Below are 57,459 nucleotides of genomic sequence, written 5' to 3'. Positions count from 1 at the left end.
ACTCGGCGTCCCGGCCGTCGGCGGCCGTGCCGCCGATCCGCACGGTGACGCTGTTGCCGGTCGCGTCCTTCATCTGGGAGGCGACGGTCCGCTTCCAGATCAGCTCGTAGAGCCGGAACTGGTCGCCGCTCAGGCCCGTCTCGGCGGGCGTGCGGAAGCGGTCGCCCGAGGGGCGGATCGCCTCGTGCGCCTCCTGGGCGTTCTTGACCTTGCCGGCGTACGTACGGGGGCGCTCCGGGAGGTAGTCGGCCCCGTAGAGCTGGGTGACCTGGGCGCGGGCGGCGGACACGGCGGTGTCCGACAGCGTCGTGGAGTCCGTACGCATGTACGTGATGTAGCCGTTCTCGTACAGCTTCTGCGCGATCTGCATCGTGGCCTTCGCGCCGAAGCCGAGCTTGCGGCTCGCCTCCTGCTGCAGCGTCGTCGTACGGAACGGGGCGTACGGCGAGCGGCGGTAGGGCTTGGACTCGACGGAGCGGACGGCGAAGCGCGTCTGCTCCAGGGCGGCGGCCAGGGCGCGGGCGTTCGCCTCGTCCAGGTGCAGGACCTGCGCGCTCTTGAGTTGTCCCAGGGAGTCGAAGTCGCGGCCCTGCGCGACCCGGCGTCCGTCGACGCTCGCCAGGCGGGCGACGAGCGAGGACGGGTCCGACGGGTCACCGGCACGGCCGGTCGTAAAGGTGCCCGTCAGGTCCCAGTACTCGGCAGAACGAAAAGCGATCCGCTCGCGTTCCCGCTCCACGACGAGCCGGGTGGCGACGGACTGGACGCGGCCCGCCGACAGCCGCGGCATGACCTTCTTCCACAGCACGGGCGAGACCTCGTAACCGTACAGACGGTCGAGGATGCGGCGGGTCTCCTGGGCATCGACCAGCTTCTGGTTGAGCTCGCGCGGGCTGCGCACGGCCTGCTGGATCGCGTCCTTGGTGATCTCGTGGAAGACCATCCGGTGGACCGGGATCTTCGGCTTCAGCACTTCCTGGAGGTGCCACGCGATGGCCTCGCCCTCGCGGTCCTCATCGGTGGCGAGGAAGAGTTCGTCGGACTCGCGCAGCAGCTCCTTGAGCTTCTTGACCTGCTGCTTCTTGTCCGAGTTGACCACGTAGACGGGCTGGAAGTCGTGTTCGACGTCCACGCCGAGGCGGCGCACCTCGCCGGTGTACTTCTCCGGCACCTCCGCGGCACCGTTGGGAAGGTCGCGGATGTGCCCGACGCTCGCCTCGACGATGTAGCCGGGGCCCAGGTAGCCCTTGATCGTCTTCGCCTTGGCAGGCGACTCGACGATGACGAGTCGGCGGCCGCCCTGTGCGGTCTCGCTGGTCGGGGACAACTTCGCTCTTCTCTCCGGTCGGCGCAGTGGGTCTCCATCTCCCGGGCCTGTGCCCAGGGGGTGGGTCGTCATGGTGACGCTGCGGAGTGTGACGGTACATCCCGCCCCCGTGTCAAACGGGGAAAGCCCGCAACGGCCACTCGAACGGTAACCCGACTCGTGCTATTCCTGCCGCCCGGAGTGGGTGACGGCCCCGCGCGGCCGGAGCGGAGCGGCCTCCCCCACTTGTCCGGGGCCCCCGGTCCGGAGCCTTCCGGCGCCGGTGCGAGGGGGTCTGCCCGCGGGGCGCGTGGTGATGCGTACGGTGGCGTAGGCGGTGGTACGTACGGCGGCGTACGCGGTGCGGTGTGCGACGGGGGGCGCGGCCGTGGGGGCACGCCTCGCCGTGGGGGCGTGCGCCGGTCCGCTCACAGGCGCGTGAAGCAGTAGGCCGCCGCCACGAGCGCGGCGGCCGAGGCGAGGGCCGCTACGGTCGCGGATGCGACGGGACTCACACCGTCGGCGACCGGTTCGCGGTGCCGCCACCGGACGGCGGTCCAGGTCAGCAGCGCGCCGCCGAACAGGGCGAACACCGTCCCCGCGAAGATCGCCGGTCCGCTCTCCATGCCCCGCTCCCCTCCCGTCCCGGCTCCCGCGTCCGGGGCGTGTCCGCCGGGCCGCCCGGCCCCGGCGAGGGGAGGCTGACACGCGGGGAAGACGGCGGACCGGCGGCCGGGCGAACCCGGGGTGAACGGGGGCGGACGCGAGTGGGTGGATGCCGTGGCCGGCAACAACAGGTGAGCCGGGAGCCCTGGAGCCGCCGCAGGCGGGCGGGGGCCCCGGCGGCCGACCCGTCAGCCCGCCGGTTCGAGGAAACCCTGTTCCACCAGGAGCCGGATCTGCGCGGGCGTGCGGTCACGCAGGGCGACCGGGTCCTCGCCGACGAGCTGGGCGATGGCGTCCAGAATGCGCCCCGCGCTCAGCGAGCCGTCGCACACCCCGGCGAAGCCCGCACCGACCGTGTCCACCGTGGTGGCCCGGCGCATGCCGCGGTACTGGCGCAGCACCACGTGCTCCGGGTCCTCCGCGCCGGGCAACCCGACCTGCTCCTGGACGACCTCGGAGGCCAGCCGGAAGTGCCCGGCGAGCAGCGCCGCGTCGTCGTGCGCCCGGAGGAAGTCGATCCGGTCGAAATGTGCCCGAACGACGTCACCGAGCGGCTGTTCGACGGAATGCGGCCACTCCTCGACGGTCACCGAGGGTTCCGTGGCGTCCGTCCGGCGCAGGGTGATCCAGCCGAAGCCGACGGCCTTCACCTTGCGCGCCTCGAACGCGTCCAGCCACGCGTCGTAGCGCGCCTGGTACCGGGCCGTGTCGTCGCGGTGGTCGCCCGCGTCCCGCAGCCACAGTTCGGCGTACTGGGTGACGTCCTGCACCTCGCGCTGCACGATCCACGCGTCGCAGCCGCGCGGCACCCATGAGCGCAGCCGCTCCTGCCAGTCCTCTCCCTCCACGTGCTGCCAGTTGGCCAGGAACTGGGCGAACCCGCCCGGGTTCAGCCGGTCCCCCGCCTGCTGAACGAGCGAGCGGCACAGATCGTCCCCGGCCATGCCGCCGTCGCGGTAGGTGAGCCGGGCGTCGGGCGAGATCACGAACGGCGGGTTCGACACGATCAGGTCGTACGTCTCCCCCTCCGCGACCGGCGCGAACAGGGAGCCCTCGCGCAGATCGGCGGCGGGCGCCCCGGAGAGGGCGAGGGTGAGCGCGGTGATGTGCAGCGCACGCGGGTTGACGTCGGTCGCGGTCACCCGCGTGGCGTGCCGGGAGGCGTGCAGCGCCTGGATTCCGGAGCCGGTGCCGAGGTCGAGGGCGGAGTCCACGGGCGTACGGACGGTGAGCCCGGCCAGCGTCGTCGAGGCGCCGCCGACGCCGAGCACCACGGACTCCTGGCGGCTGCCGATGCCACCCGCGCCGCCGACCGCGCAGCCCAGGTCGGAGACGATGAACCAGTCCTCGCCGTCGGCCCCGCCGTACGGCCGTACGTCGACGGTGGCGGCGACCTCGCCGTCCGCCCGGGTCAGCCAGCCGGCCTCCAGACAGGCGTCGGCGGGCAGGATGCCCGCCACGCGCGCGTGCGGCACGGGCTGCTGGAGCAGGAACAGGCGTACGAGCGCCTCCAGCGAGGTGTCGCCCCGGGTGGCCCGCAGCGCCGGGACCACCTCGCTGCGGGCGAGAGCCGCGTAGGCCGGGGCGCCGAGCAGTTCGAGCAGCCCGTCGGCGGTGAAGGAGGCCGCGAGCAGCGCGTCCCGCAGCGCGGCGGCGACGTCGGGGCGGTCGGCGGAGGGCAGGGGGGCCAGGGAGGCCGGGCTGGAGGTGCTCACGCCCCCATTGTGGCCCGCACGCCCGCCCCCGCGCCCTTCACCGACGGCACGTCAGTCCGTGCCCGCGGCAGCACGAGTGCTACGCCGCCGAGGCCGTCGCCGTGGCCGACGCGGACTTGCAGCTCTCCTGCTTGGCCATCGCCTTGCCGACGTCGCCCTCCTCGAGGTCCTTCAGGGCGTCGCTGCCGCTCTTGCTGAGCTTCTCCAGCTGGGTCGCCACGTCCTTGAGGCCGTCGGCGAACTTGGCCTGGTCCTTGGTGTCGAGATCCTCGGTCTGCTTCTTGAGGTCGGCGTAGGCGGAGGAGAGGTTGTTGAGCTCCTTGACCGCGTTGGTCTTCTTGGTGTCGCCCTTGTCGACGTTGGGCGGCGCGCCCGCCTTCTGCACGGCCTGCGCCATCGCCTTGTAGGCGTCGGAGATGTCCTGGAAGGCCTGGGAGTCCGTCTTCTGGACGTCGGCCGGCGTGCTGTTGTCCGACGTCTCCTTCTGGATCGCGGTGTTGGCGGCCTCGATCTTCTTGGCCTGCGGCTGGACGCCGTCGCACACCTTCTCGGCCCAGGCGTCCAGTTCCTTGCTGCTGTCGTCGCCGGCGCTGCAGCCCGTGAGCGCCACTACCAGTACCGCACCGCCGGACAGTGCGGCAGCGAGCTTCTTGTTCACCGGATTGGTCCCTTCCATGGCTTCCGGCCCCGGAACATACACGCCGGACGGAATGCGACCGGACGCCGGACCGCCGTTATGTACCCCGGTGAAGCCATTTGCACCAAGGCGCCCGCGCGGAGCGAGAGAAGGCTCACGAACCGGCGTGCGCACTCGTGCGGCAAACGGGCGGCGCCCCGGCGTGCGCCGTGCACGACGGGCGGACGGCGCGTCAGCACGCGCCGCCCGCCCGTCCGTTGGGGCCGCCACTCACGGCCGCTCGTGCGCCCCGCCTACGACACCACCGCGGGGCCCGCCGTTTCGCTCACCCGTTCGGCGCCCTCGTCCTCGTCCCCGACCGCGATGCCGCGCCGTTTGGAGACGTAGACCGCGACGACGATCACCAGCAGCGAGAGCAGCGCGATGACCACCCGTACGCCGATGTTCTTGTCGTCGCCGTAGGAGAACTTGATGACCGCGGGCGCGATGAGCAGCGCCACCAGGTTCATCACCTTCAGCAGCGGGTTGATGGCCGGGCCCGCGGTGTCCTTGAACGGGTCGCCGACGGTGTCGCCGATGACCGTCGCGGCGTGCGCCTCGCTGCCCTTGCCGCCGTGGTGGCCGTCCTCGACGAGCTTCTTGGCGTTGTCCCAGGCGCCGCCGGAGTTGGCGAGGAAGACGGCCATCAGCGTGCCGGTGCCGATCGCGCCCGCCAGGTACGCGCCCAGCGCGCCGACGCCGAGCGTGAATCCGATGAAGATGGGCGCCATCACGGCGAGCAGACCGGGTGTGGCGAGTTCCCGCAGGGCGTCCTTGGTGCAGATGTCGACGACCTTGCCGTACTCCGGCGTCTCCGTGTGGTTCATGATCCCGGGCTTCTCCCGGAACTGCCGCCGCACCTCGTACACCACGGCGCCCGCCGACCGCGAGACCGCGTTGATCGCCAGCCCCGAGAAGAGGAAGACGACCGCCGCGCCCGCGACGAGCCCGACGAGGTTGTTGGGCTGCGAGATGTCCATCATCAGACTCATCGGCGCGCCCGCCCCGGAGAGCTTCTCGCCGACGTCCTGCGCGCCCGTGGTGATCGCGTCGCGGTACGACCCGAACAGCGCGGAGGCGGCGAGGACGGCGGTGGCGATGGCGATGCCCTTGGTGATGGCCTTGGTGGTGTTGCCGACCGCGTCCAGGTTGGTGAGCACCTGCGCACCAGCGCCCTCGACGTCCCCGGACATCTCGGCGATGCCCTGCGCGTTGTCGGAGACCGGGCCGAAGGTGTCCATGGCGACGATGACGCCGACCGTGGTGAGCAGTCCGGTGCCGGCCAGCGCCACCGCGAACAGCGCCAGCATGATCGAGGTGCCGCCGAGCAGGAACGCCCCGTAGACGCCGAGTGCGATCAGCAGACCGGTGTAGACGGCCGACTCCAGGCCGACGGAGATGCCGGCGAGGACGACGGTGGCCGGGCCGGTCAGCGAGGTCTTGCCGATGTCCCGCACGGGGCGCCGGGTGGTCTCGGTGAAGTAGCCGGTCAGCTGCTGGATGAGGGCCGCGAGCACGATGCCGATGGCCACGGCGACGAGCGCGAGGATGCGCGGGTCGCCGTCTCTGCCCGCGATCGCGGCCTCGCCGACGCCGTCGAGGTCGGCGTACGTCGCCGGCAGATAGGCGTAGACGGCCGCCGCCACCAGCGCCAGTGAGATGACCGCGGAGATGAAGAAGCCGCGGTTGATGGCGCTCATGCCGCTGCGGTCGGCGCGGCGCGGCGCCACCGCGAAGATGCCGATCATGGCGGTGAGGACGCCGATCGCGGGCACGATCAGCGGGAAGGCGAGCCCGGCGTCGCCGAAGGCGGCCTTGCCGAGGATCAGCGCGGCCACCAGCGTGACGGCGTACGACTCGAACAGGTCGGCCGCCATGCCCGCGCAGTCGCCGACGTTGTCGCCCACGTTGTCGGCGATGGTCGCGGCGTTGCGGGGGTCGTCCTCCGGGATGCCCTGTTCGACCTTGCCGACCAGGTCGGCGCCGACGTCGGCGGCCTTGGTGAAGATGCCGCCGCCGACTCGCATGAACATGGCGATCAGCGCGGCGCCGAGGCCGAAGCCCTCCAGGACCTTCGGCGCGTCGGCGGCGTAGACGAGCACCACGCAGGAGGCGCCCAGCAGTCCGAGCCCCACCGTGAACATGCCGACGACGCCGCCCGTGCGGAAAGCGATCTTCATGGCTTTGTGCGAGACGGAGGTGAGGTCCTTTTCCGGCTCTCCGGCCGCCGGTGTCGCCTCGCGCGCCGCCGCGGCGACCCGCACATTGCTCCGTACGGCAAGCCACATGCCGATATAGCCGGTGGCCGCCGAGAACGCCGCGCCGATCAGGAAGAACACCGATCGTCCGGCGCGCTGATTCCAGTCGTCCGCGGGGAGCAGCATGAGCAGGAAGAACACGATCACGGCGAATACGCCGAGCGTGCGCAGTTGGCGGGCCAGATAGGCGTTGGCGCCCTCCTGGACCGCCGCCGCGATCCTCTTCATGCTGTCGGTGCCCTCGCCGGCCCGGAGCACCTGGCGGACCAGGACTCCGGCGACCACGAGCGCCGCGAGCGCGACGATCCCGATGATGATGACGATCAGACGATTGTCGTCGGTCAGCACCGCACCGGCGAGGTTGATGGGGTGGTCGAACTGCTGAGGGGTAGAAAGCCCCGCCATTCGTCCTCCTTGACGCTTGGGCTGAGCTCAAGATGTGGACGGATTGTAGGTAGCGGAACCTGATCTCAACAGTGTGCGGTAAACGGAATCGGTCTTGGTCCGCTCATGTTCGTCCATCGGAATGAGATCAAGGACCACCCCGGTGAACTCGAAAGCAGTAACGCCCCAAAACCATTGACCGGATATTTCACCGGATTGCCGCGTGATCGAATGATCGGGCCGGCGGAGGGGCGAGTGACCGGGAAATTGATCGTGAATTCTTTCACTCTCCCGGCGGAGCTGCGGAAACACCGCCGGAACGCACGAGGAGGGCCCCGCCGGAGCGGGGCCCTCCTCGGAAGGCGGTGAGCGTTCCCGGGGGCAGGGCCCGGGTCAGGCCCCAAGCCAGGGCCCTGGGTCAGGGAAGCAGCGCGGACGCGGTGGGCGGCGGCGTGGTGGGCCAGGTCATCCTGATCCGCCCGCCGTGCTCCCCCGCGGTCACCTCCACGTCGTCGACGAGCCCGCTGATGACGGCGAGACCCATGTCGTCCTCCTCGCCGTCGGAGTCGGGGTCGTCCGCGCCGGACGTGCCCGGGATGCGCTCCACGGGCGCCGTGCTGCGCGGGGCCTCGTCGCCGACCTCGATGGAGAACTGCTTCTCCTCCTCGACCAGCACCACATGCACCGGCGCCTGCACGCCACTGCTCTGGTGCAGCCCGACGGCCCGCGAGCAGGCCTCGCCGACGGCGAGCCGGACCTCGTCGAGGACGGCCTCGTCCACTCCGGCCCTGCGCGCCACCGCCGCCGCCACCAGCCTGGCGGTCCTGACGTGTTCGGGCAGCGCGCTGAAGCGGAGCTCAACGGTGGCCATGCATCCCCCTCGGAACTGGGCGTGCTCTCGGGGGGCCGGGCCACCGCGGCCCCGGCCCTCCGCTTCGGTCCGCCGGCCGGGCCCGGGGCCCGGCGACGGGGTCAGTCGGTGGCCGCCACCGCTTCGTCGACCGAGGTGTGAATCGGGAACACCTTGGTGAGACCGGTGATACGGAAGATCTTCAGAATGCGCTCCTGGTTGCACACGAGGCGCAGCGAGCCCTCGTGGGCGCGCACCCGCTTCAGGCCACCGACCAGCACGCCGAGCCCGGTGGAGTCGAGGAAGTCCACGCCCTCCATGTCGACGACGAGGTGGAAACTCCCGTCGTTCACCAGCTCGACCAGCTGCTCGCGCAGCTTGGGCGCGGTGTATACGTCGATTTCGCCACCGACCTCGACGACCGTACGATCGCCGACGGTACGGGTCGACAGGGACAGGTCCACGGATCCTCCAGCACCTTGCTATCGAGCGTTCGTCCTTCGGGTCATCTCGGCATGAGAGCCCTGGGACGGTTCGCCAGCCGCGATGGCATTCAATCACTTACCGGCAGGCGTGCACGACGCCTTGGCTCCATTGTCCGTCACGCCGGTGACACACTCGGTGCCGATGGCCAAGAATCACCGATCCGAACGACCCCCGGCGGGCACCGCGGGGCGGACCCCTCCGGGCACGGTCCTGGACCGGCTCGCCGGCGGGCCGAGCCGGGCTGCGCGCGTCACTCATACGGAGCACTTGCCCCCGCGGGCGGGCCGCCATGCCGTCTGGCCTGACCGGATTCGTGCGGAGGTGCTCGCCGCCGTACGCGACTGCGGTATCGAACACCCCTGGGCCCACCAGGCACTGGCCGCCGAACACGCGCTGGACGGCGACTCGGTCGTGGTCGCCACCGGCACCGCCTCCGGCAAGTCGCTGGCCTATCTCGTGCCCGTGCTCTCCCGTCTCCTGGACGGCTCGGAGGCACCCAACGGCCGGGGCGCCACGGCGCTCTATCTGGCCCCCACGAAGGCCCTCGCGGCCGACCAGTGCCGGTCGGTGAAGGAACTCGCCGAGCCCTTGGGCACGGCGGTCCGGCCCGCCGTGTACGACGGCGACACCGCGCCCGAAGAACGCGAATGGGTACGCCAGTACGCCAACTACGTCCTCACCAATCCCGACATGCTGCACCGCGGGATCCTGCCCTCGCACCCCCGCTGGTCCTCCTTCCTGCGCGCCCTGAAGTACGTGGTCATCGACGAGTGCCACACCTACCGGGGCGTCTTCGGCTCGCACGTCGCCCAGGTGCTGCGGCGGCTGCGCCGGCTGTGCGCCCGCTACGGCTCGTCTCCCGTCTTCCTCCTCGCCTCCGCCACCGCCGCCGACCCCGCCGTGGCAGCGGGCCGGCTGACCGGGCTGCCGGTGGTGGAGGTCGCGGACGACGCCTCCCCGCGCGGTGAACTGGTGTTCGCCCTCTGGGAGCCCCCGCTCACCGAACTGCACGGCGAGAAGGGCGCCCCCGTCCGCCGCACCGCCACCGCCGAGACGGCCGACCTGCTGACCGACCTCGTCGTGCAGGGCGTGCGCTCGGTCGCCTTCGTACGGTCCCGGCGCGGCGCTGAGCTGATCTCGCTGATCGCCCAGGAACGACTGGCCGAGAGCGAACGCCCGCTCGCCCGGCGTGTCGCCGCCTACCGCGGCGGCTACCTCCCCGAGGAGCGCCGCGCCCTGGAACGCGCCCTGCACTCCGGCGAACTCCTCGGCCTCGCCGCCACCACCGCCCTCGAACTCGGCATCGACGTCTCGGGCCTGGACGCCGTCCTGATCGCCGGCTACCCGGGCACCCGCGCCTCGCTGTGGCAGCAGGCCGGCCGGGCGGGCCGCGCAGGACAGGGCGCCCTCGCGGTGCTGGTCGCCCGCGACGACCCGCTGGACACCTTCCTCGTCCACCACCCCGAGGCCCTGTTCGACCAGCCCGTCGAGTCCACCGTCCTCGACCCCGACAACCCCTACGTCCTCGCCCCGCACCTGTGCGCCGCCGCCGCGGAACTGCCCCTGACCGAGGACGACCTGACGCTCTTCGGTCCCGCCTGCGCGGAGCTGATGCCCCAGCTGGAAGCCGCCGGTCTGCTGCGGCGCCGGACCAGGGCCTGGCACTGGACACGCCGGGAGCGCGCCGCCGACCTCGCCGACATCCGCGGCCAGGGCGGACGGCCGGTGCAGGTCGTGGAGGAGGGCACCGGGCGGCTGCTCGGCACGGTCGACGCGGGCGCCGCGCACACCACCGTGCACGAGGGCGCGGTCCACCTCCACCAGGGCCGCACCTACCTGGTGCGCTCGCTCGACCTGGAGGACTCCGTCGCCCTGGTCGAGCAGGCCGAGCCGCCGTACACCACCGTCGCCCGCGACACCACGGCGGTCTCCGTGCTGGAGACGGACGTCGAGGTTCCCTGGGGCGAGGGCCGGCTCTGCTACGGCTCCGTCGAGGTCACCAACCAGGTCGTCTCCTATCTGCGCCGCCGTGTCCTCACCGGCGAGGTACTGGGCGAGACCAAGCTCGACCTCCCTCCGCGTACGCTGCGCACCCGCGCGGTGTGGTGGACGGTCACCGAGGACCAGCTCGACGCGGCCCGGATCAACCCGGAGATCCTCGGCGGCGCCCTGCACGCCGCCGAGCACGCGTCCATCGGTCTGCTCCCGCTCTTCGCCACGTGCGACCGCTGGGACATCGGCGGGGTCTCCCTCCCCCTCCACCCCGACACCCTGCTGCCGACGGTCTTCGTGTACGACGGCCACCCGGGCGGCGCCGGGTTCGCCGAGCGCGCCTTCCACACCGCCCGGGAGTGGCTCACCGCCACCCGCGAGGCCATCGCCTCCTGCGAGTGCGAGGCCGGCTGCCCGTCCTGCATCCAGTCCCCCAAGTGCGGCAACGGCAACGAGCCGCTGCACAAGCGGGGCGCCGTACGACTGCTCACGGTGCTGCTGCGGGAGGCGCCGGAGGGAGGCCCGGCCGAGGAGTCCGCGGAGGGCGTGGCCGAGGGGGCCGGCGGGGCGGTGTCCTCGGCCGGGTAGGCGCCGGGCGGGCCCGCCCGGGCCCGTACCCGGACCGCGAACGGCGCCCGGCCCGAGGCCGCCGTCACGTCGGAGATCTCGCCCTCGACCACGCACCGCACCAGCCGCGCGCCCTGTGCCCGCGCCACCCGCTCGGCCGTGTCGCAGGCCGGCCCGCCGCCCGCCGCCCAGCGGTCGGCCGCCGCCAGTGCGGCGAGGTCCGCGGCGGCCGCCGCCCGGTGCCGGACCACCACCGCGTGGCCCGCCAGCAGCAGCGCACCGAACACGGCACAGATCCCGGCGAGCGCGAAGACCACCCAGATGCTCGCGAAGCCACCATCGCCGCGGGCAGCGCGCGGGACGCGCATGGCCCGTGCACCACGCTCGCCTGCCTCTCCTCCCTCCGCTCTCATGCGCCCACTCCCACCGTCTCCTCCGCCAGTGCCACGGCCGTGCTCCGCAGCTCCAGCGGCAGCACGTCGGGCCCCGGCGGATGCGCCACCACCGTCACCCGGACGAGGTCGCCCTCCCGGCCCACCGTGACCGCCGCCCCGTCGGGGGCCGCCCGGCGGGCCATCGCCTCGACCGCGTCGGGCGGGTCCTGCCGGGCCGCCGCCCTGGCCCCGGCCCGCGCCGCGTCCACGCACTGGATCTGCGCGGAGGCGGCGAGCAGCGCCCACATCAGCGCCATGACGAAGAGCACCAGTGCGGGCAGCACCACGGCCGCCTCCGCCGTCACGAAGCCCCGGTCGCCCGGACGGTTCGCGACCACCCTCCGTGTGGCGCCCCCGCCGTCCCGTTCACTGGCGGGCCGTCCCCGTTCACATGCGGACACTGAGCGCCCGCTTCACGATGTCCTGCAACTCCCCGGCCACCTGGCCGCTGGTGAGCACCTTGTACAGCACCGCCGCGAGCCCCACTGCCGCGATGATGCCGACGGCGTATTCGGAAGTGACCATTCCGCCGTCCCTGCGGAGCACCGCCCGCGCCCTGTGCGTCAGCACCCGCATCCGCGCCCGTGCGCGTGTCCGTACTCGTACCGCCCTGCTCGTCCTGCTCATCTCGACCCCCGTGTCGTCGTCATGCGTCGTTCTTGTCGGTTGTCCGTGGTGCGTGTCGGTTGTCCGTGGTGCGTGTCTGTTGTCCGTAATGCGCTCGTCCGTCGATGTCCGTGCGCGCGTCCGTCGCGCCGCCTTCTCGTCAGCCGCCACCCCCGCTCAGCAGCCCGCCGGCCAGGCCGATCACCACGGGCAGGACGCCGACCATGAGGAACGCGGGCAGGAAGAACAGCCCCACCGGCAGGGTGATCAGGACGCCCGCCCGCCGTGCCCGGGCCGTCGCGGCGCGGCCCCGCTCCGCACGGGCCTCCGCCGCGAGGCGGGCCACGGGTACGGCGGCCGGGGCGCCGGAGTCACCGGCCCGCTCCAGCAGCCGGGCCAGCGGTCCGGCGCCCGGCAGCTCCGCGAGCCCCCGCCAGGCGGCGGCCGGTTCACCACCGAGCCGTACCTCGGCCGCCCCGGTGGCCAGCCGCTCCCCGACCGGCCCCGCGAGCGCCTCGCCCACCGCCCGGGCCGCGGTCACCGGGGTGGCACCGGCCGCGATGCAGGCGGCCAGCAGATCCGCCGCGAGCGGCAGTTGACGGGCGGCCAGGACGGCGTCGTACGCCGTGTCCCCGGCCCGGGCGCCGCTCCCGGTGCCGCCGCGCCGCAGGCGCCACCATCGCAGGGCGGCCCCCACGAGCAGCCCCGCCAACAGGCCGCCGACGCCCCCGATCAGGGCCCACGTGCCGGCTGCCGCCCCGGCCAGGGGCAGCCACCGCCGTGCCGCGTCCCGTAGCCGGGCCTCGTACCGCCGAGGAGCCGTCGTGGTGCGCGGCAACACCGCGCCCAGCCTCCGGCGCAGTCGGTGTGCGCGCCGCATCCGGATCAGGGCGCGGGCCGGCCACCACAGGGCCGCCGCCACCGCACACACTGTCCCCAGCCTGTGGACGATCCAGGGATCCGCCCGCGCCGCCAGGAGTACATCCATGAACTCCCCGCTCATGCCGCCTCCGCTCCCCGCACGATCCGCAGCGCCCACCACAGCCCCGCGCCCTCCAGCGCCGCGCCGACGAGCAGACACACCAGCCCCGGCCCGGTGTGCAGCACCACGTGCAGCGGGTCCGCACCCAGGGCGGTGCCCAGCAGCAGGCCGAGCACGGGGAGGCCGGCGAGCATCACCGCCGTCGACCGGGCACCCGCCAGCTGGGCCCGCAGATCGGCCCGCTGGTCGCGCTCCGCGCGCAGGGCGGCCTCGAGCCGGTCGAGCCCGGCGGCCAGACCCGCGCCCCGGTCGACGGCCACCCGCCAGCAGGCCGCGAGCCCGAGGAGCCCTTCCGCACCCGGCCCGCGTGCGGCTTCGGCGAGCGCACCGGGTACGTCGCCCCCGAACCGGGCCGCCGCGAGCACCGCTGCTCCGGCGCCGCCCAGGCCGCCCGAGTCCCGCGCCGCGTGCCGCAGAGCCTCGCCCGGCTGCCGTCCGGCGCGCACCTCTCCGGCGAGCGCCGCGCACAGCGCGATGACCGCCTCCCCCTGGCGCTCCCGGTCCCGTCCCGCCGCCCGGGCCAGGCTCACCCTCCGCAGTGCGGGGACCCCGAGCGCGCCGGCCACCAGCGGCAGTACCGACATTCCGAGCAGCGCGAGCACCGCACCCGCGACCACCGCCCACCACTCGGCCCCGAGCCGGCGCGCCCTCGCCAGCGCCCGCTGCCAGGGCGGCGGCCCAGCGCCCGCTCCCGCCGCTCCGTCCGCACCGGCGAGCAGCAGCCGCGCCCGTCCCGGCCCGCCGTTCCGGCCGCCGAGCAGCCAGGCGGCGGCCCCCGCGCAGGCCAGACCCGCACCCGTGCCCACCGCGCCGATCCCCGTCATCGCCCAGCCCCCGTCGCCATCCGGCTTCCGCTCCCCGTCATCGCCCGGCCCTCGATCCCCTTCGTCATCGCCTGGCTCCCGGCGCCGGTGACCGCCCGGTCCCTGTCATGTACGGCTCCTGTCCTCGCCCGGCCTCCGTCGTCATCTCCTCGTCCGCGCCCGCCTGCCGGAGCAGCGCGCGCAGCCGCTCCCAGCCCACCTCGCGTCTGAACGCCTCCCTGCCCCAGCGCAGCGCGGGCACCGTGACCACCCACCCCGCCGCGTCCCGCTCCAGGACGTGCACCTCGGCGATGCGCCGCCGCCCGGCGCGGTCGCGCACGAGGTGCAGGACGACCGACAGCGCGGCGGCGAGCTGGCTGTGCAGGGCCGCGCGGTCGAGTCCGGCGGCGGTGCCGAGGGCCTCCAGACGGGCCGGTACCTGGGCCGCCGCGTTGGCATGGAGCGTCCCCGAGCCGCCGTCGTGACCCGTGTTGAGGGCTGCCAGCAGGGAGACGACCTCGGGGCCGCGCACTTCGCCTACGACCAGCCGGTCGGGTCTCATCCGCAGCGCCTGCCGCACCAGGTCCGGCAGTTCGACCAGGCCGGCGCCCTCCTGGTTGGCGGGCCGCCCCTCCAGCCGCACCACATGGGGGTGGTCGGGCCGCAGTTCCGCGGAGTCCTCGGCGAGCACGATCCGCTCGCCGGGGTCCACCAGGCCCAGCAGGGCGCTGAGCAGCGTCGTCTTGCCCGTACCGGTACCGCCGCTGATGACGTACGACAGCCGGGCGTCGATCAGTGCCCGCAGCAGGCGGTCGCCGCCGGGCGGCACCGTGCCCGCCGCGACCAGTTCGCCGAGCGTGAAGGCGCGGGGTCTGACCACGCGCAGGGACAGGCAGGTGGAACCTACGGCGACCGGCGGCAGGACCGCGTGCAGTCGGGTGCCGTCCGGGAGCCGGGCGTCCACCCAGGGCCGGGCGTCGTCCAGGCGTCGTCCCGCCACGGCCGCGAGGCGCTGCGCGAGGCGTCGTACGGCCGCCGCGTCCGGGAAGGTCACCGGGGTCAGCACCAGGCCGCCGCCGCGGTCCACCCAGACCCGGTCGGGTGCCGACACCAGGACGTCGGTGACCAAGGGGTCGGCGAGCAGTGGTTCCAGCGGGCCGCTGCCGACCAGTTCGGAGCGCAGCCGCTCGGCGGCGCCGAGGACCTCGGCGTCCCCGAGGACCCTGCCCTGCGCGCGCAGGGCCTGCGCCACGCGTGCCGGTGTCGGTTCGGCCCCGCTCTCGGCCAGCCACCGCCGCACCCCGTCGAGCAGCGCGGCGTGTCCGGCTTCGGACCGTACGGCGCCGCTGTCCCCGGTGGCTCCGCCGCCGCGGTCGGCGCCCGTGTTCCGTACGCCGACGCCGTTCACGCCGCCTCCGTCCCGGTCAGGGCCCGGCTCCAGAAGGCCGAGCAGAAGCGGGCGAGCGGGCCGCGGGCAGCCGCGCCGGGCGGGGTGCCGCCGTCCGGGGAGAGGAGTTCCGTGGGCACCTCGCCGGCCAACGGCAGCCCCAGCAGCCGGGCCACCTCGCGGTCGTCCAGCCCGGGCGCGTAGGGGGCGCGCACGGCGACCCGGAGGTCGCGCAGGACCATGGCGGCCGCCGACGCCACCCGCCGGGCCGCGGCGATCGCGCGCAGTTCGGCCGGGACGACCAGGAGTCCCAGGTCGACCTGGGCGAGCACTTCGGCGGTGCCCTCGTCGACGCGGCGCGGCAGGTCGACGACCACCGTGCCGCCGCGTCGCCGGGCGGCGGCCAGGACGGCGCGGACCGCTTCCGGCGGCACCGTCACGGCGTCGCTCCGATCCCAGCTCAGCACCCGCAGGCCGTGCAGCGCGGGCAGGGACTCCTCCAGCGCCCCGCTGCCGACGCGGCCCCGTGAGGCGGTGAAGGCGGGCCAGCGCAGACCGTGTGCCGTCTCGCCGCCGAGCAGGACGTCCAGCCCGCCGCCCAGCGGGTCGGCGTCCACCAGGAGGGCGCGCCGGCCCTCGCGGGCGGAGGTGACGGCGAGCGCGCAGGCCAGCGTGGAAGCACCGGCCCCGCCGCGGCCGCCGAGTACCCCGACCGTCAACGCCGGGCGGCCCACGCCCTCGGTGACGTCGGCGATGCGGTCCACCAGCCACTGTTCCCCGTCCGGGAGGACGAGGACGTGGTCGGCCCCGATCTCCACGGCGCGGCGCCACACGCCCGAGTCGTCCTGGTCCCGGCCCACCAGCACCACCCCCCGCCTGCGGGTGGCCCCGCGCACCCGGGGCACCGCGTCGTCCCCGACCAGCACCAGGGGCGCCGCCTCCCAGCGTTCCCGCCCCTCGGGCACCGTCGGATGCACCTCGGGCCGCGCGCCGGCGGCCGCGCACAGGCGCAGCAGGTCGTCGAGGAGTTCGCTGTCCTCGGTGACGATCAGTGGTCCGCGCTGCCGGCCCTCGGCGCGGTGTGTTCCGTCGTGTGCGATGGTTTCCGCCACGGTTCCCAGCCCCTTCGTTGTCGGGTTCTCACGGCGAGCGCCGATACGAACCGGCCATTGCGTCCGACAAACGACAACCGGCCATGAACTCCGCCGAACTCGCCGCGAGCGGACGCGCTGGAAACACGATGAGGCGATCCCCGAAATCGTGTGGATCTTGGTCCAAAACGGTGGACAACTCGGCGATTGTGGATATCGCCCTCACCCATATCGGTGAACGGTGTACGACTTTCGTACCGCAACCCGGCGACTACCGGGGGTAACCAAGCATGCTCATGACATCCTTCGCTCTGCCGAGCGCAGGACGACGCCCTCAACCGACCAGGAATGAGAAAACCCACCCGGACATGCGACGACCCCCGCCGGGGGGGAGAGCGGGGGTCGTCTCCACGGCCGACTCGGGGGGGGAGGAGTCGGACCGGGTTAGCACGGTCGCGAACGATCCGTGACTTCCATGGTGTACCCGAAGGCCCTCTCAGGCAAACCAGCCGCGCCCCACACTAGCCCGAATGGTGGGCGCATATGCTCGGGCTCGTGGAAAAGCACTCCTCGCCCCGCACAGCGGCCTTCTTTGACCTGGACAAGACGGTCATTGCGAAGTCGAGCACGCTCACCTTCAGCAAGTCGTTCTACCAAGGCGGCCTGATCAACCGCAGGGCCGTCCTGCGCACCGCCTATGCCCAGTTCGTCTTCCTGGCCGGCGGCGCGGACCACGACCAGATGGAGCGCATGCGGCAGTACCTGTCCGCGCTCTGCCGGGGCTGGAACGTCCGGCAGGTGAAGGAGATCGTCGCCGAGACGCTGCACGACCTCATCGACCCGATCATCTACGACGAGGCCGCCTCCCTGATCGAGGAGCACCACACGGCCGGGCGCGACGTCGTCATCGTCTCCACCTCCGGGGCGGAGGTGGTCGAGCCCATCGGGGAACTGCTCGGCGCGGACCGGGTCGTGGCGACCCGGATGGTGGTGGGCGAGGACGGCTGCTTCACCGGCGAGGTGGAGTACTACGCGTACGGCCCGACCAAGGCGGAGGCGGTGCGCGAACTGGCCGCCTCCGAGGGGTACGACCTCGCGCGCTGCTACGCGTACAGCGACTCCGCGACCGACGTCCCGATGCTGGAGTCCGTCGGGCATCCGCACGCGGTCAACCCCGACCGGGCGTTGCGCCGCGAGGCCGTCACCCGCGGCTGGCCGGTGCTCGACTTCCACCGGCCGGTGCGGCTCAAGCAGCGCCTGCCCGGGTTTTCGGTGCCGCCGCGGCCGGCCCTGGTCGCGATGGCGGCGGTGGGAGCGGCGGCGGCCACGGCGGGACTCGTCTGGTACGCCAGCAGACGGCGCGCGGCGACCGCGTGACGCCTCTGGGTCCTGGTCCCGGTCCGGGCCCGGTCCGGATCCCGGTCCCGATCCAGGTCCGCGACGCGCAGGAAAAGGTGCGGACAACAAAGTGCGGCGGTACGAGATTCGTACCGCCGCTGGCATGGGCGCCGGGTTACCAAGCGTCCTCGATATGTCGCCCATCAGGTCGGGAACTTCGCCCGTCACCTGGTGCGGCTGGCCCGTAATCGACGGGTCGACGTCGCGTGGGTGCCCGATGTCCATGCGCGGTCCGTGGGACCAACAGCGTTGCGAAAGGGGATCCTCGCGGATGTCCTTCGGTCTCGCGGTCCGTTGAGTCCTTTGTACTACTGGACCCGGGCAAGGGGAAGCGGAGCCCACACTTCTTTACTTTTACCTTCAAACGGTCACGAAACGGGCAGCAGGTGCGCTCGGAAGGAGCCGGCGTCCCGCGACTATGCCGCCCCGCGCTGGAGGGCCTCGCACACCGCCGTCGACTCCCTCGCGCCCAGTTCGACGGCCCGTCCGCAGTGGGTGATCCACGCGGCCATGCCCTCCGGGGTGCCGCTGACGTACCCCTCCAGGGCCGCGACGTACGCCGCCCGGCCCAGCTCGCCGTGGCCGGCCTCCGACGGGCACACCGCCTTGGGGTCCAGACCGCTGCCGACCAGCGCGATGCGCTCCGCCGCACGCGCGACGACGCCGTTGTACGAGCCGAACGGCCGCAGGGCGACCAGCTCACCGTGGACCACGGCCGCCGTGACCAGGGCGGGCGCCGAGCCGCCGGCGATGATCAGCTCCGAGAGCCCGTCGAGGCGGCCCGAGACCTCGGCGGCGCCCGGAAGCGGCAGTTCGACGAGCGGCTCGTCGACCGGCTCACCGTCCCGGCGGGGCCGTCCGACCTCGTCCTCCTTGCTCGCGGCCGCCACCAGGTGCAGCCGTGCCAGCACCCGCAGGGGCGACTGCCGCCAGATGGACAGCAGCTGCCCCGCCTCCGCGGTCACCCGCAGCGCCGCACCGACCGTACGGGCGTCGCCGTCCCCGAAGTCGGTGCGCCTGCGCACCTCCTCGAGCGCCCAGTCGGCACCGGACAGCGCCGCCGAGCCGCGGGCGCCGCGCAGCGCGGCCTCGGAGGTGATCTCGTTGCTGCGGCGCCGCATGATCCGGTGCCCGTAGACCCGGTCCACTGCCTTGCGCACGGACTCCACGGCCTCGGGCACGCCCGGCAGCGTGGCGAGGGCGGCGAGCGGATCGGCGGGCGCACCTGTCGTACTCATGAGTACGACCCTACGCACCCGGAGCGCCCGGACGTGAAGGAGTGGCCTTCTTCACGCCCGGGCCGCCCGGACGTCCGGCACGGTGATCCCGACGCCTGCGCGGCGGTGCGGACGCCCCGTGTGGCGCGGGCGCCTACCCCTCGCTCCTGCGCTCGCCCTTCTCCGCCGGGGCTCCGGGCACGCCCTTCGGTGCCGGGGCGGGCCGGTCCGACAGGAAGGAGGCCCAGCCCGCCTTCGGCGCCTCGCCGACCTTCAGCCCGCGCAGCTTGGCGAGCACCTTGGGGTCCTGCGCATCCAGCCAGTCGGCCAGCTGGTGGAAGGAGACGCACCGCACCTCGGGTTTGTCGCAGACGTTTTCGACGACCTCCTGGACGGCGCGCATATAGGTGCCGCCGTTCCAGGACTCGAAGTGGTTGCCGATGACCAGAGGAGCGCGATTGCCGTTGTAGGCGCGATCGAAGCCCTTGAGGAGCCCGTCGCGCATCTGATCGCCCCACATCTCCCGCTTGTCGGGGTCGCCCTGGGTGCGGGTGCCCGACTGGTTGACCATGAAGTTGTAGTCCATGGTGAGCTGTTGGTACGAGTGCCCGGGGAAGGGCACGAGCTGCATGGACAGGTCCCACAGGCCCTCCTTCTTGGCGGGCCACACCTGCTCGTTGACGCCGGAGCTGTCGTAGCGGAAGCCCAGGTCCCGGGCCGCCTTCATGAATTTCTTCTGGCCCTCCAGGCAGGGGGTACGGGCGCCGATGAGCTCCTTGTCGTAGTCGAAGGGCAGCGGGGGGAGGTTCTTCAGGGCGGGGGCGTTGGTCTTCCAGGACTTCACGAACGACTTGGCCTGGGAGATCTCCGACTTCCACTCGTCGACCGACCAGGTGCCGACCCCTCCGTCGGGTCCGCAGAAGTGGCCGTTGAAGTGGGTTCCGATCTCGTTGCCCTCCAGCCACGCCAGACGCGCCTGGGTGGCGGTGTCCCGGATGCCCTGCTGGTCGTTGAAGCCGATGTCCGAGCGGCCGGCCTCGTGCTGCGGCGGCCGGTACAGGTCGCGCTTCTCCTCCGGGAGCATGTACACCCCGCTGAGGAAGAACGTCATGTTGGCGTTGTTGTCCTTGGCGACCTCGCGGAAGTGCGAGAACAGCTTCTGACTGTCCTCCCCCGCGCCGTCCCAGGAGAAGACCACGAACTGCGGGGGCTTCTGGCCCGGCTTCAGCCGCTCGGGTCTGGGCAGGTGGGGCTGGGCGCCGGTGTAGGCGGTGGAGCCGTCGCCGATCGGGCGGAGCACGCTGTCGGGTGCGGCCGGTGCGCCGGCGCCCTTCTTCCCGCCGGAGGCACCGTGGCTCTTCGCGGCACCGGAGGCGTGTTCCCCGGGCGGGGCGTGGGTGGTGTCGGTCGCGCAGCCGGCGACCGCGGTGGCACAGGCCGCGGCGAGTGCGACGCCCGCGGCGATTTTCTGGGTGGCGGCCATCTCCGCCCACCTTCTTCCTTCGTTCGGGGCAAGGCCGGTCGGGCGTGCCGCGGCGCCCGTACGACGGGGAGGCCGACGGGCGGAAAACCGCGCACGCGAACAGCCCGGTCAAGGTCGCACGGGGCTTCAAAGGAATTTGTATGACAAGCCGATGAAATTACTGCTTAACCCGCAAGAGTGACTTATTGCGCCACTTGCTCAGATTCCGGCTACTCTTTTTTTACTTCGCATTACTGTCGATTTGCCGAGTCTTGGTAATTCTCTCGCTGTACGCCGTGACCACGGAGGAGACGGGACCCATGTCAGCCTGCCTGCCCACCCGCGCCACTGACCCGAGCCACACCCGGCGCACCCATCCACCGCACAGCCCCCCGCCCGCGCCGCGCCGGTTCCGCATCGCCGGCGTCGATCTGTCGGCCTCGATCGCGGTCTTTCTGATCGCCCTCCCCCTCTCCCTGGGCATCGCCCTCGCCACCGGTGCGCCCCTCCAGGCCGGTCTGGTGGCCGCGGCCGTCGGCGGCATCGTCACCGGCCGGCTGGGCGGCTCCCCGCTTCAGGTCAGCGGTCCTGCCGCCGGGCTCACCGTGGTCACCGCCGACCTCATCCAGCGCTACGGGTGGCGCGCCACCTGCGCCATCACCGTCCTCGCCGGAGGCGCCCAACTCCTCCTCGGCTGCCTGCGCGTGGCCCGTACGGCGCTCGCGGTCAGCCCTGCGATCGTGCACGGCATGCTCGCCGGTATCGGAGTCACCATCGCAGTCGCCCAGGTGCACATCGTGCTGGGCGGCACCCCGCAGAGCGCCGTCCTGGACAACCTGCGCGCACTGCCGGTCCAGATCGCCCACCTGGATCCGGCCGCGCTGTCGATGAGCGTCCTCACCCTGGGCCTGCTGCTGCTCTGGCCGCGGCTCCCGGGCCGGGCCGGGCACCTGCTGCGGGTGGTCCCCGCCCCACTCGTCGCCGTGGCCGCGGCCACCACGACCGCCGCGCTGACCGCGCTCACCCTGCCCAGGGTCGAACTGCCCTCCTGGCGCAGCCACGCGCTGGCCGGACTCCCGGACGGCCCGGTACTCGGTCTCGTCGCCGCCGTCCTCACCATCACGCTGGTGTGCAGCGTGCAGTCCCTGCTCGGCGCGGTCGCGGTGGACAAGCTGGTCGCCTCCCGCACCGGCACCCACGCGCACGTGGACCGCTCCGACCTCGACCGGGAACTGCTCGGTCAGGGCGCCGGGAACATCCTCTCCGGCGCCCTCGGCGGACTGCCGATCGCCGGAGTCGCCGTCCGCTCCACGGCCAACGTGCGCGCGGGAGCGGTCAGCCGCAACTCCACGATGCTGCACGGCATCTGGATGGTCGTGGCCGCACTGCTGCTGGTCCCGGCCCTGGAGCTGATCCCGCTCGCCGCACTCGCCGCACTGGTCATGGCGGTCGGCATCCAGATGGTCTCCCCACGCCACATCCGCACCGTCACCCGCCACCGTGAGGTGCTGGTCTACGCGGTCACCACCGCCGGCGTCGTCTTCCTCGGCGTGCTGCAAGGCGTGGCCCTCGGCATCGCCGCGGCCGTCGCCGTCGCCCTGCACCGACTCACCCGTACCCGTATCACCCACGAGGAGGGGTCCGAGGAGAGTGAGGGCATTCATCATGTCCGCGTCCGGGGGCAGTTGACGTTCCTCGCCGTGCCCCGGCTCAGCCGCACCCTGCATCTGGTGCCGCCGGGGGCGGACGCGGTCGTGGAGCTCGACGGCTCCTTCATGGACCACGCCGCGTACGAGGCACTGCAGGACTGGCGCCGGACACACCTCGCACGCGGCGGCTCGGTGGAGCTGACCGGGCGGGCGGGACCGCGGCTCGCCGAGCCGGCCACCGACACCGCCGCCTCCGCCACCGACATCGCCACCGCCACCGCCACCGGGGCACCGGCGTGCCACTGCGGACCGTGGACGCCCTGGCGCAACCACCGGTGCGCCCCGGAGCCCGCCACGCGGCCCGACGCTTCGCCGGAGGGGAACAACAGGCCCACCGAAGGCGACAGATCTCCCGGAGGCGACGGGTCCGTCGGAGACGGCGGAGCCCCCGGAGACGCCGGGACCGCCGGAGATGCCAGGATCATGGGAGACGGCAGGACCGCACGAGGGCAGCAGCCCGCCGACGGGCGACGACCTGCCGATGAGCAACGACCCGCCGACGGACGGCAATCCGCCGACGAACAACGACCCGTCGGCGGACGGCGGCCTGCCGACGGACAACCCACCGGCGGAAAACACCAACCCGCCGATGGACAACACCCCACCGACGGCAAACGGCTGCCCACCAGTGGCCAGCAAGAACTCGCCCGGGGCATCAGCGCCTTCCAGGACCGCACCGCGCCCCTGGTGCGCGGCGAGCTGGCGCGGCTCGCCCGTGAGGGGCAGAACCCCTCCCAACTCTTCCTCGCCTGCGCCGACTCCCGGGTCGTCACGTCGATGATCACTGCCAGCGGCCCCGGGGACCTGTTCGTCGTGCGCAACGTGGGCAACCTGGTGCCGCTGCCCGGCGAGGAGAGCGGTGACGATTCGGTGGCGGCGGCCATCGAGTACGCGGTCGAGGTGCTGCGGGTGGGGTCCATCACGGTCTGCGGGCACTCGGGCTGCGGTGCGGTGCAGGCGCTGCTGGCGGCCGAGGCGCCGGCCGCGCCCGATACGTCGAGGACGCCGCTCGGGCGCTGGCTGCGGCACGGGCGGCCGAGCCTGCACCGGCTGGCCGCCGAGGACCGGCCCCGGGCACGGTTCGCCGACGGGGAGCCCGCCGACGTCGCCGAGCGGCTCTGCCTGACCAACGTGGTGCAGCAACTGGAACACCTCAGAGCGCACGAGTGCGTGGCCCGTGCCCTGCGCGAGGGCTCGCTCGAACTGCACGGCATGTACTTCCACGTGGGCAGGGCGCAGGCCTATCTGCTCACCGGGACAACCGACGACAGCACGGGAGGGGAGGTGTTCGCCCGGGTGGAGGCCCGGCGGACCGCCCAGGGCGCACCCGTCTGACGGGGCGGCGGGCGGCGCCCCCGCTCGCCGCAGGTGCCGCCACGCGTGGTGAACCGATCCCGTTCGCCGTCCGTGAGAACGTGTGGCCCCATGCCCGGGGGCCGCACCCCCCCACAGACCGCAACAGGTCTAAACCATTTGCCCGTCGACCCTTGTCATCGGGGGTGCCGGTCTGATGAGCTGTGGCCTGGGACACAACGGACACCCTGGGAAAGGGAGATGTCGTGAGCAACGAAAGCCTGGCCAACCTTCTGAAGGAGGAGCGTCGTTTCGCACCTCCCGCCGAACTCGCCGCGCACGCCAACGTCACGGCCGGGGCGTACGAGCAGGCCAAGGCTGACAGGCTCGGCTTCTGGGCCGAACAGGCCCGCCGGCTGACCTGGGCCACCGAGCCGACCGAGACACTGGACTGGTCGAACCCGCCGTTCGCCAAGTGGTTCCAGGACGGCCGGCTCAACGTGGCGTACAACTGCGTGGACCGGCACGTCGAGGCGGGCCATGGTGACCGCGTCGCCATCCACTTCGAGGGCGAGCCCGGCGACAGCCGCGCGATCACCTACGCCGAGCTCAAGGACGAGGTGTCCAGGGCGGCCAACGCCCTGCTGGAACTCGGGGTGCGCAAGGGCGACCGGGTCGCCGTCTACATGCCGATGATCCCCGAGACGGCGATCGCCATGCTGGCCTGCGCCCGCATCGGCGCCGCGCACTCCGTCGTCTTCGGCGGCTTCTCGGCGGACGCGCTGGCCACCCGCATCGAGGACGCCGACGCCCGCGTCGTCATCACCGCCGACGGCGGCTACCGGCGCGGCAAGCCCTCCGCGCTCAAGCCGGCGGTCGACGACGCGGTGAACCGCGAGGGCACCACCGTGGAGCACGTGGTCGTCGTACGGCGCACGGGCCAGGAGGTCGCCTGGACCGAGGGCCGTGACGTGTGGTGGCACGAGCTCACGCAGAAGCAGTCGGCCGAGCACACGGCCGAGGCGTTCGAGGCCGAGCACCCGCTGTTCATCCTGTACACGTCCGGCACGACGGGCCGGCCGAAGGGCATCCTGCACACCTCCGGCGGCTACCTCACCCAGGTGGCGTACACCCACTGGTCGGTCTTCGACCTCAAGCCGGAGACGGACGTGTACTGGTGCACGGCCGACGTCGGCTGGGTCACCGGCCACTCGTACATCGTCTACGGCCCGCTGGCCAACGGCGCCACGCAGGTCATGTACGAGGGCACGCCCGACACCCCGCACCAGGGCCGCTTCTGGGAGATCGTCCAGAAGTACAAGGTGTCGATCCTCTACACCGCGCCGACCGCGATCCGCACGTTCATGAAGTGGGGCGACGACATCCCCGCGAAGTTCGACCTGTCCTCGCTGCGCGTGCTGGGCTCGGTCGGCGAGCCGATCAACCCCGAGGCGTGGATCTGGTACCGCAAGCACATCGGCGGCGACCGCACCCCGGTCGTGGACACCTGGTGGCAGACGGAGACCGGCGGCATCATGATCTCCCCGCTGCCGGGCGTGACCGACGCCAAGCCGGGCTCGGCGCAGCGCCCGCTGCCGGGCATCTCCGCGACGGTCGTCGACGACGAGGCCAACGAGGTGCCCAACGGCGGCGGCGGGTATCTGGTGCTCACCGAGCCGTGGCCGTCCATGCTGCGCACCATCTGGGGCGACGACCAGCGGTTCCTCGACACCTACTGGTCCCGTTTCGAGGGCAAGTACTTCGCCGGTGACGGCGCCAAGAAGGACGACGACGGGGACATCTGGCTGCTGGGCCGCGTCGACGACGTGATGCTGGTCTCCGGGCACAACATCTCCACCACCGAGGTCGAGTCCGCGCTCGTCTCGCACCCGTCCGTCGCCGAGGCGGCCGTGGTCGGCGCGGCCGACGAGACGACCGGACAGGCGATCGTGGCCTTCGTCATCCTGCGGGGCACGGCGGCGGAGACCGAGGACCTGGTCGCCGAGTTGCGCAACCACGTGGGCGCCACGCTGGGCCCGATCGCCAAGCCGAAGCGGATCCTGCCGGTGGCGGAGCTGCCGAAGACCCGCTCGGGCAAGATCATGCGACGGCTGCTGCGGGACGTGGCGGAGAACCGCCAGCTCGGTGACGTCACGACGCTCACCGACACGACGGTGATGGACCTCATCCAGGCGAAGCTGCCGGCGGCGCCGTCGGAGGACTGACGCGCCCTCGGTGGACTGCCCCGGGCCCCCGCCCGCAGCCCCCGCTCTCCGCGTCACCACACCTCCGCCCCAACGCCACCGCCCCTCCGTACCGACCCCCGGGAGCCGTACCGTGCCCCCGGGGGTCGGTCTTGGGTAGGCTGGGCGGGACATCCACCCCAACAGAAACGGTCTCTTCGGGCGCGCCGGGAAGTCTGGTCGGCATGCGATGCATGCTGCCCACTCACCCGGAAGGTCCCCCTCGTGGCCCCGCCCCGCAAGACCCACCAGCACGACCAGGCCCACCAGCACGACCAGGCCCACAGGCCCGATCAGCCGCACGGGCCCGACCGGCCCCGCAACGGTTCCCGCAGGTTCCTCGGCCGTCTCTCCCTGCCCGAGCGGACCTACGTCGCCGACGCGCTGCGTACCGAGACCGTCGGCGGGATCATCCTCCTCGCCGCCGCGGTCGCCGCGCTGATCTGGGCCAACCTGCCCGCCCTCGGTCACACGTACGAGAGCGTAAGCCACTTCCACTTCGGCCCCTCCGCGCTCGGCCTGCACCTCTCCGTGGCGCACTGGGCCGCCGACGGCCTGCTGGCCGTCTTCTTCTTCGTCGCCGGCATCGAACTCAAACGCGAACTGGTTGCCGGTGACCTCAAGGATCCACGCGCGGCCGCGCTGCCCGTCGTGGCCGCGCTGTGCGGAATGGCCGCGCCCGCGCTCGTCTACACCGTCACCAATCTCGGCGGCGGCGGCTCGCTCGCGGGCTGGGCGGTGCCCACCGCCACGGACATCGCGTTCGCGCTCGCCGTCCTCGCGGTCCTCGGCACCTCCCTGCCCTCCGCGCTGCGCGCCTTCCTGCTCACCCTCGCGGTCGTCGACGACCTGTTCGCCATCCTGATCATCGCCGTCTTCTTCACCTCCGGTCTGAACTTCGTCGCGCTCGGCGGCGCGTTCGTGGGCCTCGGCCTCTTCTGGCTGCTGCTGCGCAAGGGCGTGCGCGGCTGGTACGTGTACGTGCCGCTCGCCGTGGTGAACTGGGCGCTGATGTACAACAGCGGCGTACACGCCACCATCGCCGGTGTCGCGATGGGCCTGATGCTGCGCTGCCACCGCCGCGAGGGCGAGGAGTACTCCCCCGGCGAACACATCGAACACCTGGTGCGCCCCCTGTCGGCCGGTCTCGCCGTACCGCTGTTCGCCCTGTTCAGCGCGGGTGTCTCACTGTCCGGCGGAGCGCTCGGAGATGTGTTCGGCAAGCCCGAGACACTCGGTGTCGTGCTCGGGCTGGTCCTCGGCAAGGCGCTCGGCGTCTTCGGCGGCACCTGGCTGACGGTCCGTTTCACCAGGGCCTCGCTGAGCGAGGACCTGGCCTGGCCGGACGTCTTCGCGCTCGCCACGCTGGCCGGCATCGGCTTCACCGTCTCCCTCCTCATCGGCGAACTCGCCTTCACCGATGACCTCGTGCTGACGGACGAGGTGAAGGCGGCGGTGCTGTGCGGCTCGCTGATCGCGGCCGTGCTGGCGGCCGTCCTGCTGAAGATCCGCAACGCCAAGTACCGGTCGCTGTCGGCGGAGGAGGAGCGCGACGAGGATCTCGACGGCATCCCCGACGTCTACGAGGAGCACGACCCGGCGTACCACCTGCGCATGGCCGAGATCTACGAGGCCAAGGCCGCCGAACACCGAAGGCTTGCCGAAGTGATGGGCGGGGCAGGCGAGGGGGACCACGGTCCGGCATGATCTGACCTGTGCACAAAATGTCTCTGTGCACACAACGTCCCCGACGGCGCACGGACGACAGACCGAGACGCCGACAGCCACGGCGCCGACAGGCCGGACGCGAACGCACGTACGACGCGCAGGCGAACGTACGACAACTCAAGACGATCCTCACGACAACAGGGAGACCTCGATGAGCGCACCCGACGGCACCCCGGTCGGCGCGGAGCCCAGCATCGGCAGGCTGTTCGCCTCGGCCACGGCGGAGATGTCCGCACTGGTGCACGACGAGATCGCGCTGGCCAAGGCCCAGCTCAAGCAGGACGTGAAGCGCGGCGCGGTCTCCGGCGGCGCGTTCTCCGGAGCCGGCGCGGTGCTGCTGTTCTCCCTGCCGATGCTCAACTTCGCACTGGCGTACGGCATCCGCACCTGGAGCCACTGGAACCTGGGCGTCTGCTTCCTGCTGTCCTTCGCCGCGAACGTGCTCGTCGCCGGTCTGCTCGGGCTCATCGGGATGACGTTCGCGAAGAAGGCCAAGAAGAGCAAGGGCCCGCAGAAGGTCGCCGCCTCCGTGAAGGAGAGCGCCGGGGTGCTGCAGAAGGCCAAGCCGCACCCGCGTCCGGACCGGACGGACACGCCCGTCGAGGCTGTGGCACGCTCGTCCTCATGACGGACCCCGCCACACCCTGGGCCCAGCCCGCCTCGGCCGTACGGCTCGACCTGCCCGGCGGAAGAGAGGTGACCCACCGGGACGTCGCGGCCAACGGCGCCCGTTTCCACATCGCGGAGCTGGGCGAGGGGCCGCTGGTACTGCTGCTGCACGGCTTCCCGCAGTTCTGGTGGACCTGGCGGCACCAGCTGGTGGCGCTCGCCGACGCCGGTTTCCGGGCGGTGGCGATGGACCTGCGCGGGGTCGGCGGCAGCGACCGCACACCGCGCGGCTACGACCCGGCCAACCTCGCGCTGGACGTCACCGGGGTGGTCCGCTCGCTCGGCGAGCCCGACGCCGCGCTGGTCGGCCACGACCTGGGCGGCTATCTGGCGTGGACGGCGGCGGCAATGCGGCCCAAGCTGGTGCGGCGGCTCGCGGTGGCCTCGATGCCGCACCCCCGGCGCTGGCGCGCCGCCATGCTGCGGGACCCGCGGCAGTCGGCGGCGAGCTCCCACATCTGGGGCTTCCAGCGGCCCTTCGTCCCCGAGCGGCAGCTCACCGCCGATGACGGCGCGCTGGTCGGCCGGCTGATCCGCGAGTGGTCGGGGCCCCGGTCGGCGGACGACGACGCGGTCGAGGCGTACCAGCGAGCCATGTGCATCCCGTCCACCGCGCACTGCTCGGTGGAGCCCTACCGCTGGCTGGTGCGTTCGCTGGCCCGGCCGGACGGTTTCCAGTTCAACCGGCGCATGAAGCGGCCGGTGCGGGTGCCGACGCTGCATCTGCACGGCTCCCTCGACCCCGTCATGCGCACGCGGAGCGCGGCCGGTTCCGGGGAGTACGTCGAGGCCCCGTACCGCTGGCGCCTCTTCGACGGCCTGGGGCACTTCCCGCACGAGGAGGATCCCGGCGCGTTCTCGACGGAGCTGATCAACTGGCTGCGGGACCCCGAACCGGACCGGTGAGGCTGGATCGACGAGTCGGACCGTTGAGTCGGACGGCTCCGGCGGTCATGGAGCCAGGGGGCCGGGACGTAAGCCGCGAATCCGGACCGTCACGGCGCCATCACGCCCGGTATCCGAACAGGGAACGTCTGTTCTTCGAACAGCCATGTGCCTGACGCATAGGCCAATTGGAGGCCCGGCGGGAGGTTATCGACCTTGGGGCGGGGGCACGGTCGGGGTATGGGCTGGACGCACGACTACAACGACGTAGCACGCAACCGCCGCTCGGCCGCTGGTCCGGGCCCTCATGAGAGAGGCGCCCCGCAGTTGGCGGGCGCCGATCCCCGCGTGGGAATTCCGCACATCCTCCGCCGCCGGGCCCGCTGGGTCTCCGCCCGCCTCCGCCACGCACGCGGCTGACCGTCTGCCCCACGCACGCGGCTGACCGGGCCGCCTGGGTCGGCCCGGCCGGGCGTCACAGCGCGCAGTTGTCGCTGTCCACCTGCTGGTTCGCCCTGCGCCCCTGGTCGATGTCCTGCTGGATCTCGTCCGCGGTGAGGGCGTAACCGGTCTCGGCGTCGTCCAGCGACTTGGCGAACACCACCCCGTAGACCTGTCCCTGAGGGGTGAGCAGCGGACCGCCGGAGTTGCCCTGGCGGACGGTCGCGAACAGCGAGTACACCTCCCGGCGCACGGTGCCGCGGTGGTAGATGTCCGGGCCGTTCGCGGTGATCCGGCCGCGGACGCGCGCGGGCTGCACGTTGTACGAGCCGTTCTCCGGGAAGCCGGCGACGATCGCGCTGTTGCCGCCGGAGGCGCCGGAGGGGGCGAACCGCAGCGCGGGCGCGGGCAGGTCCGGTACGTCGAGGACGGCGATGTCGCGCCGCCAGTCGTAGAGGACGACCGTGGCGTCGTACTTGCGCCCCTCGCCGCCGATCTGGACGGTCGGCTCGTCGACCCCGCCGACCACGTGCGCGTTGGTCATGACACGGCGGTCGGCGAAGACGAAGCCGGAGCCCTCCAGGACCTTGCCGCAGCTGCGGGCGGTCCCCATCACCTTCACGATGGAGCGCTTCGCGCGCACGGCGACCGCGCTCCGGGCGAGGGCCGGGTCGGGCGGCTCGACCTCGGTGATCGGCTCGTTCGCGAACGGGCTGAAGACCTGCGGGAAGCCGTTGCGCGCGAGGACGGTGGAGAAGTCCGCGAACCAGGTGTCCGCCTGGGAGGGCAGCGCCTGCGAAACGCCGTGCAGCACCTTGGAGCCGCGGACCTCCCGGCCGAGCGTCGGCAGGGTGGTCCCGGCGAGCGCGGATCCGATCAGCCAGGCGACCAGCAGCATCGCCACGACGTTGACCAGGGCGCCGCCCGTCGCGTCCAGCGCGCGGGCCGGGGACCAGGTGATGTAGCGGCGGAGCTTGTTGCCGAGGTGGGTGGTGAGGGCCTGCCCGACGGAGGCGCAGACGATCACCACTCCGACGGCGATCACGGCGGCCGTCGTGTTGACCTCCGCGTCGTCGGTCGCCTCGCCCCACAGGACGGGGAGCGTGTAGACCGCGACGAGGCCGCCGCCGAGGAAACCGGTCACCGACAGGATGCCGACGACGAAGCCCTGCCGGTAGCCCACGACCGCGAACCACACCGCGGCGACCAGCAACAGGATGTCCAGCACGTTCACCGCTTCACGCCTCGCCTCGTCACGTTCCTCTCACCACGAAGTCCGGCCGGTGTTCCGGAACACGAGGCGGCGGGGGACACGGCGTCCCCCGTCGAAACACAGCACGGGTGCCACCCTGTCATGCGCGCCAGTCGAGCGGGACCCGCTTGTCTCGGTCCCAGGGGCGCTCCCAGCCCGCGTAGTGCAGCAGACGGTCGATCACGCCTGCCGTGAAACCCCACACGAGGGCGGATTCGACCAGGAATGCCGGACCTGCGTGGCCCATGGGGTGTACGGCGGTGACACGGTGCGCGGGATCCGTGAGATCCGCCACGGGGACGGTGAAGACCCGGGCGGTCTCCTTCGGGTCGACCACGCCGACCGGGGTCGGCTCCCGCCACCAGCCGAGGACCGGGGTGACGACGAAGCCGCTCACCGGGATGTAGAGCCGGGGGAGCACGCCGAAGAGCTGGACGCCGCGGGGGTCGAGGCCGGTCTCCTCCTCGGCCTCGCGCAGTGCCGCGCGCAGGGGGCCGTCGGTGGCCGGGTCGCCGTCCTCGGGGTCGAGGGCGCCGCCGGGGAAGGCGGGCTGTCCGGCGTGCGAGCGCAGGGAACCGGCGCGCTCCATGAGCAGCAGCTCCGGGCCGCGTGCGCCCTCGCCGAAGAGGATCAGCACGGCGGACTGCCGCCCGCCGCCGTCCTCCGGCGGCAGGAACCGGCTGAGCTGCCGGGGCCGTATCGTCCCGGCGGCCCGCACGACGGGCTCCAGCCACGCGGGCACCCCGTCGGCGGTGACCCGCGGACCGCCGACGACCTGCCGGGCACCGTCCGGAGGGTCGGCCGGGGACGGGGCGGTCGGTGAGGGCGGGGCATCTGCGGGCCCAGCCCCCGGCGGTGGGGCGGCTGCGGGCGGTTCAGCTCCGTGCGGCGGGACGACGCCGGGCGGTGGGGCGGCTGCCGGCGGTGGGGCGGCTGCGGGCGGCGAAGCCGCGTCGCGCCCGCCGACGGCGGGGTACGCGCCTCCAGACTTCGTGCCTTCGGGCTCCACACCTTCGGACCCCGCGCCTTCGGGCCTCGGGCGCGCGGACCCTGCCGCACGCGCGGCCTGCGGACCGTCGGGCCATTCACCGGCCGGTCGCGCGTCAGCGGGCCGCGCGTCGGCCCCCTGCCCGTCCGCAGCCTGCGGGCCCACGGCCCGGCCCTGCGGGTCGGCAGCCGGTATGTCTGCGGCCTGCGGCCTCGCAGGGCGCACGTCGGCCGATTGCGCATCGGCGGGCAACGCATCGGCCCGCTGTCCGTCGACGGCGTCGGCAGCCTGCGGACCCACGGCCCGGCCCTGCGGGCCGTCGGACCGTGCATCCGCGGCCTGCGGCCTCGCGGGCCGCGCGCCGGCCGGTCGCGCGTCGGCGGAGCCTCGGACCGCGGATCGTGCGGGCGCGCGATCCGCGTTCGTGTTGCTGGTGTGTGTCACTGCCACCCCCGTCCTGCCGGTCCCAACGCCCGTGGGGTCCCGGATCGTTCCGCGTGTCCCTCGTGTGGGTGTCCGTCGGGGACCGTGTTCACCAGGTGGCCCCCAGCGGCGGGGCCGGGATGCCGCCCGCGTCCAGATACGACTGCGGGGGCTTGAGGCGCTGGCCGGGGAAGCCGCCCTTCTCGTACTTGAGCAGCTTCTTCGCCTTCTCGGGGTCCGTCTCCCCCTCGCCGTACGCCGGGCAGAGCGGGGCGATCGGGCAGGCGCCGCAGGCCGGTTTGCGGGCGTGGCACATACGGCGACCGTGGAAGATCACATGATGCGACAGCATCGTCCAGTCGCTCTTCGGGAAGAGCGCGCCGACGGCCGCCTCGATCTTCTCCGGCTCGGTCTCCTCCGTCCACCGCCAGCGCCGCACCAGCCGCTGGAAGTGCGTGTCCACGGTGATTCCCGGCCGTCCGAAGGCATTGCCGAGAACGACGAAGGCCGTCTTGCGGCCGACGCCGGGCAGCGTGACCAGATCCTCCAGCCGCCCCGGCACCTCGCCGTCGAACCGCTCCACGAGGGCCTTGGAGAGCCCTATGACCGACTTCGTCTTGGCCCGGAAGAAGCCGCACGGCCGCAGGATCTCCTCGACCTCCTCCGGATTGGCCGCCGCCAGGTCCTCGGGAGTCGGGTACTTGGCGAAGAGCGCCGGTGTCGTCTGGTTGACGCGCAGGTCGGTGGTCTGCGCGGACAGGACCGTGGCGACGATCAGCTGGAAGGGGCTCTCGAAATCCAGCTCCGGATGCGCGTACGGGTACACCTCGGCGAGCTCGCGGTTGATCCGGCGGGCGCGACGGACCAGGGCCGTGCGCGACTCGGCGGCGGCCTTGCGCGGCACGGCGCCGGCCGCCCTGCTCGAACCGGCCGCCCTGCTCGAACCGGCCGCCTTGCGCGGCCCGCCGGCCGTCTCGCCGGCCGCGGCCGCACGCGCCCGTTTTGCCGGTTTCTCCGTACCGCCTCCGCTCTGTTCGCCGTCAGCGGAATCCCGACGTACAACCACCCGCCCAGCCCCCTTGGCCTGTGCTCTCACCGGCGATTTGGACACCCGGCCAGCCTACGACCCGGCACTGACATCCGCTCCGCTCCCCGGGGAAGGAGCCCCGTAATCGGACCCTGCCCCACTGCCCGGCACACGTGTGCGGCATCCTTGTGACAGATCACACTGTTTGGACCGTCCGGCAAAATGGGCAGCAGGGTCCCCTGGTAAACCGATGGGTACCCGGGGGGCGAACAGCCCCTGAGCAGGTCGACAAGGAGAGAACTCGTGGACGACGTTCTGCGGCGCGCCCCGCTCTTCGCGGCGCTCGATGACGAGCAGGCCGCGGAGCTCCGCGCCTCCATGAGTGAGGTGACCCTCGCGCGCGGCGACTCGCTGTTCCACGAGGGCGACCCCGGTGACCGGCTGTACGTGGTCACCGAGGGCAAGGTGAAGCTGCACCGCACCTCCCCCGACGGACGCGAGAACATGCTGGCCGTCCTCGGCCCCGGCGAGCTGATCGGCGAGCTCTCGCTGTTCGACCCGGGCCCGCGTACGGCGACGGCCACGGCGCTCACCGAGGTCAAGCTGCTCGGTCTCGGCCACGGCGACCTCCAGCCGTGGCTCAACGCGCGGCCCGAGGTGGCCGCCGCGCTGCTGCGTGCCGTCGCCCGGCGACTGCGCAAGACCAACGACCAGATGGCCGACCTCGTCTTCTCGGACGTGCCGGGGCGGGTGGCGCGGGCGCTGCTCGACCTTTCGCGGCGGTTCGGTGTGCAGTCGGAAGAGGGCATCCATGTGGTGCACGATCTGACGCAGGAGGAGCTGGCGCAGCTCGTGGGGGCGTCGCGGGAGACCGTCAACAAGGCGCTCGCGGACTTCGCGGGGCGTGGGTGGCTGCGGTTGGAGGCGCGGGCGGTGATTCTGCTCGACGTCGAGCGGTTGGCCAAGCGGTCGCGCTGACGGGATGGCGCGGTTCCCGCGGTGCCACGCCCGTGCAGGGCGGGGCGCGGGTCAGATGAGGCCGTGGTCTCCCAGGTACTCCAGCTGCGCCCTGACCGACAGTTCCGCCGCCGGCCACAGGGAGCGGTCCACGTCCGCGTAGACGTGGGACACGACCTCGGACGGTGTGCGGTGGCCGTTCTCGACCGCCGTTTCGACCTGGGCGAGGCGGTGGGCGCGGTGGGCGAGGTAGAAGTCGACGGCGCCCTGGGCGTCCTCCAGGACGGGGCCGTGGCCCGGCAGCACCGTATGGACGCCGTCGTCGACCGTGAGCGACCTCAGACGGCGCAGTGAGTCCAGGTAGTCGCCCAGGCGGCCGTCGGGGTGGGCGACGACGGTCGTACCGCGCCCCAGTATGGTGTCGCCGGTGAGGACGGCCCGGTCGGCCGGGAGATGGAAGCAGAGGGAGTCGGCCGTGTGTCCCGGGGTCGGGACCACGCGCAGTTCCAGGCCGCCGACGGTGACGACGTCCCCGGCGCCCAGTCCCTCGTCCCCGAGTCGCAGTGCCGGATCCAGCGCGCGCACCTTTGTCGACGTCAGCTCCGCAAACCTCGTGGCGCCCTCGGCGTGGTCGGGGTGGCCGTGCGTCAGCAGGGTGAGCGCTATGCGCCGGCCCGCCTGCTCGGCCGTGGCGACGACGCTGCGCAGGTGGGCGTCGTCCAGCGGGCCCGGGTCTATCACCACGGCCAGGTCGGAGTCCGGCTCGGCGACGATCCACGTGTTGGTGCCGTCGAGCGTCATCGCCGACGGGTTCGGCGCGAGAACGTTGACCGCGCGCGCGGTGGCCGGTCCGGAGAGGACCCCTCCGCGTGGCTGCCCGGGAAGGGCCGCTGCCTCCGTCATCTCACTGGCCTCCGCCGCTCGGTATGTGCATGGTGAACTCGTCGTGCCCCGGCCAGTACAGGCGGATCCCGGCTTCCTGGACCTCGGCCCGGGCCAGCACCGGCTCCAGGTCGCGCCCCGGCGCGGCGGCCAGGGCCTCGGCCGCGGTGGCGTACGGGGCGAGCTGACGCAGGGTCGCGATGGTCGGCGGGAGCATCAGCAGCTCGCCGTCGTCGTACCCGCGGGCCGCCTCGGACGGACGGATCCACACCGTCCGGTCGGCCTCCGTGGAGGCGTTGCGCGTGCGCTGGCCCTCGGGCAGGGCGGCGACGAAGAACCAGGTGTCGTAGCGGCGCGGCTCGAACTCGGGGGTGATCCACCGCGTCCAGGCGCCCAGCAGGTCGGAGCGGAGGACGAGGCCCCGGCGGTCCAGGAACTGGGCGAAGGACGTCTCACGGGCGACCAGGGCGGCGCGGTCGGCCTCCCAGTCGGCGCCGGTGGTGTCGCCGACCACGGTGTCCGGGGTGGGCCCGGCGAGGAGGACGCCGGCCTCCTCGTACGTCTCCCGCACGGCCGCGCAGACGATCGCCTGCGCCTCGGCCGTACCGTCCACGCCGAGCCTGTCGGCCCACCACGCGCGCGTGGGGCCCGCCCAGCGGACGTGGTGCTCGTCGTCACGGGGGTCGACACCGCCGCCCGGGTACGCGTACGCACCCCCGGCGAAGGCCATGGAGGTGCGCCGCCGCAGCATGTGGACGGCGGGACCGTCACCGGTGTCCCGCAGCAGCATCACGGTGGCCGCGCGCCTGGCCGCCACCGGAGCGAGACGTCCGTCCGCCAGCGCACGGATCAGTTCCGGCCACTCAGCCGGGCACCACTGCCCATTCCCCATGCCCGGAGGCTATCCCGCAACAACCAGATGTTCGAGACCGACCAGTAGGAACGCCATGCCCGACAAGGGGCGCGAGGAACTGCGCATCTTTGGGGGTTCGGGGGGGAGAGCCCCGGGGACGGGAAGGGGAGGGGCGGCGGGGGCGAGAACCCTCCCGGGCCACCCCGCCCCACCCCCAACCCCTACTCCCCCGCCACCTCCACCTGGATCTCCACCTCGACCGGCGCGTCCAGTGGCAACACGGCAACTCCCACCGCACTCCGCGCATGCACGCCCTTGTCCCCCAACACCTCGACGAGCAGCTCACTCGCCCCGTTGACAACTCCCGGCTGCCCCGTGAAGTCGCTCGCCGACGCCACGAACCCGACGACCTTCACCACCCGCGCGACCCGGTCGAGGTCACCGACGACCGACTTGACCGCCGCGAGCGCGTTCAGCGCACACGTCCGCGCCAGCCCCGCCGCCTCCTCGGCCGTGACCTCCGCCCCCACCTTCCCGGTGACCGGCAGCTTCCCGTCCACCAGCGGCAGCTGCCCCGCCGTGAACACGTACGCCCCCGACCGCACCGCCGGCTGGTACGCGGCCAGCGGCGGCACGACCTCCGGCAGGGTCAGCCCCAGCTCCGCGAGCCGGTCCTCGACCGCGCTCACGCCTGCTTCTCCCGCTTCAGGTAGGCCACGAGCTGCTCGGCGTTCGGGCCGGGCACGACCTGGACGAGCTCCCAGCCGTCCTCGCCCCAGGTGTCCAGGATCTGCTTCGTGGCGTGGACGAGCAGCGGCACGGTTGCGTATTCCCACTTGGTCATGGGGCCGACTGTATCCCCCGTTGTCCACAGCCTCCCGCGTAGCCCGAGCGCGGACTGGTTAGGCTCGAATACGTGAGCAGGCTCCAGGTCGTCAGCGGCAAGGGCGGTACCGGTAAGACCACGGTCGCCGCAGCACTCGCGCTCGCCCTCGCGACCGAGGGAAAGCGCACGCTTCTGGTGGAGGTGGAAGGCAGACAGGGCATCGCACAGCTCTTCGAGACGCAGGCGCTGCCGTACGAGGAACGCAAGATCGCCGTCGCCCCCGGGGGTGGCGAGGTGTTCGCACTGGCGATCGACCCCGAGCTGGCCCTGCTGGACTACCTCCAGATGTTCTACAAGCTCGGCGGCGCGGGCCGCGCCCTGAAGAAGCTCGGCGCGATCGACTTCGCCACCACGATCGCGCCCGGTCTGCGGGACGTCCTGCTGACCGGCAAGGCGTGCGAGGCGGTGCGCCGCAAGGACAAGCACGGCCGCTTCACGTACGACTACGTCGTCATGGACGCGCCCCCCACCGGCCGCATCACGCGCTTCCTCAACGTCAACGACGAGGTGGCCGGCCTGGCCAAGATCGGTCCCATACACAATCAGGCGCAGGCGGTGATGCGGGTCCTGAAGTCCCGCGAGACGGCCGTCCACCTGGTGACACTGCTGGAGGAGATGCCCGTCCAGGAGACCGCGGACGGCATCGCGGAGCTGCGCGGTGCCCGGCTGCCGGTGGGGCGGATCATCGTCAACATGGTGCGTCCGGCCGTACTGGACGAGGCGGCCCTGGAGCTCGCGGGCGCCGCACCGCGCACCGCGCTCGCCAAGTCCCTCTCGGGCGCGGGCCTCGGCGGCGCACGGCGCGGCGGGCTGGCCGAGCGCCTGGTGGACCCGCTCCTTCAGCAGGCCGAGGAGTACGCCGAGCGGTACGCGCTGGAGCACGACCAGCGCGCCCAGCTGACCGAACTCGGCCTGCCGCTGCACGAACTCCCGCTGCTCGCCGAGGGAATGGACCTGGCGGGCCTGTACCACCTGGCCAAGGAACTGCGTCAGCAAGGGATCTCATGAGTCCGGACCCGGCCTCCACGCACCCCCAGACCACCCGCACCCGGGACGCCGAGAAGGACCCCACGCGCGCGCACGCCGGACAGGACCGCGCCGCCCGTGCCGCCGCCTCCGCCCACGACCTCGCGGCGGCCCGCTCCCTCGACCCCGCCCGTGTCCTGGACATCGACCCCCTCCTGGACGACCCCGGGACCCGCATCGTGGTGTGCTGCGGCTCCGGCGGCGTCGGCAAGACGACGACGGCGGCCGCCCTCGGCCTGCGCGCCGCCGAACGCGGCCGCAAGGTGGTCGTACTGACAATCGACCCGGCTCGCCGGCTCGCGCAGTCCATGGGCATCGACGCGCTGGACAACACCCCGCGCCGGGTGAAGGGCGTCGAGGACGCCGCGGGCGGCGAACTGCACGCCATGATGCTCGACATGAAGCGCACGTTCGACGAGATCGTCGAGGCGCACGCGGACCGGGAGCGGGCGGCGGCCATCCTGGGCAACCCCTTCTACCAGTCCCTCTCGGCGGGCTTCGCGGGCACGCAGGAGTACATGGCGATGGAGAAGCTGGGGCAGCTCCGCTCGCGCGACGAGTGGGACCTCATCGTCGTCGACACCCCGCCCTCGCGCTCGGCGCTGGACTTCCTGGACGCGCCCAAGCGGCTCGGGTCCTTCCTGGACGGCAAGCTCATCCGCGTCCTGCTGGCGCCCGCGAAGGTCGGCGGCCGGGCGGGGATGAAGTTCCTGAACGTCGGGATGTCGATGATGACGGGGGCGCTGGGCAAGCTGCTCGGCGGCCAACTGCTGCACGACGTACAGACGTTCGTGGCGGCGATGGACACGATGTTCGGCGGGTTCCGCACCCGCGCGGACGCCACGTACAAACTGCTCCAGGCGCCCGGCACGGCGTTCCTGGTGGTGGCGGCGCCGGAGCGGGACGCGCTGCGCGAGGCCGCGTACTTCGTGGAGCGCCTGGCCGCGGAGCGGATGCCGCTGGCCGGCCTGGTCCTCAACCGGGTGCACGGCAGCGGGGCCGCCCAGCTGTCGGCCGAGCGGGCGCTGGCCGCCGCGGAAAATCTTGAGGACGCCCGCATTGTGGATCAGCGGGACGGGAAGGAAAGTCCTCGTAACTCTCCCGAAACACACGGCAGTTCAAAAAGCACGGGCAGTTCGGACGACCCGGCCGCCGCTTCCGACGAGGGCTCCCCCGCCGGCGGCGAGGACGGCGGCGCGTTGGATCACCTGACGGCGGGTCTGCTCCGGCTGCACGCCGAGCGCATGCGGCTGCTCTCCCGCGAGCAGCGCACCCGCGACCGCTTCCTCGCGCTCCACCCCGAGGTGGCCGTGGCCGAGGTGGCAGCGCTCCCCGGTGACGTGCACGACCTCACCGGCCTGCGCGAGATCGGCGACCGCCTCGCGGCCGACGCGGAACCGAGCTGACGTACGACGTGAGCTGACGTACGACGTGAGCTGACGTACGAAGCGAGGTGACGTACGAAGCGAGGTGACGTACGAAGCGAGACAGCACACGGCACGAAGCCGGCTCAGCTCACCGCGGCGTAGTCCGAGTACGTCTCGTCCTCGTCGAGGGTGAGCAGGCCCACCCCGCGCTCGTACTCCGTGCGCGCGGTCTCCAGCAGCCGGCGCCAGGACGTGACGGTCGGCCGCCGGCGCAGCAGCGCGCGGCGCTCCCGCTCCGTCATGCCTCCCCACACGCCGAATTCAACGCGGTTGTCGAGCGCGTCGGCCAGGCACTCCGTGCGCACCGGACATCCCGTGCACACCGCCTTGGCCCTGTTCTGCGCTGCTCCTTGAACGAACAGTTCATCCGGATCGGTAGTGCGGCAGGCCGCCTGCGCACTCCAGTCGGTTACCCAGCCCATACCGGCGCCGTCCTCTCCCGAATCGAGGCTCCCCCACGGCGACGGCGGCATATTCACCGCCGCCAGTTGAGGACGTTACGGAAGGTGGGCACAGCGCAACACCCCCAGCGGGCCCAATCTTGAATGGTCCGAACGGACTATGGGGAAGCGGCAGATCACCCGGGGGAGTGAGCTGACGACATACGTGACTTTCCCGGCGAATCAGGTCAGGGGGGTCGTGCCACAACGGACGCCGGATGACACACGAGGCGGATTCGGACACGCATCCCACAAAAAAGTGGCTGACCGCCGGAACGATTCGGGGTCGCCGGCCGTACTTGATACGTGGGCCTGTCGCTGTGACAGCAGTGAGCAGCTTAGGCCAACGCCTGTCCGTGTGTCCGGCGATTTGGGAAGGTAGGCCTTTGGTCCCGTCCGGCCCCTCCGGCCCTTTTCCGCTCTCGTTCCGCTCCCGGCGTCGTCGACCGACCGCCCCGTATGTCACGATCCAGCACTCGAACATTCCGATGAGCGCCCGCTCCCGCGGAACGCTCATCACTTCGGATTAGGCTGCTTCCATGCCAAAAAAGCGCTCGGGCGGGGGCACCTCCCCCACGCAGCAGGCCGCCAAGTTCCTCGGCGTGAGTGTGCTCGCGGGGGCGGTGATGGCCGGCATCGCGCTGCCCGCGGCCGGTGCGCTGGGGCTGGCCGCCAAGGGCTCGGTCCAGAGCTTCGACGACCTGCCGGCCAACCTCAAGAGCCCGCAGCTGAGCCAGCGCACCACGATCCTGGACAGCGACGGCGGCCAGATCGCCACGGTCTACTCCCGCGACCGCACCGTCGTGGACCTCAAGGCCGTCTCGCCGTACATGCAGAAGGCGATCGTCGCGATCGAGGACTCGCGCTTCTACCAGCACGGCGCGGTCGACCTCAAGGGCGTGCTGCGCGCGCTCAACAAGAACGCGCAGAGCGGCGGGGTCTCCGAGGGCGCCTCCACGCTCACCCAGCAGCTCGTGAAGAACTACTTCATCGAGGAGGCCGGCAACGACCCGACGAAGGTCGCCCAGGCCACGCAGCAGACGCTGGGCCGCAAGATCCGTGAGCTGAAGTACGCGATCCAGCTCGAGGAGAAGCTCGGCAAGAAGAAGATCCTCGAGAACTATCTGAACATCACGTTCTTCGGCCAGCAGGCGTACGGCGTCGAGGCCGCCTCCCAGCGCTACTTCTCCAAGCACGCCAAGGACCTCAACCTCCAGGAGTCGGCCCTCCTGGCCGGCATCGTCCAGTCGCCCTCGAGCTTCGACCCGACGAACCACCCGGAGCAGGCCAAGAAGCGGCGCAACACCGTCCTCATGCGCATGGCCCAGGTCCACGACATCTCCCGGGCCGAGGCCGACAAGGCCGAGAAGACGCCCCTCGGGCTGAAGGTGAGCCGCCCGAAGAACGGCTGCATCACGGCCGTCAAGGGCGCCGGCTTCTTCTGCGACTACGTGCGCGAGGTCTTCCTCAACGACGAGACGTTCGGCAAGACCCGCGCGGCCCGCGCCAAGGTGTGGAACCGCGGCGGTCTCACGATCCGTACGACGCTCGACCCGAAGGCGCAGGAGTCGGCCCAGGCGTCGATCAAGGACCACGTCAACAAGAGCGACAGCGTGGCCACGGCGGCGACGATCGTCGAGCCCGGCACCGGCAAGATCCTCGCCATGGGCCAGTCCCGCCCGTACGGCTTCCAGAAGCACGAGACGCAGATCAACCTCTCGGTCAACCAGAACATGGGCGGCGGCGCCGGCTACCAGCCCGGTTCGACGTTCAAGCCGATCGTGGCGGCCGCCGCGCTCGAGGGCGGCAAGTCGGCCACGCAGACCTACTCCTCGCCGTACGAGATGGAGTACCCGAGCCCGGTCTCGGTGTGCGACGGCAAGAAGTGGGTCAACTCCGACGGCACCAAGCTGACGAACGAGAACGAGTCGGAGCACGGCCCGTACGGCATGAAGGAGGCGACCGCCAAGTCGGTCAACACCTACTACGTGCAGCTCATCTCCGACATCGGCATCTGCCCGGTGACGGAGATGGCCAAGAAGATGGGCGTGCAGCGCGCCGACGGTGACAAGATCACCCAGGCGCCGTCGATCGCCCTGGGCACGCAGGAGATGTCGCCGCTGACGATGGCGAGCGCGTACGCCACCTTCGCCTCCCGGGGCACGTACTGCACGCCCATCGCGATCGAGGCGATCACCCAGAAGATCGGCGACGAGAAGAAGTCGCTCCCGGTGCCGAAGACGAAGTGCTCGCGCGCGATGTCCGAGAAGACCGCGGACACCGTGAACACGCTCCTCAAGGGCGTGGTCGAGGACGGCACGGGTACGCAGGCCGGCCTCGGCGACCGTCCCAGCGCGGGCAAGACCGGTACGACGGACTACCGCTACGCTGCCTGGTTCGTCGGCTACACGCCGAACATGGCGGGCGCGGTCTGGGTCGGCGACCCGGCGCACAAGCGGCGGATGGTCGACATCTCCATCGGCGGCCAGTGGCACGCCAAGGTGTTCGGTGGTGAGGTGCCCGGCCCGATCTGGCGCGACATGATGTCCGGCGCGCTGGAGGGCAAGGAGGCCCCCGACTTCCACCTGGTGAACATCCCCGACGGCAAGCGGGACAAGGGCGACGACAACAACAAGGGCCGCGACAAGGGCCGGGGCGACGGCGACAACGGGGACAACGACCCCCTGGGCGGCCTGCTCGGCGGCTTCACCAACGGCGGGTTCACCAACGGTGGCGGGGCGAACGGCGGCAACGGCAACGGCGGGGCGGCGGGCGGCGCGACCGTCGGTACGAACGCGGGTACGAGCAGCCCCGACCCCGATCCGACGTTCTCCCTGCCGGAGGGCTGGTTCCAGGGCCAGGACGGCGGCGGAAACGGCAACATCCAGGGGAACGGGAACGGGAACGGCGGGCAGACGGGGTAGGGCGCCGGGCCGCTCCGACCGGTCCGACGCGTACGGGAACGGGGGTGCCCCTTCGGATGGAGGGCACCCCCGTTGTCGTGTCGTATGCGGCAAGAACCTGACGTCGGGCTTCGCGGAGAAGAGAACCTGCCGTCAGGCGTCGCGGAGAACCCCCGTCAGCCCGCGGCCAGGACCTGCTTGACGAGCGCGGCGACGCGACCGCCCTCCGCCTGGCCGGCCACCTTGGGGTTCACGATCTTCATGACCTGGCCCATGGCCCGCGGCCCCTCGGCCCCGGCCGCCCGTGCCTCCTCGACGGCCTGGACGACGATCCCCCGCAGCTCCTCGTCGGAGAGCTGCTTGGGCAGGTAGACGGCGAGCAGCTCGCCCTCGGCCCGCTCCCGCTCGGCCTGCTCCGCACGCCCGCCCTGCGCGAACGCCTCGGCGGCCTCGCGGCGCTTCTTCGCCTCACGGGTGATCACCTTGGTGACCTCGTCGTCGGAGAGCTCGCGCTTCTCCGTGCCGGCGACCTCCTCCTTGGTGATCGCGGTGAGGGTCAGCCGGAGCGTGGAGGAGCGGAGCTCGTCACGCTCCTTGATCGCGGCGTTGAGGTCTGCCTGCAGCTTCGACTTGAGCGTGGTCATGACTCGATTGTCTCAGGTACGGGGAGAAGACCGCCCGCGATTTCCGACGCGGGCGGCGAGGGCGCACCGGGGCAGGAGCCGGGACGCACGGGCGCGGGAGCCGGGATCCACCGACCAGGAGCCGGGACGCACCGACGCGGGACGGAAGTTGTCCACAGGCCGCACGGACCACCCCCCGCCGTCTGACACGATGGACGTATGCGCGCGCGATACGGAGTACCCCTGGGAATCACGGCGGTTGGCGCCGCCGGACTGCTCTACTCGGCCGGGTTCGAGGCCCGCTCCTTCCGACTGCGACGGGTCACGGTGCCCGTCCTCCCGGAGGGGATGCGCCCGCTGCGCGTACTGCAGGTCTCCGACATCCACATGGTGGGCGGGCAGCGCAAGAAGCAGCGCTGGCTGCGTTCGCTGGCGGGCCTGCGCCCCGACTTCGTGATCAACACGGGCGACAACCTCTCGGACCCGGAGGCCGTCCCCGAGGTACTGGATGCCCTGGGCCCGCTGATGGAGTTCCCGGGGGCGTACGTCTTCGGCTCGAACGACTACTACGGCCCGGTGCCGCGCAACCCCGCCCGCTATCTGCTGGAGAAGACCAGCGGCCGCCACGGCCTCAACGGCAACGCACCCGCCGTACGCGTGATCCACAACCCGTGGGAGGACCTGCGCGACGGCTTCGACGCGGCGGGCTGGCTCAACCTGACGAACACACGCGGCACGCTGAAGCTGGACGGCGGGCTGTCGCTGGAGCTGACGGGCCTGGACGACCCGCACATCAAGCGGGACCGCTACGCACACGTGGCGGGCGGCCCGTCGGACGGCGCCGACTTCTCGATGGCGGTGGTGCACGCGCCGTACCTGCGGGTACTGGACGCGTTCACGGCGGACGCCTACCCGCTGATGCTGGCCGGCCACACGCACGGCGGCCAGCTGTGCATCCCGTTCTACGGTGCCCTGGTCACCAACTGCGACCTGGACACGGACCGCGTCAAGGGCCTGTCGACGCACACGGCCGAGGGCCACACCTCGTACCTGCACGTCTCGGCGGGCTGCGGCGCCAACCGCTACACCCCGTTCCGCTTCGCCTGCCCCCCGGAGGCAACGCTGCTGACACTGACGGCGAAGCGGTAGAGGAGCACGGGGCGGACGCCAAGCCGCCTTACGCTCTCGTAGAGGTTCGGAAACCCGAACAGCCCACCCGAATCGCCCCGCCCCACCCCTCTCCCTAGCGTGAGGGCATGCTCACCCCCATACCCCGGGACATGCCGGGTCTGCCGGCGCTCCCGGGCGTCCCCGGCCCCCTGTCGGCCGCCGTTCCGGCAGCGGCGGTGGTGGCGCCCGTACGCCGCCGCGCGACGGCCGTCCTCCGCCTCCTGATCGCCGCCGCGGCGGCGACCGGAGTGACGATCGACCTGCTCCACGGCAGCCCGCTCCGGGTCCTGACCTGCTTCACGGTCCAGAGCGGGGCGCTCGTGACGGTCGTCTTCACGCTCACCGCCCGCCGCGCGTGGACGGCCCGCCGCCCCCTCCCGCCCGCGCTGACCGGCGCCACCCTGCTGTACGCGGCGACGGCGGCCCTGACCTACCACCTGCTGCTCGCGGACACGGCACCACCGTTCGCGATCACGGACACCCCGGCCGACGCGACCGGCTGGCCGGCCCTGGCCAACCAGCTCCTGCACACGGCGGTCCCGCTGGCGGCAGCGCTGGACTGGCTCCTGCTGACCCCACCGAACCGCCTGCGCCCCCGCCACGCCACGGCCTGGCTGCTCTACCCGCTGGCCTACCTGGCCCTGCTCCTCACCCGAGGCGCCCTCCTCGCCCCCGGCACACCGGACCGCTACCTCTACCCGTTCCTCGACGTCGCGGCCCACGGCTACCAGCACGTCCTGGCCAACGCGCTCCTGCTGGGCCTCACCGTCTACGCCGCGGCGATCCTCCTGGTCGCCCTGGACCACATCCGCCCGGCCCCCCTCCGCCGCCCCCGAAAAACCGGATTTCGTCTCCGGCCACCGGTGGGCTAAAGTAAACGACGTCGCCGCGACAGCAGCGACACCGGGGTGTAGCGCAGCTTGGCAGCGCGCTTCGTTCGGGACGAAGAGGTCGTGGGTTCAAATCCCGCCACCCCGACAGCCAAAACAGCAGGTGAGGCACCTACCGCTTTCGGTGGGCGCCTCACCTGTCTCCGTTTGTTTGTCTGCAATGAGCTCCTGTCGTTCAAGCCGACCTGGGGGAGTGCGTGCGAAACGACCGACACGACGAACCGCTCTCCGCCGGGGAACTGGAACTGTTCCTCCAGTACCTCCATCGCTTCGCCAACCACGACATCGATCTCTTAGTGCTCATGGAAGTGGGCGACCCCGACCGCCCGTGTTATATGAGCCTGTCCCGGACTCCAGCGCCCGGGGTCGATCCTGCCGCCCACCGTCGTCCCTAGCTCAGCCAGTTGGCGTCGCCCGTCATCGGCGGATCGACTGCCTCGTGCTGTGTTCGTCTGCGCTTGAGGGAAGCGAGCCAGTCGGTCAGCGCAGCGAAGTCGGCGTTCTTGAGGCCCTTGGCCGGGTCGACGCGGTGGAGCAAGGACGGTGTCGGGTGAGTGGCGTCGACCCACAGGCGGTCCATGGCGCCGATTTCGTCGTCGACCCAGATGAACGGTCGGCCATCGGCCCACTCGACGAGGTGGCGGGTCTTCCAGTGCAGGCCGCGCGGGCCCTCTTGAGTGCGGAGGGTCGGCCATTCCACCACGGGCAGTCTCGGCAGTCCGAGCCACGGGGAGATGACCTCGTTTGCCTCCTCCCCCCAGGTCGTGGCCCATACGAGGCGGCATCCGAGGGTCGTGAGACGCGTTCCGAGTTCAGGGTCGAGCCGAGTCAGCAGGGGGTTCCCGCGATCATCGTACTTCGGGGCGCCGGCGGCAGTCGTCCGTGGATGTCCGGAGGGGGACCCAAAGGGAATCAGTGGACCGTCGACGTCAAGGAAAAGGAGGGGACACCCCGTCGTGTGTGGCACGGCAACACGATAGGTCGGCCCCGACGTCGGAGGAGATCGGCCAGGTTCCGCATGACGCGAGGGCATGGTGCCGGTCTGTGTTCGGTCACCTGCCGTACGTCCGCTTCCAGCGGCCCCGGTGGCGTGAGTCTCCTTGTCCCTTCCCGTTCACCTCGCTCAGGGTCAGGAGCGAGGTGCCGTTGTTCCACAGTCCGAAGTGGTCCCGGTGCACGGCGAGGATGCCGTGTTGCAGGGCGAACTTCTCCGAGGGGCCACTGAACCGGGTGGTAGTGACGAATACCGCGAGGTCTGCTCCGAAGTGGACCCTGGCACCCAGCAGGTCGCGCAGTTCCCTGCTCGCGATCGTGCTGCTCGGTGCGTACCGCTTGCACTGGATCACGACGCTTCTGCCGTCCGGGAGACTGCCGACGACGTCCGCGCCATTGTCGTTCGCGCCGCCCACCCGTCGAACATCGGTGCATCCGTCCCGGCGGCACAGACTCGCGACCAGTTCCTCGAACTCCGTCCCCGTCATTCCATCCACCTCGGCAAGAGTCCGACGGCCGGCATTCACCGCCTCCTCCCTTCGCCACGCCCGGTCCCGGCCGCGTACCAGTCGATCCGTACGCCACAGCCACCAGAGCGCCGTTCCAAGTCCGCCGAGAAGCAACGCACTCACGAGGTACAGCCACACGGCCGACCAGTACACCGCCAGGAAAACAAGCAGCAGGCCGCACCCGGCGGCCGCCGTCTTCATCAGCGCGGCCCGCCGTCTGCGGGCAGCAGTACGCCGTTTGCGCCCAGCCACGATCGCGCCCCCCTCACATCCGTCCTCGGCAGTCTGGGCATCCCGGCACGGCGCCGGAAGGGCGCGAGTCGGCCATGTCCTGATGTCCGCGGTGCCCGGAGCCGCGGTGCTCCGGTCAGTCGGTGATGTCGACGCCGTAGTCGCGGGCCAGGGTGGCCAGGGCGTGGTCGTAGCCCTGGCCGACGGCGCGTAGTCGCCAGGCGTCGTCACGGCGGTAGAGCTCGGCGAGGATCATGGTGCGCTCGGTGGTGGCGGCGTCCAGGGTGGCGCGGGCGGTCGGGGCCTCGCCGACACCGCAGGTGACGGTGATTTCGACGGCGCCGACGTCGCCGAAGGTCGCGGTGCCGTCGATCGCGGCGGCGACGGCGATCCTGCTGACCTCCGAGGGCAGCCGTGCCAGGTCGACGGTGACCGACTGCTCCGTCGGACCGTCCGCGGCGAACCGTACGGTGCCGTCCGGGTGTTCGGGCGCGTTGTAGAAGACGAAGTCCTCGTCCCCCGCCACCTGTTCGTGGGCGTCGAGGGCGAAGGCGACGACGTCCACGTCGCAGGCGGCGTGCTGGCCCCAGGTGGCGGCCACCGTCCAGGCCGCACCGTGGCCGGGGAGACCGGGAAGATCTGGCAGATCCATGACGGCGCCCCGGACCAGTACCCGTGCCGTGTCCGGTCGGTCCTCGGTCCCCTCCCGCGCCGGTGCGGGCGTGGGCGCGCGGAGCCAGTCGGCGTCGTGCACGCGCAGGCCGAGCGAGGCGATGCGGCCGAGGCGCCGGTCCGATTCGCCGCCGGGCAGCACCACGACGTCCGTCACCCTGGCCGAGAGGTTGACCGCGGCCGAGGCGCCGAGGCCGGCGACCCGGGTACGTGCCGCCGCGGCCTCCTCGTGCGTGCCGCCCAGGACCAGTACCCGGCGCCCGACCAGCGGGCGGTCCGGGTCAGCAGCGGGTGTCATCGGCGCGGTGGTTGTCGTCGGCGCGGTGGGTGTCGTAGTGCGTTGTGCCGGAATGTTCGGGGCGGAAGTACCCGACGTCAACTCTTCCGCACCGCCCTGCCCCGCCGTGCCCTTGGCCCGGCCCGGCCGCACGTCCGCCAGCAGGCGCAGGTAGGTGGGCTCGTCCACGAGGCGGACGCCCTCGGCCTCGGCGCGGCGGAGCTTGGCCGAGCCGGCGCCGGGATCGTTGGTGACGACGACGCTGGTGTGCCGGCTGACCGAGGTCATCATGTTCAGTCCGGCCGCCACCGAGCGGGCGACCAGTTCCTCGCGGGAGACCTCGGTCTCCCCGGTGACGGCCACCTTCATTCCCTGCACCAGCGGACCGTCCGCTCCCAACGGCCCCGGATTGCGGTAGGCGCAGGGGGTCTTCGGCACGTAGGGCCTGTAGTCCTGGCGGGGCGGACAGGCCAGGAGCGGCAACGGCAGCCCCAGCCGTTCGGCGGCGCCGAGCGAGCCGCGAAGGACACCGGTGAGCACCCGTACGTCGTCCCGGGCGTCGTGCGCGTGCCTCTGCTCCACTCCGTAGTGCGCGGCGAGCGTTCCCAGCTTGAAGTCGGGCGTCCCGGGTCCGACCAGGCGGTTGAGGGCCAGGGTGCACAGGCGTCTGCCGACCGGGGCCCAGGAGCGGGCGCGGGCGAACTCGTGGGCCAGGAAGTCGTAGTCGAACTGCGCGTTGTGGGCGACGAGGACGCGGCCGTCGAGCAGCTCCCCCACCCGCGGGGCCACCTCCTCGAAGGTGGGCGCACCCGCCAGACGGGCGGGGGTGAGGCCGTGGATGTGGACCGGACCGGGGTCGCAGCCCGGGTTGAGGAGGGTGGAGAACTCTCCCGTCCGCCGGCCCTGTCCGTCGAGCGTGACGACGGCGAGGGACAGGACGCGGTCCCGGCCTGGCCTCAGTCCGGAGGTCTCCACGTCCACCAGTGCCCAGTCGTGGACGTAGTCGTCCAGGGTGGGCCAGTGCGGAACGGACGAGGTCACGGCCATGCTCGGGCTCCCCTTCCCGGGTCCGGCAGGCGGTGGCGTCGCGTCCGCCCGCCGTGACGATGGACGGTGAGCGATTCTGGCACGAACCGGGCACGGCCGGACACGGTTCGTGGTGGAAACGGTCGCGCGGGGCCGCTCCCGACCCCGCCCCGCTTCCGTCCCTCGCCCCCGCCCGCTTCCGTCCCTCGCCCCCGTCCGCTTCCGTCCCTCACCCCTCGCCCCCACCCCTCACCCCGCGACCGACGCCTCGATCCTCCGGGCGAGGGCGATGAACGTCTCGATCTCCGTCGGTGTCAGGTTCTGCACCGACGCCTCTTCCAGCGTGTGCCACATCGCGGTGATCGGGGCCTCCAGGGCGCGGCCCTCGGGGGTGAGGTGGACGATCATGGCGCGGCGGTCGTGAGGGGCCGGCTCGCGGGTGAGGAGGCCGGCCTCCTGCATGCGGCGGAGGGACTTGGAGACCGTGGAGTGGTCCAGGCCGACGCTTTCGAGGAGTTCGGACTGGGTCTGGCCGTCGCGGTCGAAGAGCTGCATGAGCAGCAGTTCCTGGCCGGGGTGCAGGTTCATCCCCCGGAGCAGGGCCGCGGCCCTGCTCCGGTGGGTCCGGCCGAGCTCGAAGACGGCGTAGCTCAGTCGGCCCTGACGGACCGCGCCCGGGGCCTCCCCGGTGGGTGCCTCCTGGGTGGGGGCCTCCCCGGTGGGCGGTGCGGGGTCGGTCATCGTGCCTCCTCAAGCCGAGACGGTGGGAACAGCGGACAGGGCCGGGTAGTCCGTGTAGCCCGTCGCGTCGCCGCCGTAGAACGTCGCCGGGTCGGGGGTGTTCAGCGGTGCTCCGGAGCGTACCCGTTCGGGCAGGTCGGGGTTGGCGAGGGCCAGGGCGCCCACGGTCACCACGTCCGCGCGGCCGGCGGCGACGTCCGCGGCGCGGGTCGGCAGGTCGGCGCCCGCGCGGTTGAGGAGCAGGGCGGTAGGCCACAACTCCCGCAGGCGATCGAGCAGTTCCTCGTCGCCGCCGTGGATCAGGTGCAGGTACGCCAGGTTCAGCGGGGCCAGCGCGCGGACGAGCGCCGGGTACAGCGCGGCCGTGTCCGCCTCCGTGATGTCGTTGTACGGGTTGCCCGGCGAGAGCCGGATGCCGGTGCGGTCGGCGCCGATCTCCTCGGCCACCGCCGTGGCGACCTCCACCGCGAAGCGGATGCGGCCCTCGACCGAGCCGCCGTAGCGGTCGGTGCGGTGGTTGGTGTTGGTCGCCAGGAACTGCTGGATCAGATAGCCGTTGGCGCCGTGGATCTCGACCCCGTCGGCTCCGGCGGCGATCGCGTTCGCCGCGGCCCGGCGGAAGTCGTCCACCGTCGCGGACACCTCGTCGGCCGACAGTTCCCTCGGCTCGGGCATCTCCTGCGGGCCCGTCGCCGTGAACATCGCGCCCGCGGGGCGGACCGCGGACGGGGCCACCGGCCGGCGGCCGTGCGGGGTGTTGTCGGGGTGGGCGATCCGTCCGGTGTGCATGAGCTGGACGACGATCCGGCCGCCCGCCGCGTGCACGGCGTCCGTCACCTTGCGCCAGCCGGCGACCTGTTCCTCGCTGTGCAGGCCGGGCGTCAGCAGATAGCCCTGCCCGTCGGCGGAGGGCTGCGTGCCCTCCGTGATGACGAGGGCGTGCGAGGCGCGCTGGGCGTAGTACTCGGCGTTCAGTTCGGTCGGGACGCCTTCGGGGGTGGAGCGGTCCCGGGTCATCGGGGCCATCGCCAACCGGTGCGGCAGGGTCAGGGCGCCGACGGTGGTCGGGGTCCACAGGGTGTGCAGGGGTGTTGCCTCGGACATGGGGGTTCCTCCTCCGGAGATGAAGAGATGAACAGTCAGGCGACCGTCAGGACCAACTTGCCGCGGCCGTGACCGGCGTCGACGATCCGGTGCGCCTCGGCCGCCCGGTCCAGCGGCAGGCTGGTGCCGACCGTCGTGACCAGCGTGCCGTCGGCCGCCTGCCGGGCCAGTTCCGCCAGCCGTGCGGCCGACCGGCGCTGCGGGCCCGACTCGAAGTGGACGCCCAGCTCCGCCGCGCGGAAGTCGGCGGTCGTGACGACGCGTGCGGTGCCGCCGAGCAGGGTGATGGAGTCCTCCAGGGCGCCCTTGCCCGCGAGGTCGAACACGGCGTCCACGCCCTCGGGCGCCAGCGCGCGCACGCGGTCCAGCAAACCCTCCCCGTACGTCGTCGCCGTCGCGCCCAGGCCGGTCAGATACTCCTGGTTGGCCGGGCCCGCCGTGCCGATGACGCGGGCACCGCGCGCGGTGGCGAGCTGCACGGCCAGCGTGCCCATCGCGCCCGCCGCGCCGTGCATCAGTACGGTCTCGCCCTCCTTGACGCCGAGGACGTCGAGGACCCGCTCGGCGCCGTCGCTCGCGACCGGCAGTGTGACCGCGTGCTCCCAGTCGAGGCCGGCCGGCTTCGGCGCGAGGTGGTCGGGGGTGGCCAGGGCGTACTCGGCGTAGGAGCCGGTGTCGGACCAGCCGAGCACCTCGTCCCCGACTGCCAGGCCCTCGACGCCCTCGCCGAGCGCGTCGACCACGCCGGCGATCTCGCCGCCGGGGATGGCGGGCAGGGTCGTCGGGAAGATGGCCTCCATGCCGCCGGAGCGGATCTTGCCGTCCACCGGGTTGACGCCGATCGCCCGGATCCGCACGCGGACCTGGCCGGCGCCCGGCTCGGGGGTCGGGACCTCCGTCTCGTGCAGGACCTCGGTGCCGCCGAACCGGTCGAAAGTGATGGCCTTCATGGCTGTTCCTCGCTCGCTTGTGTCAGTGGTGCGTCCGGTGTCGGCCACCCGTTTATGTGGCCGACCACTTAAAAGTAGCACCGATTAGGTGGCTAGCCAAGTAATTAATTGCGATGCGCCCCGACCAGGGGTGCGCGTACGCTCCACGGCCCATGGGCCACGTGGAAGCAGCGCATCTGGAGTACTACCTCCCCGACGGGCGCATCCTGTTCGGAGACGTCTCCTTCAAGGTCGCCGAGGGTTCCGTCGTCGCCCTCGTGGGGGCGAACGGCGCCGGGAAGACCACGCTGCAGCGGCTGATCGCCGGTGAGCTGAAGCCGCACGGCGGCACGGTCACCGTCAGCGGCGGGCTCGGGGTGATGCCGCAGTTCATCGGCACCGTCACGGACGACATGTCCGTGCGGGACCTGCTGCTCGCGGTGTCGCAGCAGCGCGTGCGCGAGGCCGCGGCCGCCGTGGACGCGTCGGAGCTGCGGCTCATGGAGCGGGACGACGAGGCCGCGCAGCTCGGCTACGCGCAGGCGCTGAGCGACTGGGGCGAGGCGGGCGGCTACGAGGCCGAGGTGCTGTGGGACCGGTGCACCAGCGCCGCGCTCGGCGTCCCCTACGAGCGGGCGCGGTGGCGCGAGGTGCGCACGCTGTCGGGCGGCGAGCAGAAGCGGCTGTGCCTGGAGGTGCTGCTGCGCGGCCCCGACCAGGTGCTCCTGCTCGACGAGCCGGACAACTTCCTCGACGTGCCGGGCAAACGGTGGCTGGAGGAGAAGCTCCGGGAGACCGCCAAAACCGTGCTGTTCGTCAGCCACGACCGGGAGCTGCTGGCACGCTCGGCGGAGAAGATCGTCAGCGTGGAGCCGGCGCCCGGCGGCAGTGACGTCTGGGTGCACGGCGAGGGCTTCGCCACGTACCACGAGGCGCGCGAGCGGCGGTTCGAACGGTTCGACGAGCTGCGCAGGCGCTGGGACGAGAAGCACGCGCAGCTCAAGCAGCTGGTGCTCGACCTGCGGCAGTACGCCGCGCGCAGCGACGTCATGGCCTCCCGCTACCAGGCGGCGCAGACCCGGCTGCGGAAGTTCGAGGAGGCGGGGCCGCCGCCGCAGCCGCCGCGACCGCAGAAGATCACGATGCGGCTGGGTGGCGGCCGTACGGGCGTACGGGCCCTGACCTGCCGCCAACTGCTGCTGACCGGGCTGATGAAACCGTTCGACCTGGAGGTCTTCTACGGCGAGCGGGTGGCCGTGCTCGGCTCCAACGGCTCCGGCAAGTCGCACTTCCTGCGGCTGCTGGCGGGGGAGCGCGTGGAGCACTCCGGGGAGTGGACGCTGGGCGCGCGCGTCGTGCCGGGGCACTTCGCGCAGACGCACGCCCATCCGGAGCTCGTCGGCCGCACGCTGCTCGACATCCTCTGGAAGGAACACGCGCTGGACCGGGGCGGGGCGATGTCCGCGCTGCGGCGGTACGAGCTGAGCGCGCAGGGCGAGCAGCCGTTCGACCGGCTGTCCGGGGGCCAGCAGGCGCGGTTCCAGATCCTGCTGCTCGAACTCCGCGGCACGACCGCGCTGTTCCTCGACGAGCCGACGGACAACCTCGACCTGGAGAGCGCGGAGGCGCTCCAGGCGGGGCTCAGCGCCTACGAGGGCACGGTACTCGCGGTCACCCACGACCGCTGGTTCGCGAAGAGCTTCGACCGCTACCTGCTGTTCGCCGCGGACGGACACGTACGGGAAACACGGGAGCCGGTGTGGGACGAGGGGAGGGTGGCGCGACGGCGGTAGCCACGCCGTCGCACGCGCGGGCCCGCGGCGGTGGGCGCCGTTGGGCGAGCGGGTGCCGGGTGGAGGGGGACGCGCTCACCCTGCTGCGCCCCGCCGGCCCCCGCTCTGTTCGACAGACCGACTATGCGGCGGTCAGTATCCGGTACATCGCCTGGCCGTCCGCCCGTGCCTCCTCGTCGTCCAGCGCCCTCCAGGCCTTGTGGTCGACGTCCCGCAGCGGCTGCGCCGTCCGCAGCTTCCTGCGGTCGCCCTTCGTCAACTGGCGCTTGAGAGCGAGGGGATCCGCCGGCAGGGAGAGAAGGAACGCCAGGTCCCGGTAGTGCTTCTCCTTCGGTGCGGTGGGAATGCCCAGCGCGGCCGCCTTGCCGACGATCGCGCCCAGCAGGCTGGGGCGGTGGATCGTCCCCGTGCGCTCACCGAGTCGCACGGGGACGCCTTCGCTGCGCTGCACGGCCTGTCGCCCACCAGGAACTTCCCGTGTCGTGCCGGGAGGTGTCGTGGTCAGGTCGGCCCGTTGGCCGAGGTTGTCCGGGGCGAGCAGATCGACGACGAGTGTGCCCCCGTCCTCGTGCCGCCTGTATCTGTGCGCCTTGCCCTCCGGAGACACACCACTGGACGCGAAACCCAGGTCCTCCAATGCGGTCACGAGGGCTCGCAGACTGTGCTGGTCGGAGATCACGTCGGCCAGCACGTCGAGGTCGAGGCTGGCGGCCGGTGGGTTCCTGCCGTGTTCCAGCCCGTGCAGGAGGACCATTTGGCCACCGATGAGGGTCCACGCCTCGGGGACCTTCTCGGACAGGTCCAGAAGGGTTCCCCAAAGGCCCACCAGCGGTCCGGTCAGCAGATCCGACTCGATGCGGACGAATGCCTCGTTCACGCCGCACGCCTCCCCTTCGCCGCGTTCGCCGTCAGTAGTGGCCGGAGGACGCCCGCCGCCGCTGCGACGGCTCGGTCCTCTCTTGTATCGAGCAGGTCAGCCGCGACCACGGGCGCCGGAGCGTCCCTGCCCTCCCTCTCGTCCCACTCGGCCGAGACGAGGAACGTCCAGGCAGTGGCCGACGGCACGCGGACGACGAGGTTTCCACCGTGCGCGTCGAGAACCAGGCCGAAGCCGGCCTCGAGCTTCCCGACCCGGTCGGGATGCACGTAGATCTCGGCACGTCCCGGAGCGACGTAGTCGGCGCCCACCCGAGGGGCGGCGCTGACCCCGGTACGCACCACGTCCGGATCGGCGAGCAACGTGGGGAGCAGGCCACGGTGGGCCCGGTAGCGCCGCACTTCCGCACGCGCCGCGAGCAGCTTCCGCAGGCGTTCCGCCGGCAGCTCCTCGCAGTCGGCGAGATCCCGTATGCGGGCCACCAGACGGGAACGCTCCGGGTCCGACAATGCGGGAGCCCGGCTCCCGGAAAGCAGGGCAAGGATTCCCCAGGCGTTCCGCTCCGACAGCGGGCGCCCCGGTGTGTGCGCGGATGCGTTGCGCTCGCGGACGGCTTCGGCCTCCACGATCCACCGGCTGCCGATCATCGCACCACGCAAACGCCCCTCGCGCAGCAGTTGGCGGACACGCGAATCGACCAGCCCCAGGGACTCCGCGGCCTGCTTCACGGATACGTAGTCCGGCTCGGCCACCTCGCACCTCCTTGCGGGTACCCTCCCGCGATCGAGAGGGAACACGCAACCATTCTCCGCGACCCGCGTCCTTGCGTCAAACCTCCCGGAGCCGGGAGATTTGACGCATGAATGTGATCGATCCCCGTCCGCCGGGCGCCGGCCCGGGACGGCGGAGGCGCCTCGGCTGCCGGCGCCGGAAGACCCGCTGCGCCTGGAGAGTGCGTGCGCGTCATCCTCGGGCTGGTGCAGGCATCTCTGCCGCCCGCCTCCCCCGCCACCTCAACACCCGTTCCGCGTGGTGTTCCTCGTGGTGGTCGATGCGGCGGGCCGTGAGGAGGTGGCGGAGGGTGATGATGCCCTCGGCCTCGGGGCGGCCGTCCGGGCCGGGGGTGACCACCAGGAGGCGGGTGACCTCGTGGTGGGCCATGCGGTTGGCCAGGGTGCGGAGGGTCTCGTCGGGGTGGGCCGTGACCGGGGGCGTCGCCAGGGAGGCGAGCGGCGTGCGGTCGGTGGGGTCCGCGTGGATCAGGCGGCCTCGGGTGACCACGCCCGCGAGCGCGCCCTCCGCGTCCAGCACCGGGTACAGCCGCTGGGCGAGCAGGCCCTCGGGGTCGCCCGCGTCGTGCGCCGTGCGCAGCAGGGCGGTGATCTCACCGGCGGGACGGTCGGCGCGGAACGTCACCGCCGCCGGGGTCTCCAGCTGCCGTACGAGGTGGGTCTCCAGGGGGTCGACGGAGTACTCCCGGGTGAGGTGCAGGCCGCGCCGGGCCAGCTTCTCGGTGAGGACCGAGCGCTTGAGCAGCGTCACCGAGAGCAGGTACGCGGTCGACGCCGTGATGACCATGGGGATCAGGGCGTTGATCTCGTGGGTCAGCTCCAGGCAGAAGACGATGCCCGTGAGCGGCGAGCGCATCACGCCGCCCAGGACTCCGGCCAGTGACACCAGCGCCCAGAAACCCGGGCCCACGTGCGGGAAGACCAGTGCCTCCGCCGCGCCCAGCGCGCCGCCGACCATGAACATCGGGGCGAGCACGCCCCCGGACGTGCCCGAGCCGAGGGACAGTCCCCAGATCAGCGTCTTGACCACCAGGACGCCGACGACAAGACCGACCGTCGCGTGCCCGGTCAGCAGCGCGTCGATGACGTCGTAGCCGACCCCGAGCGTGCGCGGCTCGACCAGACCACCCAGGCCGATGATCAGACCGCCGAGCGCGGGCCACCACATCCAGTGCACGCGCAGCCGGGTGAACCGGGAAAAGCAGTCCTCGGAGAAGTAGACGAGGGCCGTCGCGCCGAGCGCGAGGAGCCCGGCGGCGGCGCCGGCGACCAGGCACAGGCCGTAGTCGGGAAGCGCGAGGTGCGCCGGCACGTGGGCGCCGCCGAACAGCGGATCGGTGCCGAGCAGCGGACCCCGCACCAGCGTGGCGGTCACCGCGGCGACCGCCACCGGCAGGTACGAGCGCGGCCGCCACTCGAAGAGCAGCAGCTCGACGGCGAGCAGGATCGAGGCGAGCGGCGCGTTGAACGTCGCCGCCATGCCCGCCGCGGAACCGGCCACCAGCAGCGCCTTGCGCTCGTCCGTCGTGACCCGCAGCAGCTGCGCCATGAGCGAGCCCACCGCGCCGCCGGTCATGATGATCGGCCCCTCCGCGCCGAACGGCCCGCCCGTGCCGATGGATATGGCGGCCGACGCCGGCTTGAGGACGGCGACCCGCGGCTGCACCCGGCTGCCGCCGACCAGGATCGACTCGATCGCCTCGGGCATGCCGTGGCCGCGGATCTTCTCGGAGCCGTAGCGGGCCATCAGCCCGATGACCAGGCCGCCGACGACCGGCATGACCACCAGCAGCCACCGGTGCGTGGCGTCGGCGGGCACGGCGGAGCCGAAGCCGAACCGCCAGCGGAAGCCGAGATTGGTGATGAGCGCGATCAGCTTCAGCAGCCCGGCGGCCACCAGCGCGGCCACCGCGCCGACGGGCACGGCCAGCGCGGTGATCGCCAGCACCCGCGGCGGCACATGGAAGTCGCCGAGGACCGGGATGGAGGGAACGGCGAGGTGGGGCGGATGACCGTGGGGGCGGGGGGCCTCCACGGGGGTGGCGGCCGGCTCCGGGGCCAGGGACGCGGACATGACGAACTCCGTGGATCGAGGGTGGGGACGGGCACGGAACATCCCGACCGCCGCGGGCCGCACTGCCCGCGGGGAGAGGAGAAGAGGGAGGAAGGGAGACGGGGGGCAACCCTGCCCGCCTGCACGGATCGTATCATTGCATGGTGCAACGGTCACCTTCGGTGAGACCGCTCCACCTCACCGTGACCGGCGTCACATAAGCGTGCCCCGCACAATTATTGCAAAGGGCAAGGAAAGCTCCGTACAGACCTCCGTATAGCCCTTCTCAACTCTGCGTAGTCGTGTCAGTACCCCCCGCTACCGTTGTTCCGAGCTGACACTCGGTCAGTTCGGGAGCAGCAGCATGTACGTGAGGAGTGTGCCGGGTGGTGGGACGGCGCGGTGCCC

48 protein-coding genes, 1 tRNA gene and 1 pseudogene (1 of these 50 running past the window's edge) are annotated in these 57,459 nt (G+C 72.2%); 16 read left to right on the top strand and 34 right to left on the bottom strand.

The window, feature by feature from the left end; genetic code table 11:
• The 7 genes from topA to bldG all read right to left on the bottom strand — a co-directional run.
• Positions 1-1,327: the 5' portion of a type I DNA topoisomerase gene (gene topA / locus OIE12_RS18015; protein ID WP_329136572.1), read on the bottom strand. It extends 1,514 nt beyond the left edge of the window; 1,327 of the gene's 2,841 nt are visible here — the first part of the coding sequence; its start codon is at positions 1,325-1,327; its stop codon lies off the left edge, out of view.
• Between the two features lie 407 nt (positions 1,328-1,734).
• Positions 1,735-1,932, bottom strand: a complete 198-nt coding sequence (locus OIE12_RS18010) for a hypothetical protein (RefSeq protein ID WP_030378630.1) — start codon at positions 1,930-1,932, stop codon at positions 1,735-1,737.
• A gap of 228 nt (positions 1,933-2,160) precedes the next feature.
• Positions 2,161-3,687: a DUF7059 domain-containing protein gene (locus OIE12_RS18005; protein WP_329136570.1), complete on the bottom strand. Its 1,527-nt coding sequence runs from the start codon at positions 3,685-3,687 to the stop codon at positions 2,161-2,163.
• A gap of 79 nt (positions 3,688-3,766) precedes the next feature.
• On the bottom strand, positions 3,767-4,363 hold the full coding sequence (locus tag OIE12_RS18000; protein ID WP_329136568.1) for a small secreted protein: 597 nt from the start codon (positions 4,361-4,363) through the stop codon (positions 3,767-3,769).
• Positions 4,364-4,617: 254 nt separating this feature from the next.
• The gene (locus OIE12_RS17995) at positions 4,618-7,026 is read right to left on the bottom strand and encodes a sodium-translocating pyrophosphatase (RefSeq protein ID WP_329136566.1); all 2,409 of its coding nucleotides are present in this window, start codon (positions 7,024-7,026) and stop codon (positions 4,618-4,620) included.
• Positions 7,027-7,423: 397 nt separating this feature from the next.
• Positions 7,424-7,876: an ATP-binding protein gene (locus OIE12_RS17990; RefSeq protein WP_329136565.1), complete on the bottom strand. Its 453-nt coding sequence runs from the start codon at positions 7,874-7,876 to the stop codon at positions 7,424-7,426.
• A gap of 101 nt (positions 7,877-7,977) precedes the next feature.
• Positions 7,978-8,319 carry an anti-sigma factor antagonist BldG gene (bldG, locus tag OIE12_RS17985; RefSeq protein ID WP_005475923.1) on the bottom strand — a complete coding sequence of 114 codons (342 nt, stop codon included), beginning with the start codon at positions 8,317-8,319 and terminating at the stop codon, positions 7,978-7,980.
• 82 nt (positions 8,320-8,401) lie between these two features.
• On the opposite strand from bldG, the gene OIE12_RS17980 reads away from it, so the two are divergent.
• Positions 8,402-10,921 carry a DEAD/DEAH box helicase gene (locus tag OIE12_RS17980; protein WP_329136562.1) on the top strand — a complete coding sequence of 840 codons (2,520 nt, stop codon included), beginning with the start codon at positions 8,402-8,404 and terminating at the stop codon, positions 10,919-10,921.
• Positions 10,922-10,989: 68 nt separating this feature from the next.
• Here OIE12_RS17980 and OIE12_RS17975 read toward each other — a convergent pair.
• From OIE12_RS17975 to ssd, 7 genes and pseudogenes are all read right to left on the bottom strand, one after another.
• Positions 10,990-11,268 (bottom strand): annotated as a pseudogene (locus tag OIE12_RS17975) (Rv3654c family TadE-like protein); the annotation flags it as partial.
• Between the two features lie 41 nt (positions 11,269-11,309).
• Positions 11,310-11,672 (bottom strand): TadE family type IV pilus minor pilin, encoded by a 363-nt coding sequence (locus OIE12_RS17970; protein ID WP_329136560.1) that lies wholly within the window; start codon positions 11,670-11,672, stop codon positions 11,310-11,312.
• A gap of 49 nt (positions 11,673-11,721) precedes the next feature.
• The gene (locus OIE12_RS33490; protein ID WP_245766088.1) at positions 11,722-11,859 is read right to left on the bottom strand and encodes a DUF4244 domain-containing protein; all 138 of its coding nucleotides are present in this window, start codon (positions 11,857-11,859) and stop codon (positions 11,722-11,724) included.
• A 241-nt stretch (positions 11,860-12,100) separates the two neighbouring features.
• Complete coding sequence (locus OIE12_RS17960; protein ID WP_329136556.1) at positions 12,101-12,943, bottom strand: type II secretion system F family protein; 843 nt, start codon at positions 12,941-12,943, stop codon at positions 12,101-12,103.
• Positions 12,940-13,806, bottom strand: coding sequence for a type II secretion system F family protein (locus tag OIE12_RS17955; RefSeq protein ID WP_329136554.1), 867 nt, complete (start codon positions 13,804-13,806; stop codon positions 12,940-12,942). Before OIE12_RS17955 ends, OIE12_RS17960 begins: the two co-directional genes overlap by 4 nt.
• 64 nt (positions 13,807-13,870) lie before the next feature.
• Complete coding sequence (locus tag OIE12_RS17950; RefSeq protein ID WP_443053846.1) at positions 13,871-15,193, bottom strand: TadA family conjugal transfer-associated ATPase; 1,323 nt, start codon at positions 15,191-15,193, stop codon at positions 13,871-13,873.
• A complete protein-coding gene (gene ssd, locus OIE12_RS17945; protein ID WP_329136552.1) occupies positions 15,190-16,284 on the bottom strand; it encodes a septum site-determining protein Ssd in 1,095 nt (364 codons plus the stop codon). The genes OIE12_RS17950 and ssd overlap by 4 nt, the downstream gene beginning before the upstream one ends.
• A gap of 522 nt (positions 16,285-16,806) precedes the next feature.
• Between ssd and OIE12_RS17940 the strand changes: the two genes are divergently transcribed.
• Positions 16,807-17,640: an HAD family hydrolase gene (locus OIE12_RS17940; RefSeq protein WP_329136550.1), complete on the top strand. Its 834-nt coding sequence runs from the start codon at positions 16,807-16,809 to the stop codon at positions 17,638-17,640.
• A 437-nt stretch (positions 17,641-18,077) separates the two neighbouring features.
• Here the strand turns inward: OIE12_RS17940 and OIE12_RS17935 are convergent, their stop codons facing one another.
• Both OIE12_RS17935 and OIE12_RS17930 read right to left on the bottom strand, forming a co-directional pair.
• Positions 18,078-18,899, bottom strand: coding sequence for an oxidoreductase (locus tag OIE12_RS17935; RefSeq protein WP_329136548.1), 822 nt, complete (start codon positions 18,897-18,899; stop codon positions 18,078-18,080).
• Positions 18,900-19,032: 133 nt separating this feature from the next.
• Positions 19,033-20,361 (bottom strand): hypothetical protein, encoded by a 1,329-nt coding sequence (locus tag OIE12_RS17930; protein WP_329136546.1) that lies wholly within the window; start codon positions 20,359-20,361, stop codon positions 19,033-19,035.
• 299 nt (positions 20,362-20,660) lie between these two features.
• On the opposite strand from OIE12_RS17930, the gene OIE12_RS17925 reads away from it, so the two are divergent.
• The 6 genes from OIE12_RS17925 to OIE12_RS17900 all read left to right on the top strand — a co-directional run bounded on the left by OIE12_RS17925 (position 20,661) and on the right by OIE12_RS17900 (position 29,287).
• The gene (locus tag OIE12_RS17925; RefSeq protein WP_329136544.1) at positions 20,661-23,384 is read left to right on the top strand and encodes a SulP family inorganic anion transporter; all 2,724 of its coding nucleotides are present in this window, start codon (positions 20,661-20,663) and stop codon (positions 23,382-23,384) included.
• Positions 23,385-23,608: 224 nt separating this feature from the next.
• A complete protein-coding gene (acs, locus tag OIE12_RS17920; RefSeq protein WP_329136542.1) occupies positions 23,609-25,567 on the top strand; it encodes an acetate--CoA ligase in 1,959 nt (652 codons plus the stop codon).
• A gap of 372 nt (positions 25,568-25,939) precedes the next feature.
• Positions 25,940-27,292, top strand: a complete 1,353-nt coding sequence (gene nhaA / locus OIE12_RS17915; protein ID WP_329142024.1) for a Na+/H+ antiporter NhaA — start codon at positions 25,940-25,942, stop codon at positions 27,290-27,292.
• Positions 27,293-27,464: 172 nt separating this feature from the next.
• The gene (locus OIE12_RS17910) at positions 27,465-27,941 is read left to right on the top strand and encodes a phage holin family protein (protein ID WP_329136539.1); all 477 of its coding nucleotides are present in this window, start codon (positions 27,465-27,467) and stop codon (positions 27,939-27,941) included.
• Entirely contained in the window at positions 27,938-28,888 is a 951-nt protein-coding gene (locus tag OIE12_RS17905) for an alpha/beta fold hydrolase (RefSeq protein WP_329136538.1), read from the top strand. The genes OIE12_RS17910 and OIE12_RS17905 overlap by 4 nt, the downstream gene beginning before the upstream one ends.
• Positions 28,889-29,107: 219 nt before the next feature.
• Positions 29,108-29,287, top strand: coding sequence for a hypothetical protein (locus OIE12_RS17900; RefSeq protein ID WP_006142024.1), 180 nt, complete (start codon positions 29,108-29,110; stop codon positions 29,285-29,287).
• A gap of 55 nt (positions 29,288-29,342) precedes the next feature.
• On the opposite strand, the gene OIE12_RS17895 is transcribed toward OIE12_RS17900, so the two are convergent.
• From OIE12_RS17895 to nth, 3 genes are all read right to left on the bottom strand, one after another.
• Entirely contained in the window at positions 29,343-30,542 is a 1,200-nt protein-coding gene (locus OIE12_RS17895) for a MarP family serine protease (protein WP_329136536.1), read from the bottom strand.
• A 118-nt stretch (positions 30,543-30,660) separates the two neighbouring features.
• Positions 30,661-31,302: an NUDIX hydrolase gene (locus tag OIE12_RS17890; protein ID WP_329136534.1), complete on the bottom strand. Its 642-nt coding sequence runs from the start codon at positions 31,300-31,302 to the stop codon at positions 30,661-30,663.
• Positions 31,303-32,080: 778 nt separating this feature from the next.
• Entirely contained in the window at positions 32,081-33,037 is a 957-nt protein-coding gene (gene nth / locus OIE12_RS17885) for an endonuclease III (RefSeq protein ID WP_329136532.1), read from the bottom strand.
• A gap of 264 nt (positions 33,038-33,301) precedes the next feature.
• Between nth and OIE12_RS17880 the strand changes: the two genes are divergently transcribed.
• Positions 33,302-33,976, top strand: a complete 675-nt coding sequence (locus tag OIE12_RS17880) for a Crp/Fnr family transcriptional regulator (RefSeq protein ID WP_006142016.1) — start codon at positions 33,302-33,304, stop codon at positions 33,974-33,976.
• 51 nt (positions 33,977-34,027) lie between these two features.
• Here OIE12_RS17880 and OIE12_RS17875 read toward each other — a convergent pair whose 3' ends face one another.
• The 4 genes from OIE12_RS17875 to OIE12_RS17860 form a co-directional block, all read right to left on the bottom strand.
• Entirely contained in the window at positions 34,028-34,858 is an 831-nt protein-coding gene (locus tag OIE12_RS17875) for an MBL fold metallo-hydrolase (protein ID WP_329136530.1), read from the bottom strand.
• Position 34,859: 1 nt separating this feature from the next.
• On the bottom strand, positions 34,860-35,729 hold the full coding sequence (locus OIE12_RS17870) for an NUDIX hydrolase (protein WP_329136528.1): 870 nt from the start codon (positions 35,727-35,729) through the stop codon (positions 34,860-34,862).
• 182 nt (positions 35,730-35,911) lie between these two features.
• Entirely contained in the window at positions 35,912-36,379 is a 468-nt protein-coding gene (locus OIE12_RS17865) for a RidA family protein (RefSeq protein WP_329136527.1), read from the bottom strand.
• The gene (locus OIE12_RS17860) at positions 36,376-36,534 is read right to left on the bottom strand and encodes a DUF4177 domain-containing protein (protein WP_071828754.1); all 159 of its coding nucleotides are present in this window, start codon (positions 36,532-36,534) and stop codon (positions 36,376-36,378) included. The genes OIE12_RS17865 and OIE12_RS17860 overlap by 4 nt, the downstream gene beginning before the upstream one ends.
• A 72-nt stretch (positions 36,535-36,606) precedes the next feature.
• Between OIE12_RS17860 and OIE12_RS17855 the strand changes: the two genes are divergently transcribed.
• Both OIE12_RS17855 and OIE12_RS17850 read left to right on the top strand, forming a co-directional pair.
• Positions 36,607-37,584, top strand: a complete 978-nt coding sequence (locus OIE12_RS17855) for an ArsA family ATPase (RefSeq protein WP_329136523.1) — start codon at positions 36,607-36,609, stop codon at positions 37,582-37,584.
• The gene (locus OIE12_RS17850; protein WP_329136522.1) at positions 37,581-39,008 is read left to right on the top strand and encodes an ArsA family ATPase; all 1,428 of its coding nucleotides are present in this window, start codon (positions 37,581-37,583) and stop codon (positions 39,006-39,008) included. Before OIE12_RS17855 ends, OIE12_RS17850 begins: the two co-directional genes overlap by 4 nt.
• 104 nt (positions 39,009-39,112) lie before the next feature.
• On the opposite strand, the gene OIE12_RS17845 is transcribed toward OIE12_RS17850, so the two are convergent.
• Positions 39,113-39,451, bottom strand: a complete 339-nt coding sequence (locus OIE12_RS17845; protein ID WP_030378659.1) for a WhiB family transcriptional regulator — start codon at positions 39,449-39,451, stop codon at positions 39,113-39,115.
• 557 nt (positions 39,452-40,008) lie between these two features.
• On the opposite strand from OIE12_RS17845, the gene OIE12_RS17840 reads away from it, so the two are divergent.
• Positions 40,009-42,393 (top strand): transglycosylase domain-containing protein, encoded by a 2,385-nt coding sequence (locus OIE12_RS17840; protein WP_329136519.1) that lies wholly within the window; start codon positions 40,009-40,011, stop codon positions 42,391-42,393.
• Between the two features lie 155 nt (positions 42,394-42,548).
• Here OIE12_RS17840 and OIE12_RS17835 read toward each other — a convergent pair whose 3' ends face one another.
• On the bottom strand, positions 42,549-43,016 hold the full coding sequence (locus OIE12_RS17835; RefSeq protein ID WP_329136517.1) for a GatB/YqeY domain-containing protein: 468 nt from the start codon (positions 43,014-43,016) through the stop codon (positions 42,549-42,551).
• Positions 43,017-43,214: 198 nt separating this feature from the next.
• On the opposite strand from OIE12_RS17835, the gene OIE12_RS17830 reads away from it, so the two are divergent.
• The 3 genes from OIE12_RS17830 (at position 43,215) to OIE12_RS17820 (ending at position 45,143) form a co-directional block, all read left to right on the top strand.
• Positions 43,215-44,144 (top strand): metallophosphoesterase, encoded by a 930-nt coding sequence (locus OIE12_RS17830; protein WP_329136515.1) that lies wholly within the window; start codon positions 43,215-43,217, stop codon positions 44,142-44,144.
• Positions 44,145-44,251: 107 nt separating this feature from the next.
• On the top strand, positions 44,252-45,037 hold the full coding sequence (locus tag OIE12_RS17825; RefSeq protein WP_329136514.1) for a Pr6Pr family membrane protein: 786 nt from the start codon (positions 44,252-44,254) through the stop codon (positions 45,035-45,037).
• Between the two features lie 32 nt (positions 45,038-45,069).
• Positions 45,070-45,143, top strand: a tRNA-Pro gene (locus tag OIE12_RS17820).
• Between the two features lie 303 nt (positions 45,144-45,446).
• On the opposite strand, the gene OIE12_RS17815 is transcribed toward OIE12_RS17820, so the two are convergent.
• The 6 genes from OIE12_RS17815 to OIE12_RS17790 form a co-directional block, all read right to left on the bottom strand.
• On the bottom strand, positions 45,447-46,022 hold the full coding sequence (locus OIE12_RS17815; RefSeq protein ID WP_329136512.1) for an HAD domain-containing protein: 576 nt from the start codon (positions 46,020-46,022) through the stop codon (positions 45,447-45,449).
• A gap of 85 nt (positions 46,023-46,107) precedes the next feature.
• The gene (locus OIE12_RS17810) at positions 46,108-46,758 is read right to left on the bottom strand and encodes a restriction endonuclease (protein ID WP_329136509.1); all 651 of its coding nucleotides are present in this window, start codon (positions 46,756-46,758) and stop codon (positions 46,108-46,110) included.
• Positions 46,759-46,924: 166 nt separating this feature from the next.
• Complete coding sequence (locus tag OIE12_RS17805; protein WP_329136508.1) at positions 46,925-48,784, bottom strand: TerD family protein; 1,860 nt, start codon at positions 48,782-48,784, stop codon at positions 46,925-46,927.
• 228 nt (positions 48,785-49,012) lie between these two features.
• Positions 49,013-49,504, bottom strand: a complete 492-nt coding sequence (locus OIE12_RS17800) for a MarR family winged helix-turn-helix transcriptional regulator (protein WP_329136506.1) — start codon at positions 49,502-49,504, stop codon at positions 49,013-49,015.
• Positions 49,505-49,513: 9 nt separating this feature from the next.
• A complete protein-coding gene (locus OIE12_RS17795) occupies positions 49,514-50,608 on the bottom strand; it encodes an alkene reductase (RefSeq protein ID WP_329136504.1) in 1,095 nt (364 codons plus the stop codon).
• Positions 50,609-50,643: 35 nt separating this feature from the next.
• A complete protein-coding gene (locus OIE12_RS17790) occupies positions 50,644-51,558 on the bottom strand; it encodes an NADP-dependent oxidoreductase (protein WP_329136502.1) in 915 nt (304 codons plus the stop codon).
• 152 nt (positions 51,559-51,710) lie between these two features.
• On the opposite strand from OIE12_RS17790, the gene OIE12_RS17785 reads away from it, so the two are divergent.
• A complete protein-coding gene (locus OIE12_RS17785; RefSeq protein ID WP_329136501.1) occupies positions 51,711-53,330 on the top strand; it encodes an ATP-binding cassette domain-containing protein in 1,620 nt (539 codons plus the stop codon).
• 121 nt (positions 53,331-53,451) lie between these two features.
• Here OIE12_RS17785 and OIE12_RS17780 read toward each other — a convergent pair whose 3' ends face one another.
• The 3 genes from OIE12_RS17780 to OIE12_RS17770 all read right to left on the bottom strand — a co-directional run bounded on the left by OIE12_RS17780 (position 53,452) and on the right by OIE12_RS17770 (position 57,072).
• Positions 53,452-54,207, bottom strand: a complete 756-nt coding sequence (locus OIE12_RS17780; RefSeq protein WP_329136499.1) for a hypothetical protein — start codon at positions 54,205-54,207, stop codon at positions 53,452-53,454.
• Positions 54,204-54,959 (bottom strand): excisionase family DNA-binding protein, encoded by a 756-nt coding sequence (locus OIE12_RS17775; protein ID WP_329136497.1) that lies wholly within the window; start codon positions 54,957-54,959, stop codon positions 54,204-54,206. Before OIE12_RS17775 ends, OIE12_RS17780 begins: the two co-directional genes overlap by 4 nt.
• A 211-nt stretch (positions 54,960-55,170) precedes the next feature.
• Positions 55,171-57,072 (bottom strand): chloride channel protein, encoded by a 1,902-nt coding sequence (locus OIE12_RS17770; protein ID WP_329136495.1) that lies wholly within the window; start codon positions 57,070-57,072, stop codon positions 55,171-55,173.
• Between the last annotated feature and the right edge of the window lie 387 nt (positions 57,073-57,459).

This window comes from Streptomyces sp. NBC_00670 (genome assembly GCF_036226765.1).
Taxonomy (GTDB): Bacteria; Actinomycetota; Actinomycetes; order Streptomycetales; family Streptomycetaceae; genus Streptomyces.
The sequence above is the reverse complement of the archived record's forward strand: the minus strand, read 5'-3'. Positions and strand labels throughout refer to the sequence as shown.

What these genes read in the sequence shown, in the direction of transcription:
- OIE12_RS17900 (WP_006142024.1), top strand. Translation starts at nt 29,108, where the DNA reads ATGGGCTGGACGCACGACTACAACGACGTAGCACGCAACCGCCGCTCG.
- OIE12_RS17995 (WP_329136566.1), bottom strand. Translation starts at nt 7,026, where the DNA reads ATGGCGGGGCTTTCTACCCCTCAGCAGTTCGACCACCCCATCAACCTC.
- OIE12_RS17800 (WP_329136506.1), bottom strand. Translation starts at nt 49,504, where the DNA reads ATGACCGACCCCGCACCGCCCACCGGGGAGGCCCCCACCCAGGAGGCA.
- OIE12_RS17960 (WP_329136556.1), bottom strand. Translation starts at nt 12,943, where the DNA reads ATGAGCGGGGAGTTCATGGATGTACTCCTGGCGGCGCGGGCGGATCCC.
- OIE12_RS17840 (WP_329136519.1), top strand. Translation starts at nt 40,009, where the DNA reads ATGCCAAAAAAGCGCTCGGGCGGGGGCACCTCCCCCACGCAGCAGGCC.
- OIE12_RS17835 (WP_329136517.1), bottom strand. Translation starts at nt 43,016, where the DNA reads ATGACCACGCTCAAGTCGAAGCTGCAGGCAGACCTCAACGCCGCGATC.
- OIE12_RS17850 (WP_329136522.1), top strand. Translation starts at nt 37,581, where the DNA reads ATGAGTCCGGACCCGGCCTCCACGCACCCCCAGACCACCCGCACCCGG.
- OIE12_RS17870 (WP_329136528.1), bottom strand. Translation starts at nt 35,729, where the DNA reads ATGGGGAATGGGCAGTGGTGCCCGGCTGAGTGGCCGGAACTGATCCGT.
- OIE12_RS33490 (WP_245766088.1), bottom strand. Translation starts at nt 11,859, where the DNA reads ATGGTCACTTCCGAATACGCCGTCGGCATCATCGCGGCAGTGGGGCTC.
- OIE12_RS17930 (WP_329136546.1), bottom strand. Translation starts at nt 20,361, where the DNA reads ATGGCCGCCACCCAGAAAATCGCCGCGGGCGTCGCACTCGCCGCGGCC.
- OIE12_RS17790 (WP_329136502.1), bottom strand. Translation starts at nt 51,558, where the DNA reads ATGAAGGCCATCACTTTCGACCGGTTCGGCGGCACCGAGGTCCTGCAC.
- OIE12_RS17940 (WP_329136550.1), top strand. Translation starts at nt 16,807, where the DNA reads ATGCTCGGGCTCGTGGAAAAGCACTCCTCGCCCCGCACAGCGGCCTTC.
- OIE12_RS17825 (WP_329136514.1), top strand. Translation starts at nt 44,252, where the DNA reads ATGCTCACCCCCATACCCCGGGACATGCCGGGTCTGCCGGCGCTCCCG.
- OIE12_RS17795 (WP_329136504.1), bottom strand. Translation starts at nt 50,608, where the DNA reads ATGTCCGAGGCAACACCCCTGCACACCCTGTGGACCCCGACCACCGTC.
- OIE12_RS17990 (WP_329136565.1), bottom strand. Translation starts at nt 7,876, where the DNA reads ATGGCCACCGTTGAGCTCCGCTTCAGCGCGCTGCCCGAACACGTCAGG.
- OIE12_RS17785 (WP_329136501.1), top strand. Translation starts at nt 51,711, where the DNA reads ATGGGCCACGTGGAAGCAGCGCATCTGGAGTACTACCTCCCCGACGGG.
- OIE12_RS17860 (WP_071828754.1), bottom strand. Translation starts at nt 36,534, where the DNA reads ATGACCAAGTGGGAATACGCAACCGTGCCGCTGCTCGTCCACGCCACG.
- OIE12_RS17910 (WP_329136539.1), top strand. Translation starts at nt 27,465, where the DNA reads ATGAGCGCACCCGACGGCACCCCGGTCGGCGCGGAGCCCAGCATCGGC.
- OIE12_RS17830 (WP_329136515.1), top strand. Translation starts at nt 43,215, where the DNA reads ATGCGCGCGCGATACGGAGTACCCCTGGGAATCACGGCGGTTGGCGCC.
- OIE12_RS18000 (WP_329136568.1), bottom strand. Translation starts at nt 4,363, where the DNA reads ATGGAAGGGACCAATCCGGTGAACAAGAAGCTCGCTGCCGCACTGTCC.
- OIE12_RS18010 (WP_030378630.1), bottom strand. Translation starts at nt 1,932, where the DNA reads ATGGAGAGCGGACCGGCGATCTTCGCGGGGACGGTGTTCGCCCTGTTC.
- OIE12_RS17805 (WP_329136508.1), bottom strand. Translation starts at nt 48,784, where the DNA reads ATGGCCGTGACCTCGTCCGTTCCGCACTGGCCCACCCTGGACGACTAC.
- OIE12_RS17845 (WP_030378659.1), bottom strand. Translation starts at nt 39,451, where the DNA reads ATGGGCTGGGTAACCGACTGGAGTGCGCAGGCGGCCTGCCGCACTACC.
- OIE12_RS17875 (WP_329136530.1), bottom strand. Translation starts at nt 34,858, where the DNA reads ATGACGGAGGCAGCGGCCCTTCCCGGGCAGCCACGCGGAGGGGTCCTC.
- OIE12_RS17935 (WP_329136548.1), bottom strand. Translation starts at nt 18,899, where the DNA reads ATGAGTACGACAGGTGCGCCCGCCGATCCGCTCGCCGCCCTCGCCACG.
- OIE12_RS17955 (WP_329136554.1), bottom strand. Translation starts at nt 13,806, where the DNA reads ATGACGGGGATCGGCGCGGTGGGCACGGGTGCGGGTCTGGCCTGCGCG.
- OIE12_RS17905 (WP_329136538.1), top strand. Translation starts at nt 27,938, where the DNA reads ATGACGGACCCCGCCACACCCTGGGCCCAGCCCGCCTCGGCCGTACGG.
- OIE12_RS17980 (WP_329136562.1), top strand. Translation starts at nt 8,402, where the DNA reads ATGGCATTCAATCACTTACCGGCAGGCGTGCACGACGCCTTGGCTCCA.
- OIE12_RS17925 (WP_329136544.1), top strand. Translation starts at nt 20,661, where the DNA reads ATGTCAGCCTGCCTGCCCACCCGCGCCACTGACCCGAGCCACACCCGG.
- OIE12_RS17810 (WP_329136509.1), bottom strand. Translation starts at nt 46,758, where the DNA reads ATGAAGACGGCGGCCGCCGGGTGCGGCCTGCTGCTTGTTTTCCTGGCG.
- OIE12_RS17770 (WP_329136495.1), bottom strand. Translation starts at nt 57,072, where the DNA reads ATGTCCGCGTCCCTGGCCCCGGAGCCGGCCGCCACCCCCGTGGAGGCC.